The 57671-nt window shown below is 43.2% G+C and carries 33 protein-coding genes and 1 tRNA gene (2 of these 34 cut by a window edge); 14 read left to right on the top strand and 20 right to left on the bottom strand.

Annotated elements, in window-relative coordinates; genetic code table 11:
• The 9 genes from IH598_11375 to mutS all read right to left on the bottom strand — a co-directional run.
• Positions 1 to 1515, bottom strand: the 5' portion of a protein-coding gene (locus IH598_11375) for a leucine-rich repeat domain-containing protein (GenBank protein MBE0639111.1). It extends 1107 nt beyond the left edge of the window; 1515 of the gene's 2622 nt are visible here — the first part of the coding sequence; it begins with the start codon at positions 1513 to 1515; its stop codon lies off the left edge, out of view.
• 35 nt (positions 1516 to 1550) lie between these two features.
• Positions 1551 to 2402 (bottom strand): hypothetical protein, encoded by an 852-nt coding sequence (locus tag IH598_11380; GenBank protein ID MBE0639112.1) that lies wholly within the window; start codon positions 2400 to 2402, stop codon positions 1551 to 1553.
• Positions 2403 to 2580: 178 nt separating this feature from the next.
• A complete protein-coding gene (locus IH598_11385; protein MBE0639113.1) occupies positions 2581 to 3150 on the bottom strand; it encodes a hypothetical protein in 570 nt (189 codons plus the stop codon).
• Between the two features lie 5 nt (positions 3151 to 3155).
• Positions 3156 to 3797 (bottom strand): hypothetical protein, encoded by a 642-nt coding sequence (locus IH598_11390; GenBank protein MBE0639114.1) that lies wholly within the window; start codon positions 3795 to 3797, stop codon positions 3156 to 3158.
• Positions 3798 to 4109: 312 nt separating this feature from the next.
• A complete protein-coding gene (locus tag IH598_11395; protein MBE0639115.1) occupies positions 4110 to 5309 on the bottom strand; it encodes an aminopeptidase in 1200 nt (399 codons plus the stop codon).
• A gap of 510 nt (positions 5310 to 5819) precedes the next feature.
• Positions 5820 to 6215: a response regulator transcription factor gene (locus IH598_11400; protein MBE0639116.1), complete on the bottom strand. Its 396-nt coding sequence runs from the start codon at positions 6213 to 6215 to the stop codon at positions 5820 to 5822.
• A 133-nt stretch (positions 6216 to 6348) separates the two neighbouring features.
• Positions 6349 to 7023, bottom strand: a complete 675-nt coding sequence (locus IH598_11405; GenBank protein MBE0639117.1) for a response regulator transcription factor — start codon at positions 7021 to 7023, stop codon at positions 6349 to 6351.
• A 6-nt stretch (positions 7024 to 7029) separates the two neighbouring features.
• Positions 7030 to 9483, bottom strand: a complete 2454-nt coding sequence (locus tag IH598_11410) for a PAS domain S-box protein (protein ID MBE0639118.1) — start codon at positions 9481 to 9483, stop codon at positions 7030 to 7032.
• Positions 9484 to 9558: 75 nt separating this feature from the next.
• Positions 9559 to 12141, bottom strand: coding sequence for a DNA mismatch repair protein MutS (gene mutS, locus IH598_11415; protein ID MBE0639119.1), 2583 nt, complete (start codon positions 12139 to 12141; stop codon positions 9559 to 9561).
• Between the two features lie 488 nt (positions 12142 to 12629).
• Between mutS and IH598_11420 the strand changes: the two genes are divergently transcribed.
• The gene (locus tag IH598_11420; GenBank protein ID MBE0639120.1) at positions 12630 to 20444 is read left to right on the top strand and encodes a S8 family serine peptidase; all 7815 of its coding nucleotides are present in this window, start codon (positions 12630 to 12632) and stop codon (positions 20442 to 20444) included.
• Between the two features lie 128 nt (positions 20445 to 20572).
• Here IH598_11420 and rnr read toward each other — a convergent pair whose 3' ends face one another.
• Positions 20573 to 22750 carry a ribonuclease R gene (rnr, locus tag IH598_11425; GenBank protein MBE0639121.1) on the bottom strand — a complete coding sequence of 726 codons (2178 nt, stop codon included), beginning with the start codon at positions 22748 to 22750 and terminating at the stop codon, positions 20573 to 20575.
• Between the two features lie 144 nt (positions 22751 to 22894).
• Between rnr and IH598_11430 the strand changes: the two genes are divergently transcribed.
• From IH598_11430 to IH598_11455, 6 genes are all read left to right on the top strand, one after another.
• The gene (locus IH598_11430) at positions 22895 to 23566 is read left to right on the top strand and encodes an inorganic pyrophosphatase (GenBank protein ID MBE0639122.1); all 672 of its coding nucleotides are present in this window, start codon (positions 22895 to 22897) and stop codon (positions 23564 to 23566) included.
• A 69-nt stretch (positions 23567 to 23635) separates the two neighbouring features.
• A complete protein-coding gene (gene topA / locus IH598_11435) occupies positions 23636 to 26041 on the top strand; it encodes a type I DNA topoisomerase (GenBank protein MBE0639123.1) in 2406 nt (801 codons plus the stop codon).
• Between the two features lie 18 nt (positions 26042 to 26059).
• Entirely contained in the window at positions 26060 to 27238 is a 1179-nt protein-coding gene (locus tag IH598_11440) for a formimidoylglutamase (protein ID MBE0639124.1), read from the top strand.
• Between the two features lie 46 nt (positions 27239 to 27284).
• A complete protein-coding gene (gene mnmA / locus IH598_11445) occupies positions 27285 to 28349 on the top strand; it encodes a tRNA 2-thiouridine(34) synthase MnmA (protein MBE0639125.1) in 1065 nt (354 codons plus the stop codon).
• Positions 28350 to 28482: 133 nt separating this feature from the next.
• Positions 28483 to 28884: a response regulator gene (locus IH598_11450; protein ID MBE0639126.1), complete on the top strand. Its 402-nt coding sequence runs from the start codon at positions 28483 to 28485 to the stop codon at positions 28882 to 28884.
• Positions 28868 to 29827 (top strand): hypothetical protein, encoded by a 960-nt coding sequence (locus IH598_11455; protein ID MBE0639127.1) that lies wholly within the window; start codon positions 28868 to 28870, stop codon positions 29825 to 29827. The genes IH598_11450 and IH598_11455 overlap by 17 nt, the downstream gene beginning before the upstream one ends.
• Before the next feature lie 44 nt (positions 29828 to 29871).
• Here the strand turns inward: IH598_11455 and IH598_11460 are convergent, their stop codons facing one another.
• Positions 29872 to 32007 (bottom strand): elongation factor G, encoded by a 2136-nt coding sequence (locus IH598_11460; GenBank protein MBE0639128.1) that lies wholly within the window; start codon positions 32005 to 32007, stop codon positions 29872 to 29874.
• A 450-nt stretch (positions 32008 to 32457) separates the two neighbouring features.
• Here IH598_11460 and IH598_11465 point away from each other — a divergent pair, with 450 nt between their 5' ends.
• From IH598_11465 to IH598_11485, 5 genes are all read left to right on the top strand, one after another.
• Positions 32458 to 33882 carry an MBOAT family protein gene (locus IH598_11465; protein MBE0639129.1) on the top strand — a complete coding sequence of 475 codons (1425 nt, stop codon included), beginning with the start codon at positions 32458 to 32460 and terminating at the stop codon, positions 33880 to 33882.
• Positions 33883 to 33884: 2 nt separating this feature from the next.
• Positions 33885 to 35663 (top strand): hypothetical protein, encoded by a 1779-nt coding sequence (locus tag IH598_11470; protein ID MBE0639130.1) that lies wholly within the window; start codon positions 33885 to 33887, stop codon positions 35661 to 35663.
• A gap of 96 nt (positions 35664 to 35759) precedes the next feature.
• Entirely contained in the window at positions 35760 to 36305 is a 546-nt protein-coding gene (locus tag IH598_11475; protein MBE0639131.1) for a DUF1697 domain-containing protein, read from the top strand.
• Between the two features lie 132 nt (positions 36306 to 36437).
• Complete coding sequence (def, locus tag IH598_11480; GenBank protein ID MBE0639132.1) at positions 36438 to 37091, top strand: peptide deformylase; 654 nt, start codon at positions 36438 to 36440, stop codon at positions 37089 to 37091.
• 186 nt (positions 37092 to 37277) lie between these two features.
• Positions 37278 to 37817 (top strand): N-acetyltransferase, encoded by a 540-nt coding sequence (locus tag IH598_11485; GenBank protein MBE0639133.1) that lies wholly within the window; start codon positions 37278 to 37280, stop codon positions 37815 to 37817.
• A 214-nt stretch (positions 37818 to 38031) separates the two neighbouring features.
• Here IH598_11485 and truB read toward each other — a convergent pair whose 3' ends face one another.
• From truB to IH598_11505, 4 genes are read right to left on the bottom strand one after another with little or no spacing between them, the layout of a single operon-like run.
• A complete protein-coding gene (truB, locus tag IH598_11490) occupies positions 38032 to 38760 on the bottom strand; it encodes a tRNA pseudouridine(55) synthase TruB (GenBank protein ID MBE0639134.1) in 729 nt (242 codons plus the stop codon).
• Positions 38757 to 39545, bottom strand: a complete 789-nt coding sequence (locus tag IH598_11495; GenBank protein MBE0639135.1) for an undecaprenyl-diphosphate phosphatase — start codon at positions 39543 to 39545, stop codon at positions 38757 to 38759. Before IH598_11495 ends, truB begins: the two co-directional genes overlap by 4 nt.
• Positions 39542 to 39877 (bottom strand): DUF3098 domain-containing protein, encoded by a 336-nt coding sequence (locus IH598_11500; protein ID MBE0639136.1) that lies wholly within the window; start codon positions 39875 to 39877, stop codon positions 39542 to 39544. The genes IH598_11495 and IH598_11500 overlap by 4 nt, the downstream gene beginning before the upstream one ends.
• A 42-nt stretch (positions 39878 to 39919) precedes the next feature.
• On the bottom strand, positions 39920 to 40795 hold the full coding sequence (locus IH598_11505) for a cell division protein FtsX (GenBank protein ID MBE0639137.1): 876 nt from the start codon (positions 40793 to 40795) through the stop codon (positions 39920 to 39922).
• 88 nt (positions 40796 to 40883) lie between these two features.
• Between IH598_11505 and IH598_11510 the strand changes: the two genes are divergently transcribed.
• Positions 40884 to 40956 (top strand) — tRNA-Lys (locus tag IH598_11510).
• Between the two features lie 50 nt (positions 40957 to 41006).
• Here IH598_11510 and IH598_11515 read toward each other — a convergent pair.
• The 5 genes from IH598_11515 to dnaK all read right to left on the bottom strand — a co-directional run bounded on the left by IH598_11515 (position 41007) and on the right by dnaK (position 56587).
• Positions 41007 to 44288: a chitobiase/beta-hexosaminidase C-terminal domain-containing protein gene (locus tag IH598_11515; protein ID MBE0639138.1), complete on the bottom strand. Its 3282-nt coding sequence runs from the start codon at positions 44286 to 44288 to the stop codon at positions 41007 to 41009.
• Positions 44289 to 44370: 82 nt separating this feature from the next.
• A complete protein-coding gene (locus IH598_11520; protein MBE0639139.1) occupies positions 44371 to 48879 on the bottom strand; it encodes a lamin tail domain-containing protein in 4509 nt (1502 codons plus the stop codon).
• A gap of 90 nt (positions 48880 to 48969) precedes the next feature.
• On the bottom strand, positions 48970 to 51855 hold the full coding sequence (locus tag IH598_11525) for a choice-of-anchor J domain-containing protein (protein ID MBE0639140.1): 2886 nt from the start codon (positions 51853 to 51855) through the stop codon (positions 48970 to 48972).
• Positions 51856 to 51867: 12 nt separating this feature from the next.
• Positions 51868 to 54369: a chitobiase/beta-hexosaminidase C-terminal domain-containing protein gene (locus IH598_11530; protein ID MBE0639141.1), complete on the bottom strand. Its 2502-nt coding sequence runs from the start codon at positions 54367 to 54369 to the stop codon at positions 51868 to 51870.
• Between the two features lie 304 nt (positions 54370 to 54673).
• The gene (gene dnaK / locus IH598_11535; protein MBE0639142.1) at positions 54674 to 56587 is read right to left on the bottom strand and encodes a molecular chaperone DnaK; all 1914 of its coding nucleotides are present in this window, start codon (positions 56585 to 56587) and stop codon (positions 54674 to 54676) included.
• A gap of 391 nt (positions 56588 to 56978) precedes the next feature.
• Here dnaK and IH598_11540 point away from each other — a divergent pair, with 391 nt between their 5' ends.
• Positions 56979 to 57671: the 5' portion of an efflux RND transporter periplasmic adaptor subunit gene (locus IH598_11540; GenBank protein MBE0639143.1), read on the top strand. The gene runs 507 nt beyond the window's last position; the window shows 693 of its 1200 coding nt (coding positions 1–693); it begins with the start codon at positions 56979 to 56981; the stop codon falls past the right edge of the window.

Here is a 57671-nt window from a genome sequence, read left to right on the forward strand (position 1 = left end):
TTCGTAAATGACCAGCACCTGCGGATTGATTTCATTGAAACGCATTGCTTCATTGCGGGTTACGCGGGCCTGATCACAATAGATCGTACTCAGATTCGGCAATCCGCTCAATGGCGACAAATCAGATACCGGTGTCTGATCAATGAACAGTAATCTCAGGTTGGTTAAACTGCTCAGTGGTTCGAGTGTACTCACCGGAGTGTTTTCAAATTTTAAAAAGACCAGCTCGGTCAAGTTCTTCAAAGGATTGACGTCAGTAATGTTAGTCGCTGAAAAATCAAGCCGGTCGAGAGATTTCAGTGAACTCACCGCACCTAAGGTATTAAGACTTGTTCCTGAAATATCTAAGTCTTTTATATTGACAAGCCCTGTTAGCGGATCCAGGGTCTTGATTTGAGTATGACTTAAGTTTAGCCGGATCAATTGGGTGAAATTAGCCAGTGTACTGATATCTGCAACCTTTGTATTTCCTGCATTCAACTCCTGCAGTTTGGTTAAGTATCTGATCGGTTCAAGTTCATCAATCAGGGTGTTGGAACAATTTAAAAACTCAAGGTGTGAAAGGTTCCTGGCCGGCATCAGATCAAAAACCGAAGTTCCGCTTAAATCCAAATACTTTATTCGTGGAAGCTTTGACAGGGGTTCGAGTGAAACAATTCTTTTCCTGCCCGAAAAATTGATAGTGTCAACCTGGATAATTTTTTGGATCTGTCTGTCAATAAGAAGTGCCGAAATGTTTCCGGTATCAGATAAAGCGATTTTTAATGTGTCAAGTTCATTTAATGAGAATGCACCCTGGTTTACCCTTCTCTGGATGATCACATCAAATGCTGCAACAGAATCATTGAACCAGAGGACATGCTTCATCCTCAGGGTGTCTTTCAGCATTACATTTTCACCCAGCAGGTTCCGCCAGGCAGTGGGCAAATCGTTCCACCACCGGCGTAATTCCTCACGCTCATTGAGTTTGGTGGTATAAATACTTGCAACTTTTAAATCTTTATTCTCGTCGGTAAGATTGATTTCAATATATCGAAGTCTGTTGGAATCAACTTTATTCCCTTCAATGGTGGTTCCTTTAAGGTTGCGGTTTATGATAACTTTGAAAAAAAGCTGATTCTTCTCGTTCACCTGCTGTTCAATTTCCTGGATTGTGAAGGTAAACGCCACTTCTTTAAAAAAGAAGTCAATGTCTTTCAGGTAGGCCTGCACATCTTTATTTAAAGGCACCTCACGATTTTCGTCAAGATCATCCTCAACCTGTACTTTTTCGTTTTCAAAAATTTTAGTCCAACTCTGGTTGATAATAATATCTTTTTCCTTTGTCGAAACCTCAGGATTGCCAAGCGTATTGAATGTAAATTGGAGAAAAGAAACCATTTGGCCGGCGTCTTCCTTGTAACGTGCTAAATCTTCAGCAGATAGCGACTGTGGCTGTTTTTGAGCTCCCAAATACCCCGTGCAAAGGAAATAAAAAGCAAATGGGAGGATGAAATACAATAAACTTTTATTCATATTCAAAATTATAGCGGATCAATTAGATGAATGCATTACTCCCTGCGGTGGATAAAACTGATCAAACGCTCCTTCTGCCCGGTTTCCAGTTTGATAAGGTTAGAAATAAGCCAACCCCGGTTCAGTCCCGGCCTGTTAAACTCCTTGATCTCGACGTACCAGCCATCAATCTGAAAAAAATGAAAAGTTACATCAGTAACTTGTTGAAATTTCAGTTGATTATTACGCAATTCGTAGAGAAAAACAGACAGTTTATCCATTTCAAATCCCTGCTTGAAATAGTCGCCGGTGTATTCACCCGAAGAAAATACACGGTCGAGATTCATAAAATCCAACTCGTGGCTCATCGGGTGTAAAAACCGTGAAACCGACATTTCATCAGGCTTGTAAAGGTTTTCATAAGGGGTAAAATAAACATCATCGATTACCCATTTCGATCCAAGATTTTCCTTCACTAAAACCATAAACAAAGTAATGTTTACCCGGTCACGTCCGCGTAGAAACGCTACGTTTGCCTCCCCAAACCATTCGCCCCCGTGAAAATCAATAAAACGAGGGGCATCCGATCTTGTCACATCATTCACAAAAGCTTCTTTTAGCAGATCGGGCATGTTATTACCGGACTGATCAAACAACATGTTGATGTATTTTTTTCTCAACTCCGATGACCGGTATGAAGGATCGGTGGTTGACAACCTTACCCCTCTTACGTCTTCCTCGCCGTTGAATCGCCTTAAGAATTGGTTGACCTGCTTGGTTTCGGCATAAAATGAGGCCTCTTCATCCGAAGTGCTTCTGTTTAAGCGCAGATAGGAACCGTTATCCTGGCCTTCAGCCTGCAATACCACGAAAATGAAGAAAATTACCAACGCTCTGATCAGTTGCATAGGGATATGATTTGATGAATAATGAATTGGTAAAGAGGTTGATCGTTTGCCTGGATTGATTGTTGGTAAATGTTTGATTTTGATGGTATAAATGCTGAACATTTAAAACCGCCGCAAATACGAAAATTATCTTCTACAATTCGTTTTGCAGCGGTTGTATTATTCAGGATAAAAAAACTCAGGGCATGGTTTCAGCTACCCTGATATCACCAAGAAGCACATCCCAGAACCCAATCAGGCGGCCTCCAATCTGGGTCTGTTTGCGCTCAACATACACTGTAATGTCTTTTTTGGTTGTATCAACATATACCAAATTATCGCCAACCCTGCCCTCAAACCGCTGGTAAATCGTGATTACACCGACGTACCTTCCGTCAGGTTGCTTTTCCAGGTCACTGATATATTCAATATTGAACCACTCGATATTGACCCTGTCGTAGTTAAGCGCCATCAACCTTTCGAGGTAAGTACGGACTCCCCAATACTTGACTTCCGTTGAATTGAGGGTTGAAACTCCCATCATCGCTCCATCGGCAAACAACTCAAGTGTACGGTCAATCACCCGGTTGGCTTCTGACCATGGCGTTTGTTTATTACCGATAATGCTGATATATTTTCCAAGGTCTCTTACTTTCTCAAGTGCCAGGCTGTCAATAGCCATTTTACGCTCAGGGCTGATGTTATCCTGGGCAATCATTGGAGTGCCGATCAGGAACAAAAACAATACGGTTATTGCGGTGCTCTTCATATTATTTACTGTTTAATAAGTTCTAATTCAGTGATCTTACCATTGGCATCGTACTGGATATTATGCACCCTGTTCGGGTTTTTTCCCTGGTCTTTCAGATACTCGAGATACCGTTTAATGGTTGTTGGCTTGTCATAGTCTTTGATATCGCTATCCATAAACACGATAATAAGCACAGGAACATCCGGTGATGCAAAAAACTTTAAAGCATCACTAATCCTTGTGTTGGCCAGATCCACCGTGTTTGCTGATGCAATAGCATCAAGGTAATCTTCAATTTTATCGAACTTTTGTTCTTCCAACTGTTGCGCTGCTGCCGCTTCCTGTTCTTTGCGCAATCGTTCTTCCTCAAGCCGCTTTAGCTCTGCCTTTTGCCGTTCGATGGCTTTTTCTGCTTCAACAATCAAAGCATCTACTTCATTGTTGTTGAGGTTCATCGCTTTGATATCAGCCACTTTTTTCTCTTTCTGGGGAATGGTCATGTCTCCCTGGTCATTGATAATCATAAGCAGGTCTTTTTTGGCCTGCTCGATCTTTGCAGCAAGTTCTTCTGCAGCTTTTTGTTTGGCTATCTTTTTCTGGCTTTGGCAACCCGAAAAACCAACACCTACAATTGCAACAATTAGCAGGAGAACCAGCCTTGGCATCATTAGGTTTTTAATTTTTACAAGCATAATTTGGACAATTAATAATTTGATTTTTAATTCATTAAACTCTCGCAAATATAGGTTTGATTTATATTTCATTTGATCGTTCAATGCGATTATTATTAAAAACTTATGAACAATCAAAATTTCCAGACTAACGGAACTATCGTTGAAATTATTTCAAATGCCAAATCAGGGACTTATTTAAACGACCTGTTACAATGATCATGTTGATTCCAAAATCAAAGAATAACAACCAGAATTGATGAGAGATGGAAAAACGATAAGAGTGAAGCTATGATTAAGTAAAATTTAAAGCTTGAGTATTTCCTTGATTTTGCCTGGTACCGTGTTCCTATTCACCATTAAATAGATCGTTTTGTAGCGCATGTAAGCCTCTGATGCATAGAATAAACCACTATAAATGTGACCGTCGGTACCCCATGAGTTTTTAATGATATAATAGGTAGTGCCGTTCTGGTCTTTTGCCCTGCCGATAATTTCTATTACATGGTCGTCAGTAGTGGAATAATTATCAAATGATAGTTGACGGATTTCCTGAGTGATGACTTTTTCCTTCACCGGTTCGGAAAAACCATAAAGCATTTTGTCACGTTCTTCTTTCGTAAGTGCTTCCCATCGCTCTTTTTCAGTGCCTGAAAGGTCGGGTTTGTCCTCGTCTGGAACTACAGCAACTCCATTTTTCCATGAGAACCCTTTTTCGCTGACGTCAGCAGCCCATGAAATGGTGTGCCCTTTTTCCAGTGAGCTGTTGATGATCTCCATCATTTCGTCAAGTTGAACATTGTAAATCTGTCCAAGCATCCAGTTGTCCGGAATTTCGATGACGAACGGTTGATGAAAAGAGTGATGGGTAAATGAGCCAACTTCGATGTATTGATCAAGATTAAGTCCCAACTCATCTGCAAACGATTTGGGTGTATATTGTTTCCCTTTGTAGGTAAAATTTTTGGGATATGGCCCCATGTAGGCATCGAGCAATCCTTCGAAACCCTTTATCCAAACGGGAGTAAGTTTTCTGTTGACATTTTTTATGACCCCATCAACATAACTTTTCAGCACTTCATCCATTTCTCCATGAACAAATAGATCCTCGCCAATAACGAGTCCATTGTAAGCTTCTTCAGGTACAATGCCATACTTTCTTATGATTTCGATCACATCGTGGGCTGCGCCACCCGACCCGAAGTTTTTCTCACCATGCCAGCGAACATATTGGATAGCCTTTTCGAGGTAAGCCTGCCGGATAATAAAAGCCTCTGACAGATCAAACTCGCCTTTACCCGCTTTTAATAACTCCGACTCAAGAAATGCTACTCCTGAATAACTCCAGCAGGTGCCTGAACGATATTGATTCTTTACAGGAGTTGAGGTAAGTCTGATTTCATCAGTAAATGTGTAGCCTTTACTTTCATTTTCCTGTGCAACTATAGACTGAAAACTAATAGTTATTGTAAAAAATGCGGTCAACAGCAGGTTACATTTTTTCATCCGGGTATGATTTTGAAATTTATAAAAGTTGCTGCAAAGCTAATAAAATGCAAATTTTATCAGCATAAAATAAAAAAGGTTGCCAACATAGTCGGCAACCTTTTTTTAATATCGGGAAACATCGATTAAACCTCTTCTTCATCAAAATTTCATCATTCCATTTGAAGATTCAACTTAGTATCACATCCGCCGACAGAATTACAAGTGATAAAATTAGCTACAAGTCAAGTCAATAAATTCAAAACTCATCATTCGGCAGATGGTTTCCCGATACCTTTTAACCTAAAAACCCTGTTCATTATGAAAACCAATTACTCTCTCTTCTATTCGGAAAACAAATCTTTCAATTTTAAAAGAACTTGTCAGTAAATTTGTGTTTTGAAACTGTAAAGCTTATCATCAAAATCACGCTGCAAAGATAGGCTCGCTCTATACTCTGGATTTCAGCAAAAAAACGTATTTTTAAAAATAGGTAAAAACACCTAATTTCGCTGTAGAATAGCCTACCGCTCAATTCAAAATATCTTTGGAGATGTATTTTTTCCCTTCCAGAACATGCTGGATTGCATTATTTAATTCCAAAGAACTGGTATTTATTAGGAGATATGCTGATGCTCCGGCCTGGATGAGTTCTTCTGCCAGTGCAATGTCTGTGTAAAAGTGAAGAGCAATAATTGGGGTTAACGGTTTCATCTGACGGATTTTTTGTAAGAAATTCCTGCTGTTGCTTATTGAAGAGGACAAATCAATCAAAATCAAGTCGGCAGTGAAATCTTCAGCAGGATGACCATTCGAATACAAATTTGCGGGCTTGATAAATGAAAAACAGCATGACAGTTCACTGTTCAGCAATTCGCTGAATGCCTGGTTTATTGACTGATTTTCCCCAATTATGATCGTTTTCATTGGAACCTGTAGATTGATCCAAAAATTCAAGCGCAAAGTAAAATAAGTTATTTCCGAATTAAGTAGTAAAAAATACTGATTTCTTTGATCGGCAAAAAAACCTATTTCCTATGATAGGAGCAGGGGGGTAAGACTATCTTTTTTTCTTGAGTAAGTTGTTCTCGATGGCAAATTTTACCAGTCCTGCGGTATTCCTTGAGCCGGTTTTTTCGAGTAAATTACGTCGGTGGGCATCAACTGTACGCACACTTACGAATAATTTTTCGGCGATCTCCTGGTTGGTAAATTCATCAACAATCAATTGCAAAACGTCCAGTTCTCTTGGTGTAATAGGGATTGGCTCTCCAAAAATCTTTCCGGTGGAGGTTTTCTTTCTTACCATTTCCATCATAATGACGTTTTTAACCTCCTCGCTAAAATAGTTTTGACCCTCCATCACAGTATTGATGGCTGTAATTAACTCTTCCCGACCGGAGTTTTTAAGGATGTAGCCTCCAACACCCGCTGAAAGCATGTTTTTAATGTGTTCCTGTTCGCTCAGCATGGTAAGGGTGAGGATTTTTACGTGCGGGAATTTTTCAGCCATCTGCCTGGCACATTCCAGTCCATTCATGATAGGCATGTTTATGTCGAGTATGACCAGGTCGGGGGATAGTTTTTCAATTTTTTCAAGTGCTTCAATGCCGTTTTCAGCCTGGCCAATGATGAGAAACCGCGACTCGCCATGAAGGAGCGATATGATCCCATCGCGAACAATTTTGTGGTCGTCCACCAAAAGAATCTTTATTGTATCTGCGGTTGTTGTCATTTGTTACTACAGCGGAATTTGAATTGTTAATGCGGTGCCTTTTCCCGGGGTGCTGTCCATCTCAAAAATTCCCGACATTGCCATCGCTCTGTTATTAATATTTTTGATCCCCATCCCTTTTGATTCTTTGGCGTTTTTTCGTAAATCAAACCCTTTTCCATCGTCTTCAAAAGTATATATAATTTCCTTCGTGTGCAATAGCAACTGAATAAAAATATGGGTTGCCCCGGCATGTTTTAGGGTATTATTTAGTGCTTCTTGCGTGATGCGATACAGGTTCAGTTCAACATTACGGGGAAGTCTGACATCATTTCTTAAATTTTCATAAAAGGTAATTTTCAACCCACCAGATTTCTCGATTTGACTAAAAAGTGACTTTAAAGAGGGCACAAGACCAAAATCATCAATGGCTTTTGGCATCAGGTTAAGTGCAATGTTTCTACTCTCTTCGATGGCATTGTTCAGGAAAGAATAGCCAATTCTAAATTGGTCGCGTTTTGCTTCATCCAGGCGTTCTATAGCGTTCTTAATTGCCCCAAAGTTAAGACTAGCAGCTGTCAGGTTTTGTCCGAGGCCATCATGAATTTCTTTGGCGACCCGCTTGCGCTCCCTGTCTTCACCTTCGATTAGGGAGCGGATGACCATTTTTTCGGCTTCACGAAGTAAAGTGATATCATTAACGGCTGCAATTACCGCTTTTTTACTTTCGTACTCAATCATGTCTGTTCTCACCTCTGCCTGAATTTTTCTTTTGCCATTAATTAGCAGTGTGAGTTCCGTGGTTGTTGAAAGTTCGCTTTTTAGCAATGCTTGTAACTCGTCCAGTGAATACATCAATAAGTCCGGACGAATATCCTGAATACTTAGTTTAAGTAAATCGGTGCGCGAGCATTCAAAAAGCTTTTCTGCCGCACTGTTGACATCATAAATGTTACAGCTCCCGAGATCGAAAATGATGAGTGGGACCGGGTTTGTTTCAAAAAGCAGCCTATAGCGTTTTTCAGAGTTTTCAAGCTTTTTTTGTGCAAGTACCTGCTCGGTTATATTGTACTGACTGCCCCAGATACGGACCAGCCTGCTGTTTTCGTGAATTCCTACCAGGTTGTTGGAAATGTAAAGTTGATGGCCATTTATGTCCCTGTCAAGGGATAATTCGTTGTTGAGCCTGTAACCTGAATGAATGAATTTTCGTAAAAACTCAATATTATGTGGATTGTCATCACCACCCTGTAGTTGTGCAAGGGTAAATCCCTCCATTTCGTAAGCGTGATTATAACCATACATGGCGGCGAATGAATCGTTACATGTTTTTATGTAGCCGTGATTGAAAAGTATGTCAATCTGCTCTTCAACAGAAGTGTTTTCATCAATAGGTTTTTCGATTTCATGCAGGAATATTCCTTCATTGGCATATTTGATAAAACTGCTATAAACATCCAGCCAATATTTCAGGTCAAGTTCAAGTTGCTTTCTTGCTGTAATATCCTGGCTCGTGCCAATAAATCGCAGAGGTTTTTTGTTCTCATCCCATTCTGCAACCTTTCCTTTGCTTAATATCCATTTCCAACTGCCATTTTGATGTCTTAGCCGGTGTTCAATAATTAAGTGACCTGGTTCTCCAGATAAAAAGAGTTTAATGGAATCTTCAAGTGCTGATATGTCATCAGGGTGAAAAAGTTCACCATATTGTTCGGCTGTATAACGATCAACATTTTCAGACAATCCGATCATTTCACACCAGGTCTCGTTCACAAAAACATTTTGTGTTATGATGTCATAGTCCCACAATCCGAGATGACCACCCTGAAGTGCTATTTCGAGGCGCTCTTTATTCTCGAGTAATTCCATCTCATACAATTTATCTTTGGTGATGTTTTTTGAGGCGCCAACAATTTCGAGCAGTTGACCCTGGTCATCGAATAAGGCATTTACATTATCCTGCAAATAAACCTTTTCACCTTTTTGGTTGGTGAAGACTGTATAGTATTCGACAGAAGAATTTCCGAGCTTGATGTTTTCCTGAAAAATTTTTAAATTCTTTTCATACTGTTCTTTATCAATAAATTCAGAGAAGTTTCTTCCGACCATTTCTTCAGGGCGAAATCCATAGATAGGATCGCTTGACCTGTTGATAAAAGTGATTAATCCATTGGCATCAACGGTCCATATTACATCATGCGACAACTCAACAATTTGCTTGTACCTGCGCTCGCTACTTTGGAGTATGTCTTTTAATTTCACAACAACTTTGATTTGCTTTCTCACAATCAGATAGATCAAAACAGCAGTGAGGCAAATGAACATCCAGCCTTTGTAGGTCTGAAGTTCTTTGAGCAGATTAACATCAGAAACCATGCGGTTGAGAAAGCGGTCGGACAATAAAATCCAAAGAAACCCGAAAATAAAAAAGTAGATTGCGGTTTTCAACGCCGGGCGGTTGTATTCATTAAATCGGAACATGGCATTTATATTTTTAGGTTCAAAACGAAGCCGTGTTAAATCGTTAAATCATATGGCCAGCTGGCAGTAAGAAAGTTATTTTCTCTTCAGCATATTTTTAATCTGGTTGAGCTTCATCAACGCTTCTACAGGTGTAAGTGTGTCGATGTTGATGTTTATAATTTCATCCTTGATTTGTAATAGCAACGGATCGTCGAGTTGGATGAAGCTTAGCTGGTAGTCGTCTCCGGTTTTTGAGGCGGGTTTCAGTTTTTTATTCAGTTCGTCCTGGCTATGGCTTTTTTCAAGGAGTTTAAGCATTTCATTGGCGAGTCCAATCACTTCATTGGGCATTCCAGCCATCTTTGCCACATGAATGCCAAAACTATGCTCTGTACCTCCCGGAACAAGTTTTCTTAAAAAGATCACTTTGTTGTTCATCTCTTTTACCGAAACATGGAAGTTTTTTATACGCTTCATCGAAGCAGCCATTTCGTTAAGTTCATGATAATGTGTTGCAAAAAGCACTTTGGGCCGAAACAGCGGATGATCGTGCAGGTGTGCAGCGATGGCCCAGGCAATCGAGATGCCGTCGTAGGTGGAGGTCCCCCGCCCGATTTCATCAAGAACAATCAGACTCCGGTTTGAGATATTGTTGAGGATACTTGCCGTTTCGTTCATTTCCACCATAAATGTTGACTCCCCTGATGAGATGTTGTCGGATGCGCCAACTCTTGTGAATACTTTGTCAATTAATCCTATTGACGCTGAACCGGCCGGAACAAAACTACCCATCTGTGCCATCAGCACAATCAGTGCGGTCTGCCTGAGCATGGCAGATTTACCTGACATGTTTGGCCCTGTGACGATGACGATTTGCTGTTTTTTGTTATCAAGAAAAAGATCGTTGGGAACGTAAGCCTCCCCCGGTGGGAGTTGTTTCTCTATTACCGGGTGGCGCCCTTTTTTGATATCGAGTACAAAGGAGTCGTTGATCTCGGGCCTCGTGTAACTGTTTTCGCCGGCTATTACAGCAAAAGAAAGCAAGCAGTCAATACGGGCAACAAGGAGTGCGTTCAGCTGGATTGGTTCGATGTAATCAGCTACATTCAGCACCAAATCATTGAATAGTCGGTTTTCGATTTCGAGAATTTTCTCCTCAGCGCCCAGTATCTTTTCTTCATATTCTTTGAGTTCGGAAGTAATATAGCGCTCCGAACCAACCAGGGTTTGGCGGCGTTCCCAGTCGTCAGGCACTTTGTCTTTATGGGCGTTGGTGACTTCGAGATAATATCCGAAAACGCTGTTGAAAGCAATTTTTAATGATGTGATCCCGGTACGTTCAATTTCTCTTTTTCTGATTTTGTCAAGGTAATCCTTCCCTGAATACAACAACAACCGCAGGTCGTCAAGATCGGTTGAAACACCGGAACGGAATACCCTGCCTTTATTCATCAAAGCTGGTGGGTCAGCTTCGAGTTCCTGTTCAATTTTATTCCGGATCAACTGACAGGGATTTAACTGGTCGGCGATTTTTTTTAATGGTTCAGCACCTGAAATTTCGCAGCCCTCTTTGATTTTCTCCACAGCAAAAAGTCCCCGCATGATCTGTATCATCTCCCGGGGACTAACCCGCCCGACGGCAACTTTGGAGATCAGCCGCTCTATATCTCCGATTTGTTTGATGTTGTCGCGCAGTATTTCTGTAAGTTCCGGAGTGTTCAGGAGATACTCAACGATGTCAAGTCGTTCACCAATATTCTTCTTAATTTTCAACGGCATGGTGATCCATTTTTTCAGCATGCGTGACCCCATTGGTGAAATGGTTTTATCCATCACCTGGATGAGTGTGGCGGCATTTTCGTTTGGCGAGTTGAGAAGTTCCAGGTTTCGGATCGTGAACTTGTCCAACCAGACATATTTATCCTCTTCAATGCGGGCGATTTTGCGGATATGACCCAACTGGTTATGTTGAGTTTCGGCGAGATAGTGAAAAGCAGCGCCGGCGGCAATCACACCATGGGTTAGCTCTTCCACGCCAAATCCTTTGAGTGATGGCGTCCCAAAATGTTTCAGAAGTAAATCCCTCGAAAAATCCTCTGTAAATACCCAATCATCGAAAGTGGTGAGGTAAAACTTTTCACCAAACTGCTCAGTAAACTGATGACGCTTACTTTTCTGTATAATGATTTCACTCGGTTTAAAGCTCTGGATCAGTTTATCGATGTATTCGTTGGAACCCTGTGTCAGGTAAAATTCACCGGTGGAAATATCAAGGAAAGAAATTCCCGAGTTTTTCGGCAGCAGATGGATACTTGCAAGAAAATTGTTTTCCCTGTGGTTGAGTACTTTGTCGTTGTATGAAACGCCAGGTGTAACCAATTCGGTTACCCCTCGTTTTACAATTTTCCTGGTCAGTTTTGGATCTTCCAACTGGTCACAAATAGCCACCCTCTGTCCTGCCCTGACCAGTTTAGGTAAATAGGTGTCAATGGAATGATGCGGGAAACCGGCCAACTCAACGTAGGAGGCGGCGCCATTGGCACGGCGCGTCAGTACAATTCCCAAAATATTGGAAGCCTTGACTGCATCTTCGCCAAAAGTTTCATAGAAGTCGCCCACCCTGAATAACAGCAATGCATCAGGATATTTAGTCTTGATGGCAGTGTATTGCTTCATCAAGGGGGTCTCCATTGCTTCTCTTGATTTTTTAGTGGTCAAAATGGCAAAAATTTCAACAAAAATAATCTAATCAGGGAATTGAATTGACATCCTGTGAATAAGCCGGGTACCTGGGAAAACGTTTATGCAGGCAATTGGCAATGCATTGACTATTATTCCTTAACATCAGTGGTTGCAGGAAAATGTTCAATCAGTGAAAATCAGTGATTAAGAATTCTTCGCGCTCTTATGAGACCACATTTAAGCTTTTAATTCTGACTTAGGGCTTAATATTGAAATATTCGATAAACCATTCATTATCAAGAGCATTTCAGTCCCAAATTCCTTAATAATTCTTAATGGGAACATTTTTAACTAAAACTTAACAGCATCCCATAAATTTAAAGTTGTTATTTGCATATTCAAAATCATTCTAAATAGATTTGCTATTGCAATGATTTTTTGCGTTTTAACAAAATCATCTATTCACTTAAACATTCGAATTTATGAGCACTTATTACAAATTTACCAGCACATTTTACAAGGTACTTTTTCTATTTGCTGCACTCAGCTTAACATTGCCGCTGAGTTCGCAAGTATTGACCAAACCCGATAATGATCCGGGTAAAAATGACCCGGCTCAGGAGAATAAAACTTCCACCTCCGGGAAAGAATCAGACAAAGTTGCAACTTACGCACCCCTTGACATCGTTGATGCACTTGCTCCTCAGGCCGTAACTTACCAGGAAATGGAGTTGCGGGCTAAGTACCACACATATATACCCGGTGAAATAGTAGTTGCGATGGAGTTGGGAACCTCTAAAGCCAATGCTGCATCGGTTCTGGGGCAGTTTAACTGGCAGGGTCTTTTTGTGCAGCAAGGGGTCAAACTTAGTTCGGTGTTAATGAAAGTTGACCGGGGCTCTTTTCGCAGCATTGCGCTGGTGCTTTTATCTTTGCCTGAAGGCCTGGAGGTGTTTGACGCAATGAAAAAGCTGGAAGGCAAAAGTGGTGTTTTATGGAGTTCACCCAATTTCATCTATGACGGTGACCCCCGCGAATTCATTCCCAACGACCCCAGTTATGCTTCTCAGTATCATCACCCATTAATGAATAATCATCTGGCCTGGGATATTACTCTTGGCAGCTCATCCATAATTGTTGGAATAACCGATGATGGCGTGGAACTGACACACAGCGATCTGGCGCCAAATATTTGGGTTAATGCCGGAGAAATAGCAGGTAATGGTATAGATGACGACGGTAATGGTTACATAGACGATGTAAACGGATGGGATTTTTCCAACGGAAATAACAACCCGAATCCTGACCAGCCATCTCATAGCCATGGTACACACGTTGCAGGTATCACTGCCGCACGCACCGACAATGCGATAGGTGTGGCAGGCGTCGCTGGTCATTCCACGATCATGCCGCTTCAGTTTTATAACAATATAACCTGGACAGCGGCTATGATCAACGAGACATTTACTTATGCTGCCGATAACGGAGCTAAAATTGTCAACACAAGTTATAACATTGATGGTTGGGTTGGTGACCCTGTGTTCACTGCCGGCTTACAATACCTCTATGACGCCGGGGTATTGCATCTTAATTCAGCAGGAAATAACAGCCAGCTTAACCCTCCACGCCAGGCATTTCAGCAAACATTGTTGGTTGCAAGCACCGATAACGCTGATGTAAAGAGCAGCTTCAGTAACTACGGAAATGGCGTTGATGTATCGGCGCCGGGAAGTTTGATTCTTTCAACAGTTACTGGGAACAGCTATGATTATTATTCCGGAACCAGTATGGCTACACCCAATGCTGCGGGAGTGGCAGCGCTGATCTGGTCTGCTAATCCAACCTGGACACGCGACCAGGTGGCCGCTCAATTGCTGGCGACAGCCGACAATATAGATGCGTCAAATCCGACACGTATCGGCCTGCTTGGATCAGGACGGGTAAACAGCTATGCTGCACTAACTGCTGCTTTAGAACCACCTCAGGTCAAATCGTTGGTGGGCTTACCTGCTGAAGGAACCACAGTTTTAACAGGCGATGTAAATACTTTCTCAGTAGTTTTTAACCAGGTGATGAACCCTGCTTCAGTTAACGACCTCGCAAATTTTGAACTGCGCTCAGCAGGACTGAACGGAATTTTCGGCGATGCTGATGACGAACTGGTCCCATTGACTACCAACCTGGTTTATATGGTGGGAACAAACCAAATGACTTTCCAGATTTCGAACCTCCCCCTTACTTGCGGTAATTATCGCTTCAGCCTTCTTTCCGGCGGACTGGAAAATCCATTTGGAACTGACCTGGACGGAGATGGAAATGGTACTGGCGGAGATCATTACGTGCGCAATTTCAGTGTTGTGGATAACTACTATTATTTCGATGGCGATGGCGACGGATATGGAACCGGTGCGCCGTTGGCAATTTGCTCTCCTGGTTCAGATTATGTTTTACTTGGTGGCGACTGCGATGATGCTGACCCACTTATCAATCCGGGCGCTTCAGAAATGTGTGATGGGGTGGATAACAATTGTGATGGAATAGTAGATTTTCCGTCTGGTGAATCTTATGTCAGTTCCGATGTTCCTATGGCCATTTCAACGTCAGGCACACCTACCGTAACATCCACACTTACCATCAGCGGAGCAACAGGTGATATCGTAGATTTGAATGTAAAAAATCTTGATGTGCTGCATACCTGGATGGGAGACCTTAAAGTGACCCTAACTTCGCCGGGAGGAACCGTTTTCATTTTATTCGATCGCCCTGGCTACAACGGATCCGGTTTTGGATGTTCCCAAAATAATATCCTGGTAACTTTTGATGATGAGGCCGCACTTACTGCTGATGATTTTGAAACCACTTGCAATTCATCATCAACCACAACTCCTCCTCACACTTATGCCATCTCAGGCAGCTACCAGCCGATTGACCTCTTATCCTCTCTCAATGGGACAAGCCCAAATGGTTTATGGACACTCACTGTATTTGATAGCTATACCGGTGATGGTGGATCAATCGAAGGATGGGGACTGGAAATCTCAGTGCCGGTTGCCACCACCACTTATTACGCAGATACTGATGGCGATGGATACGGAGACCTGCTGAGCAGCGTTGAGCTTGGTTGTACTCCAACAGATGGATTTGTGCTTGATAACACCGACTGCGATGATACCAATCCTGACATTAACCCCGCTGCTACAGAAGTTTGCGATGGCGTGGACAACAACTGCGATGGACAAATAGATGAAGGTGGTATTTGCTGCCCTCCCAATAGTACTTATACTATCAACGACCTGGGCGATGAGCCGGATGTTATTCCTGGCGACGGGATTTGCGCTACAGCATCAGGCGTTTGTACCCTGAGAGCGGCAGTAATGGAAGTTAACGCACTTACCGGCTGTTCACCACTTACAATAGACTTCGACATTACAGGTACAATTGACCTTTCTACTTCATTACCTGCAATAAACCATCCCGATCTGATCATAGATGGTCCGGGAGCTGAGCAACTAACTGTTCAACGTAGCTCAGCTGTTGGTACACCAGAATTTAGGATTTTTACTATAAATACGGCTAAAACAGTATTAATAGATGACCTGACTTTGAGAAATGGTTACGCACAAAATGGAGGCGCCATCCAAAACAATGGTGATCTTACCGTTAACCATTGTATAATAAGTGGAAATACCGGAACAGGAAATGGCGGGGGTGGTATTGCAAATTATGGCATTCTCGTCATGAATAATTGCCTTGTATCCGGAAATACTTCGACTTTTTCGGGTGGTGGACTACTTCAAATCAATGGGGGAACTACAACAGCCACCTCGTGCAGGTTCACCGAAAATTCAGCACTTTACAGTTCAGCCATCGGGAATCAGGGTATCAGTATTCCGGCACAGATGTATTTTATCAACTGCATTATCGATGGCAACATTTCAAACTCCGAATCTGCATTGGGAACTATTGCCAGTGGAGCTGCTACCTCGGTGAACTTGTTGAATTGTTCCGTTATCGGAAATACGGGACCATATGGTGTTATTTGTAACTCAAATGCTGGCGCAAGTACATTGACCTATCAGAATTCAATCTTTTATAATCCCGGTTCAACCAATATTGCTGGTAGTGGATTTAGTTCGCTGGGTAACAATATTAGCAGCGATGGATCAGGCAACCTTACGGAATCCGGCGATATGCCGAATACTGATCCAAACCTGGCATCATTAACAGATCCGTTTCCGCTGGAATGTTCACCGGCTATCGATAATGGCAATGACGATGCCAATTCAACTGCTAACGATTTTGCCGGTAATCCGCGCAAGTTTGATGCTATCCCTGGTGGTAGTGTCATCGATATTGGCGCCTATGAGTATCAAAATCAATCGCCTGTAACCGGGGATCCTTCCCAGTTTGGCGACAATGTTTGGAATGTGTATGCCTGGAATGCAGGTGGTGCTCAAATACCAAATAACGATGCATGGAATCTGAACTATTCGGGTTACTATGTGGAAACCAATCTAAGCTTCAATACCGAGGACAGGTGGCCTCAGGCAGGCTCTCCGTCAGATGCTGACGGATATGTTGGCTGTCCGGTAGGTATCGATTATCACTCTTTCAGTTATAAGCGTAAGGGATTTTCTGACGGTGTTTATACCATAAATGTTGACAACCATGATGATGCTGCACAGCTCTTTATAAATGGAACCAATGTTTGGGAGCATAATGGTTGTTGCGATAGCCATCCCGGTGTCTGGGCAGGAACACTAGGCGCAGGTGATGAAGTTGAATTCCGTGTAACAGAAGCCGGAGGAGGAAGCCTCGGAAAATTATCCTTTATTCCCGGTGACCCGACTCAGTTTGGCAATGGTGCCTGGAATGTATACGTTTGGAATGCCGGAGGAGCCGGTATCCCAAACAATAGTTCATGGGCTCTGAATTATTCCGGCTATTACGTTGATGATAACCTAAATATCGATACCCAGGACAGATGGGATCTGACCGGAGCCCCTTCAGATGCATCAGGCTATCAGGGCAATCCGGTTGGCATCGACTATCATTCATATAGTTACAAGCGTAAAGGTTTTCCTGCTGGTTCTTATGAACTGGATGTGGATGGCCATGACGATGCCGCCCAACTGTTCATTAACGGAACCAAAGTTTGGGAACACAATGGCTGTTGCGATGTTCACCACAATGTTTGGTCAGGCACACTGGGGCTAACTGATGAAATAGAGTTCCGCGTAACTGAAGGGGGTGGAGGAAGCCTCGGAGCACTAACCTTTGTTGAATGCCCGGGTATCAGCAGAATCTTTGTGGACGCTGATGCCACAGGAGCCAATACCGGTGCCTCATGGACTGATGCTTTCACTGATCTGCAAGCCGCCTTTTCTCATCTGTGTTCTGAAGTTACAGAAGTATGGGTAGCCAGTGGTACTTATTATCCAACCACAGGCACTGACCGCACTGTTTCATTCATTATGAAAAATGGAACTGCCATTTATGGTGGTTTTGAAGGTACCGAAGATCCTCTGTCATTTAATTTAGATGACCGTGATTTTACTGCAAATGAAACCATCCTGAGTGGAGACATTGGCGCAGTTAACGATACCTCCGATAACAGTTACCATGTTGTGTTTAACTACCATACTTACCTGGATAACTCAGCCGTTATTGATGGTTTTACAATTACAGGTGGCAATGCAAATAGTGATATTGCTCCCCACAGGTCTGGTGGAGGATTTATGAACAGGCTTTCTGCCCCAGCAATCAGTAATTGCATAATAAAAGAGAATTTTGCTGTTCTGCACGGAGCCGGAATTTGGCAATATGATCCGTCCAACACGTCTTACATAAGTAACAGTTCTATACTCTATAATTCAGCCGGCAATTGGGGCGGGGGAATTTTTGCATGGAATGATTTAGATGTAAGTGATTGCATATTTGATGGTAATCATGCAGATAATGCGGGAGGCATATTTATGGGCAATGGGGTTTTGGAACTCGCCAACTCAATAGTCAAAAATAATACAACAGTTTATCAGGGAAGCGCTATAAATATTCAGGACAGCCCAGGTTCCACAATTACCAATTGCCTCATTACAGGTAATTCCAGCGAGACTTCGCAGGGTGGCATCGCAAATTACAACTCTTATGGCCCAACTTCAGTGTTAACACTGATCAATACTACGATTGCTAATAACACATCGCAAGCCCCTTATGCAGGAGTATGGTCAGCAGGAACAAACTCAAAAATAAACTTAATAAATTCACTTGTTGCTAATAACAGCCCTGTTAACTTTTATGCTGATGCGGGAAGTACAATAAGCGATTTCATTTCGATGGGCAATAACCTCGACAGCGACGGAACAAGTGGCTTTTTAAATGGAACCAATGGAGATATCGTAGGATTTGATCCACTTTTTATCTCTGATGATGATTTCCACTTACAGCCATGTTCACCTGCTATTGATGCCGGAAATAACACGGATGCTCCCGGTGATGACCTCGACGGAAATGCCAGACCTTTCAGTCCCATGGGAAATGACCCTGCAACTGTGGATATAGGCTGCTTTGAATATAGCATAACAACAGATATCTGTGCAATCTGCCCTGCGATGGCCGATGCAGGAAATGATGGTGGTATTTTCCCGGGTGATCAATATGAGATTCTGGATGCTACAGCTGAGAACTATATTTCAGTATTTTGGACTACAAGCGGTGATGGCAGTTTTGATGATGAAACTATATTAAATCCGCTTTATACGCCAGGTATTAACGATATTGCAGCCGGAGGTGTTGAATTAACTTTGTCGATTGAAGGCTTAAATACCTGTGGAATTGGAGATAACGACCAGATGTTCCTGAGTATTTACCAGCCGCCAACAGTCGAAATTACTGCTCCACTTGATGGTGATATTTTTTATGATTATGCACTGACAGTTGAAGGAACTGCTGCCGATATCAACAACGATTTAGTAGTAATTTTTGTTAACCTGAATGGCGGTGGATGGGAACCGGCCACAGGAACCAATAACTGGTCGAAAGACCTGATGCTGGCCACTGGCGAAAACCTGATCCAGGCCAAAGCCATGGATGCACAAGGACTTGAATCAGCCATTTCAGAGATAACAGTAATCCTGAGCATTCAGATTATTTCCATCCCTGAAGGCTGGTCAATCATCTCTTCTTACCTCAACCCCAATGATCCTGCCCTTGAAGTTGTAATGGAAGACGTCACCATTCCCGGCAACCTTACCATAATGCTTGGTAAAAACGGAATCTTCTGGCCGGATTATAGTATCAACACCATTGGTAACTGGAACGTTTTTGAAGGTTACAAGGTAAAATATCAGCAGGCTGTAGAACTCACTATTCATGGTAATAAACTAAACGACAACAGCGTAACCTTTAGCGAAGGTTTCCACATCATTCCGGTATTGTCCAATGTTCCTTCACTTATTTCAGAGATTTTTGCAGACCCGGCCAATGATCTAAAATACATGTTCGATCTTACATCCGGGCAAATTTACTGGCCGCTGGGTGGCATCCAAACACTTACAACGCTGTTGCCGGGCAAAGGATACCTTGCCAATTTCAATAAGCAGGTAAACCTGAATTTCCCCGAATACCAGGCATTGAAATCGTCAGCCGTTGTACCTGATTTTGTTTCTGAGCAAAGGGGTCCGTGGGAATATTCCAGATCCGGTGAAGTACATTTCATTTCACTCTTTGCCCAGGCCGTTGATGAACTTGGTCAATACTCACACATCGGGGCATTCAACAGCAATGGTGATTGTATCGGCTTTGCCGAATTAGCAGGAAAAAATCAGAACATACTTCTGACTGTTTACGGCAATGATGCCACCAACGAGAATAAAACTGGCGCCGATGTTGGTGAAATGATTACTTTCAGGGGTTATGATCCTGCAACCGGCAGGGAAATGACACTGGAAGCAATCTATGATCATACATTTACCAATCACGACGGGTTATTTGCCCTGAACGGACTTTCAGCGATTGTGGATTTCAAGGAAAGTACAACAGGTTTCGGAGTACAAGCACTGAGTTCACAGATCAGTGTGTATCCCAATCCGGCTGATGATCTTGTCACCATTTACATAAGCAGCAACGATCGTGAAGTTACTTATGCTATTTCAGATGTTGATGGAAAACTTGTTTATCAATCCAACTTTTCAGGAAGCGAAACGTCACTCAATGTGAGCGATTTCAAACCAGGTATTTATATGATCAGGTTGGAGATCGGCGGGGAAATCTTTACCAGGAGACTGGTGGTGATGTAACCTGTCATGATTATTTAATCCATCCTATTTACCAATAGCATCCTGCATTTGCGGGATACGATCGGAGAGTAAAACAGCCGGGGTTTCGACTCCGGCTGTTTGTTTGTAAATTAGGCTGCAAGTTACTCTCAGGCTAATTCGTAATCAAGTCGTTTTTTCCGGATATCGATGTTTTTGACGCGTATGCGGATCGGGTCTCCGAGTTTGTATTCGCGCTGGTGGCGGTGGCCTACTACCTTGTAGTTTTCTTCGTCGAGGTAGTAAAAATCGTCATCCATATCCTGCAATCTGATCATCCCCTCGCATTTGTTTTCTTTGATCTCAGCAAAAATTCCATATTTGGACACACCGGAAATCAGGCTGTCGAACTCCTGACCAATTTTGTCCGACATGTATTCGGCCTGTTTGTATTTCACTGACGACCGTTCGGCATCCTGTGCTTTGCGTTCCATTTCGGAGGAATGCTTGCATTTCTCTTCGTATTCAGTAATTTCTACCGATGGTTTTTTGTCGAGGTAACGCTGCAATAACCGGTGAACCATCAGATCGGGATAACGGCGGATAGGAGAGGTGAAATGGGTGTAAAAAGGAAACGCCAGCCCATAATGCCCTATATTTTGTGTTGAGTACTCGGCTTTGGCCATTGTACGAACGGCAAGGGTTTCCACAAGGTTTTCCTCACCCTTGCCATGTACTTTTTCGAACAAATCGTTGAAGGATTTGGCAAGGCTTCGCTCGGAACTGATTTTAATCTTGTAGCCCAGTTTCCCTACAAACTGGATAAACTGGTTGAGTTTTTCGGGTGAAGGCTGATCGTGAATACGATACACAAAAGTCTTTGGTTCGATGGTACCGCGCTTTCGCCCGATTCGCTCTGCCACGCGACGGTTGGCCAGCAGCATGAAATCCTCGATCAGGAAATTGGATTCTTTTTGCTCTTTAATAAAAACATCAATGGGCTTTCCCTTTTCATCCAACTTAAATTTCACTTCCTGTGTGTGAAAACTGATGGCGCCTTTGCTGAAGCGGGCATCTTTGAGTTTGGATGCCAGCCCCCAGAGCACTTTTATTTCTTCGGCCAGGTCACCCGTACCACTTTCGATAATCTGCTGTGCTTCCTCATAATTGAATCGCCTGTCACTGTTGATGATGGTTCGGCCAAACCATTCATTGATAATCTTTGCGTTGTCGTCTAGTTCAAAAACCGCCGAAAAGCAGAGCTTGTCTTCATTTGGCCGGAGCGAACATACATTATTGGATAGTTTTTCCGGTAACATTGGGATTACCCGGTCAACCAGGTAAATGGAGGTGGCGCGCTCAAACGCCTCCTTGTCGGTTAATGTACCGGGCTTAACGTAATAAGAAACATCGGCAATGTGAACACCCACTTCATGGTTGCCGTTGGCAAGTTTTCGATACGATAGGGCATCATCAAAATCCTTGGCATCAAAAGGATCGATGGTGAACGTAGTGATCTTCCTGAAATCTTTCCGGCTTTTGATTTCCTGTTCAGGTATTTCGATCGGTATTCTTGCTACTTCTTTTTCCACCTCCTTTGAAAACGAGAGCGGGAAGTCGTTTTCGACCAGGATAGCCTGCATTTCCACTTCGTTATCGCCGGGCTTACCCAGTACCTGCACCACTTCGCCAAACGGGTTGTTGGCATGTTCGGGCCATTCGGTCATTCTCACCACCACTTTTTCGCCGTGTCTGGCGTTGTTCAGATTCGACAGTGGAATAAAAATATCAACCGGCATTGACGGACTTTCAGAAATCATGAAAGCAAATTTGGCCGATTTTTCTATTGTTCCTACAAAATTGGTTTTGGCTCTTTTGATGATTTCGATAACTTCGCCTTCCGGTTTGTGTCCTTTCCTGCGGGGGAAAAGACGCACTTTCACCTCATCGCCATGAAGTGCATGGCCGGTGTGGTTAGAACCGATGAAGACATCCTCGCCCAGGTCGGGTGATGTCACATAGGCCTTTCCTGTTTGCTTCATATCAACCTTACCGGTAATAGTGGCTTTAAACCCTTTTTCTGTACTCAGCTTTTCCGGATTGGCTTTGAATTTGCCACGCCGCAACTGCTCCAGTTCGCCAAGCGAAGTAAGTTCAAGCATCACTTCACTCAACAGGTTTTTGGAGGCTTTATCGTGTGCCCCCATTACATGTGCAATCTGCTTGTAGTTGAAAGAGCCAAAAGGATTTTCGGCGAAATGATTGCGTACCCCTGCAATAATTGCTTTCCTGCCAAGGCGTACTTTCCCGGCGGAATCTTTTTTTGGAGGTTTTGGTTTTTTTGCCATAATGATTTGTATTGGAGGTTGCGAAGGTAGGTAAAGTTTAGCAAATACCCACTCTCCAAAATCAATGCATTAAAATCACCAATTCAATCCAAACAGAATTTAATGTTTAATTTCGCGGCCTCAAAATCACTAATGTCATCTGATATGAGTAATAAACTGATGGATCCGATCGGCAAACTTATGGGGTTGCGTTACAAGTCGCATCCCTGGCATGGTGTTGAAATAGGGCATGAGGCTCCCGAAACGATCACGTGTTTCATCGAAATGGTGCCAACCGACACTGTGAAATATGAAATTGACAAGGAGACCGGCTATTTGAAGATTGATCGCCCGCAGAAGTATTCCAACGTCATTCCCGCCCTCTATGGTTTTATACCTCAAACATTTTGTGCTGATAAAGTAGCTTCTTACTGCATGGAGAAAACGGGCAGAACCGACATTGTTGGCGACCTTGATCCACTTGATATCTGCATCCTGTCAGAAAAGGCAATTGCCCATGGAGACATCCTGGTTAAAGCCCGTCCTATCGGCGGATTCAGGATGATTGACGGAAACCAGGCCGATGACAAGATCGTGGCCGTGCTGCACAACGATGCTGTTTACGGCGATTACAAAGACCTGGCGGATTGCTCACTGATCGTAATTGACCGGCTGAAACATTATTTTCTTACCTATAAAGATCTCCCCGGACGTCCACGTGATGCCGAAATCACCCATACTTACGGGATCGAAGAAGCCCATGAAGTGATCAGAAGATCGATGCAGGATTATCAGCAGAAATTCGAAAACCTTCGGATGATGCTTTCCAATGTATGATCCCCGGCACACTGAACACATTGGTAAAAATCATTGTTTTACTTTTGCACCCAAATTTAACAACAAATTATGTCTAAAAACCTTGTAATTGTCGAGTCGCCGGCTAAAGCGAAAACGATTGAGCGATTTCTTGGAAAAGATTATACCGTGAAGTCCAGTTTTGGACACGTGCGCGACCTTTCCAAAAAACAACTCGGAGTGGATGTAGCCAATGGCTTTAAGCCAAACTACGAAATTGCAGATGATAAGAAGAAGGTCATTGCCGAATTAAAAAAATTGGCCTCACAAGCAGAAATGATCTGGCTGGCTACTGACGAGGACCGCGAAGGAGAAGCCATCTCGTGGCATTTGTTCGACACACTGAAACTTGAAGAAATCAATACAAAAAGGATTGTTTTTCATGAGATCACCAAATCGGCCATTGATCATGCCATTAAAAACCCCCGCACCATCGACCTCAACCTTGTCGATGCCCAGCAGGCACGCCGTGTGTTGGACCGTTTGGTAGGCTTTGAGCTTTCGCCATTACTTTGGCGAAAAGTTAAACCGGCACTTTCTGCCGGCAGGGTGCAATCAGTGGCAGTCAGGCTCATCGTTGAGCGGGAAGAAGAAATTAAAAGCTTTAAAATTGCACCTTACTATCGTGTGACTGCCGAGTTTGAAGTGACAGAAGGAAAAAAAACCAGCATCCTCAAGGCTGAACTGCCGCAGCGCTTCGATACAAAAGAGAAGGCTGTAGGTTTTCTCAATCGCTGCATGAATGCCGAGTTTACGGTAAGCGATATCGAAACCAGGCCATTTCAGAAATCACCCGCACCGCCATTTACTACTTCAACCCTACAGCAGGAAGCCAGCAGGAAACTGGGCTTTAGCGTTGCCAAAACCATGCAGGTTGCCCAGCAACTTTATGAATCGGGGAAGATCACCTACATGAGAACTGACTCTGTAAACCTCTCCGACCTTGCACTCAATATGGCAAAAAACGAAGTCCTTGCCCAGTTTGGAGAAAAATACCACCAATTCAGAAAATATTCTACAAAGACCAAAGGTGCACAGGAGGCACACGAAGCCATCCGCCCCTCGTATTTCGACCAGAACACCATTGAGGGAACCGCCGATCAGAAGAAATTGTACAGCCTGATCTGGAAACGAACCATCGCCTCCCAGATGAGCAATGCCAACCTGGAGCGTACCACTGTGAATATAGCCATTTCAACCCAGCCTGATTTTTTCCAGGCAAAAGGAGAGGTCATCCTGTTTGATGGGTTTTTGAAGGTATACCTCGAATCAACCGATGACGACGATGCAGAAGAAAAAAGAGGAATGCTCCCAGCCTTAATTGCCGGACAAAAGCTACCGCTCATCCAGATGGATGCCACTGAGCGTTTTACTCAACCGCCCACAAGGTACAACGAAGCCACCCTGGTTAAAAAACTCGAAGAACTTGGCATCGGCCGGCCATCAACTTATGCTCCGATTATCTCTACCGTGCAAAAGCGGGAATACGTCTTTAAGGGAGATGACGACGGCCTATCAAGGGATTACAAGATATTTACCCTAAAGGCGGGCAAAATCAAAGAGTCGTCGAAATCTGAAAAAACGGGCCAGACAAAAGGGAAACTCGTCCCTACCGATATCGGAATTGTTGTGACCAAGTTCCTGATGCAATATTTTGACAATATCATGGACTACCAGTTTACAGCTACCGTGGAAAAGCAATTTGATGAAATTGCCCTTGGACAAAAGGTCTGGAACAAAATGATTGATGAGTTTTATAAACCTTTCCACAAACACGTGGAAAGCACGATTGAGAAAAGTGAAAAATTCAGTGGTGAGCGTTTAATCGGAACAGACCCTCAAACCGGTAAGAATATTTTTGCCAAAATCGGCCGCTTTGGTCCCATCGTTCAGATTGGTGATACTGAAAGCGAGGAGAAACCCCGTTTTTCAGCATTGAAAAAGGGGCAGACCCTCGATAATATTACCCTTGACGAAGCCCTTGATCTTTTCAAACTTCCGCGCACTATCGGAATCTATGAAGAAGAAGAAATGGTAGCCTCAACAGGCCGGTTTGGACCTTATATTCGTCACAGGTCCAAGTTTTATTCGCTCAGCAAAGGATTTGATCCCCTGACTTTGGATGCGGTTACTGCTATTGATATCATCGAAAAGAAAAGAAAACAGGACAGCGAAAAAACCATCCTCTCATTTGGGGATGAAGACGCGGTGCAGGTGCTCAACGGTCGATGGGGCCCTTATATCAGCTACCAAAAGAACAACTATAAAATTCCAAAGGGCACCGACCCCAAAACACTGACACTTGAGGACTGTCAGGAGATCATCAGGGCAACCGGAAGTGATTCAAAACCTGCAGCCAGGAAAAATTCTCCGGCAACAAAAAAAACAACTCCTGCAGCCGGGAAGAAATCTCCTGCAACCAGTAAAACAAAAAGAACAGCCAAAGCTAAAAAATAAACCTGGAAAAAAGAACTTATGGAAACCTCCATTTTTTTTGAGAAAATTGACACCGAAAAATTAGGTTTCGCTCAAAACAAGGAGAAAATCCGCCTGGGTGATTACATTACTCACCTTGAGCCCGACGAAATGGAGGAGAAACTCCGCTATGCCGATATTGCTCTGATTGGCGTAAACGAAGACCGACCTTCAACACTAAATCACGGCTGCTCCATGGCGCCGGATGAGATCAGGAAGTATTTTTACTCACTTTATCCTGTGCACAAAAAGCTCAACATCGTTGACCTCGGGAATATCCGGCAGGGGGAAAAGATAAGTGATACCTATTTTGCGCTTAAATCGGTCGTGGTCGAGTTGCTGAAGGCTGATGTTGTTCCGGTTGTTCTTGGCGGAAGTAAAGATCTCACTTATCCGATTTACCTTGCGTTTGAATCGGTGGGCAGAGTTATTAATTTAGTCAGCATCGACCCACGAATCGATAACAGAATTTCTGAGGCTGAAGAGGGGGATGAACAATCCTACCTTTCAAAAATCATCATGCGTAAGCCCAATTTCCTGTTCAACTTTACCAACATAGGGTACCAGTCCTATTTCGTTGACCAGGATGATGTCAAGTTGCTGAATAATCTGTTCTTCGATACATGCAGGCTGGGCGAAATCCGCAGCGATCTGACCGAAGCCGAGCCGATGATCCGCAATGCCGATCTGCTGACCTTCGATATTTCTGCAGTGCGTCAATCGGATGCCCCAGCCAACGTCAAGGCCTCCCCCAACGGATTCTATGGAGAGGAAGCCTGCCAGCTCATGCGATACACCGGACTGGCTGAAAGACTTTCGTGCATCGGTTTTTTTGAAATGAACCCCCTTTACGATCGTCACGGGCAAACAGCACAACTCATTGCCCAGATGATCTGGTATTTCCTTGAGGGGTATTCGATGCGTAAAAATGATTACCCCGCCGAAGGCGCCAGCAGCTTTGTAAAATACATTGTCACCATGCCCGGCCATGAAAACGACCTGGTGTTTTTCAAGAGCAAAGTGAGCGACCGATGGTGGATGCAACTCCCAGTAAGTAAGGATAAAGAAACCTCGCTGAGCCGTCATGTTATGGCGCCATGCAGCTATAAGGACTACCTTCAGGCCGGAAAATACGAAATTCCCGACCGATGGTGGAAGACCTATCAAAAATTGATGTAATGGATCACTGGGTTTAGCGTTTTAACTTTTCACTGATGAACAGAAAATGAATGTTGCCGCACTTGTTTCCGGAGGAGTTGACAGTTCTGTCACCATTCCGCTTCTTAAAGAAATGGGGTACGACCCTCATATTTTTTACATACAGATAGGCCTTAAAGACGACCCGCACTGGGTAGATTGCCCCGCTGAGGAAGACGTTGAAATTGTCACTTTTCTCGCCAAAAAATACAACTGCAAACTCGATCTCGTTTCGCTTCAGGATGAATACTGGGACAGGGTGATCTCCTACACCATCAATTCGGTGAAAAACGGATTAACACCCAACCCTGACATGATGTGCAACAAAATGATCAAGTTTGGTGCATTTGAAGAGAAATTCGGCCATAATTTCGACCTTATCTCCACAGGCCATTATGCAACAACCTTGATGGTTGATGGTGAAAAATACCTCGGAACAGCAAGAGACGCATTCAAAGACCAGACCTATTTTTTAGGACAGATCTCACAGCAGCAGGTCAGCAAACTGATCTTCCCTATCGGTAATCTTCTAAAGCGTGATGTCCGTCAAAAAGCTGTCAGCGAAAAATTGCCTTCAGCCTACCGGAAGGACAGCCAGGGCATTTGTTTTTTGGGAAAGATCAATTACAGCGATTTTGTAAAACGATATGTAGGTGAAAATCCCGGCCAAATCATAGAACTTGAATCGGGTAAAGTCATCGGAACGCACAAAGGCCTCTGGTTTCATACCATCGGTCAGCGCAAAGGCCTGGGGCTGTCACAAGGACCATGGTTTGTGGTGGATAAAGACATTGAAAAGAATATTGTTTGGGTCTCCAACGGCTATGATCCCATTGCCCAATACAAAGACACCATCACACTTGCAGATTTTCATTTTATCAACCAAAAAGCTGACCGCGACTACACCCAATCAAAACCGGTAAAGTTTAAGATCAGGCATCAACCGGAATTTAACGAAGGACATCTTGTTACCGAAGGAAATAAATTTATCATCAAAGCAGATACGCCTGTTTCAGGTGTCGCTCCTGGTCAATTCGGGGTGATTTACAACCCTGAAGCGTCCATCTGCCTTGGGAGCGGGGTGATTTGCTAAAGCCAAAATCAGTAACTAATCTTTTTTAATTGAGATTTTTGCCGTGCTGGTAGGAAATATTTCTATATTTGCCGGAGCTTAAGCGTTAGAGGAGTTAGCATGTAAAATTCGAATCGCCCAAAAAGAATTGATCATGATAAAAGTCGCAATTGTTGATGATGAAGCTGTGTTTTTTGATGTTTTGAAGGATATGCTAAATCGGATTGACGATCGGTTCAAAGTGGTTGGCACTGCTAGATCAAAACAGGAAGCCTTTGTTCTAATGAAAGATACCAACCCTGATGTTGTTTTTCTCGACATTAACATGCCCCGGGGCAGTGGACTTGAATTACTCGACTTATTTCCAATCCGAAGTTTTGAAACTATCTTCATTACAGGCTATGCAACACTGGAACCATTTACCAGAAAGTATTCGCATTTTGGGTTTTTAACTAAACCCATTGATAATGACGACCTGAAAAAAATTGTTGCCGACCTGCTGATCAAATTTTGGAAGGATGGAAAAAAGTTTATACAGAATGAAAACATGCTTTGAACTCACGCTTAGAACCGTTTACTTTTCGGTATTTCTCTTTCTAATTCCCTTCTTCATTTGTTCCTGCCAACCTGAGGAACCCGTATCGATACCGCAGGAAATACCGTATGGCGGTATGTGGATTGGTAATACTTCACAAATGACTTACATTGAAGTTGAAATCAGAGAAATTGAAAAACGTCAGGTGGTGTATTCCCTGAAATTCAATTATAGAGTGGATTCTTTACTGAAACAGCGGTCAATGTTCGGAGAAAAGGGACTATTTTGGCTTGAAGAAGATCTATTCTCAATTGAACTTCCCGACAAAGGTTATATTTCAGGCCGGTTTTACAACCTCAATCATCTTTCAGGAACCATACGGGTTGCCGCAGAGAACGATACTTACAGTGAAATCACTTTTTCAGCCACTCATACCGATAGTATCATCACCATGCATTCGATTTCGAGGACAAGTTTCACATTACCCGACACCGCCTATACTTATACTCAACTGGTGAATGACTTTTTCCCTCATACAATCAACCAAATTACCGATACCAGTTTTTCAATCGGCGCATCTGTGAATATCGAGAAAGGGATGTACACCGGGCAATCGGTCTTTGCCATCAATTTCGGGAAATTCAGGGATCCGGATGAAATTCCCGGTTATTTTACCACCGGAAATAAATCTTATGCAGATTTGCTTGATGGTGGAGTAGAGATCCTTTTTTACAACCCAAAAATTTATTACGACCGCATGGCCTCCACAAACTGGAATGCTGAACAAAACGGGAGTTATTTTAGGATCACCGAAACCCAGTCTGTACCTTCGGATATTCCGGGTACAAGCAGGCTAAAAATTATGGCTGAGTTTGGTTGCTATGTTTACAGTTTGTGGGGAGATACACTTCAGATCAGCAATGGCTTTTTCCTTGGATTTGTTGATATCCCTGAAGAGAAATGAAAAAACCGGATTTTTCAACCCGGTTTTTTTCATGAACTATTATCCTAATCTTCTTCGGCCTGCTCGGCTTCGTAAGCTTTAAGCAATTCGGTCTGAACTTCACCGGGCACCTGTGCATATTCGGCAAATTTGAGCGAATACATGGCGCGACCGCTTGTGATTGAGCTTAAAGCCGTTGAGTAGCGGTTCATCTCGGCCAGCGGTACTCTTGCCAAAATTTTCTGGTAGTTTCCTTCGGCGTCCATTCCCATGATCACAGCACGACGTCCCTGCAGGTCGGTCATTACATCACCCATCTTTTCTTCAGGAACAATCACTTCAACATCATAAATCGGCTCAAGGATTTTCGGGCCGGCATTTTTGAAGGCTTCCCTGAAAGCATTCCTTGATGCCAGTTTGAAAGAAATTTCGTTTGAATCTACCGGGTGCATTTTCCCGTCATAGATATAAACAACGATATCGCGGGCGTAAGAGCCGGTTAACGGACCGTTTTCCATTTTTTCCATCAATCCCTTCATGATGGCAGGCATAAAACGTGCATCAATGGAACCACCAACGATGCAGGTGTTCATAATTAATTTACCACCCCAGTCAAGTTTTACTTCATCAGTACCACGAACCGGAAACTCGGTAGTCCAGGACATGCCTTCGGTGTAAGGTTCGATCATCATATGTACTTCGCCAAACTGGCCGGCGCCACCTGATTGTTTCTTGTGACGGTAAACAGCCTTGGCGCTCTTTGTGATGGTTTCACGGTAGGGAATCTTTGTGGAAAAATATTCCATCGGTATCTTGTGGATGTTCTCAACCATCCATTTGATGAGGTTCAAATGAAGCTCACCCATTGCACCAACGATCAACTGACGCAGTTCTTTTGAATAGTTGATGTGGAAAGTTTTGTCCACCTTGTGCATGTCATTGAGGATGGCATTAAGCTTTTCATCATCCGACTGGTTTTGCGCCTTTACTGCCATCTGGATTTTTGGTGATGGGAATACGATTGGTTCGATCGCATCATCAGCAAACTTGGGCAGGCTCAATGTTTCGTTGGTAGCTGTATTTTTCAGTTTTATGGTTGACCCGAAATCCCCCGCATTCACCTGAGCGATCTTTTCCCGATTCTTCCCTGCGAAGATAAACAATTGGGATAATCTTTCTTTAGATCCGTTGGTGCAGTTTACAAGGTCGGTAGCTTCGTTGATAACACCATTGCAGACCTTAAAAAAGGAAACTTCACCAAGATGTGATTCGATGGATGTTTTAAAAACAAATAACGAAACGGGCTCCTTAGTATCGCATTTCAACTCTTTGCCATTTGTGGTTTTCACCGGGGGCATCTCGTTGGGGGCGGGAACTGAGTCTTTGATGAAATTCATCAGCCGACGAACGCCCATGTTGTGTTTTGCATTGATGCAGAACACAGGGAACATGCTTCTGCCAACCAATCCGGTTTTGATACCCCTGAGCATCTCTTCCTCGGTTAATGTTCCATTTTCGAAGAACAGTTCCATCAATGCATCTTCGCCGGCAGCAGCCGCTTCGATAAGTTCGGCATGTAATTCTTCAGCTTTGTCTTTTTCTGATGCCGGAATATCCAGTACCTGAGGTTCACCACCGCCATCTGGATATTTGTACATCTTCATCTTAATCAGGTCAATAACCGAATTGAAGCCAAGCCCTGGATTAACAGGATATTGGCAGATGGTCACCTGGTTGCCAAACTGTGTTTTCAGTTGTCGGATGGTCTCTTCAAAGTTCGATTTCTCATGCTCCAGATGGTTTACAACAAAAAGCACCGGCGTATGGTTACGTGAAGTATATCTCCAACTGATCTCAGCACCCACTTCAACACCATTTTGTGCGTTGATCACCATCACAGCTGTGTCAACCACCTTGAGTGCAGAAATGACTTCGCCCACAAAATCATCAAACCCTGGTGTGTCGATGATATTGATCTTTTTCCCTTCAAATTCAGCATACATGACCGTTGAGGAAACGGAGTTCTGCCGCTCATGCTCAATGTCTCTGTAGTCAGATACCGTGTTTTTATCGTCAACCGAGCCTCTTCTGTTAATTAAACCACCTTCGAAGATCATACATTCGGACAGTGTGGTTTTGCCGGATTTTGCTCCTCCAACAAGGGCAATGTTCCTGATTTCATCAGTTTGATATACTTTCATGTTCCAGTAAACTAAGTTTTAGTGATTTATTTTAATTGTAAATTTCAGTCATTTACAAAGGGTGGCAAAATTATTAAAAATCTGACTAATAATAAGAAAAGTTTGGAAAATATTTGGAAGCAGGGGTTCAGTACAGTTTCCCAAATTGAGATTTCTTGTTCGTCATTTCAACTTAATACCCAAAATTTTCCCGGTTCATTATTCGATGATTATTTCTACTTTCCACTGTAATAAAGTTGGAAATTTACCCGTAAAACCTCTACGCATTCAACAATACGCAAATTTAATCAGTAGGTTAGCGGAATTTTTTACAAAAAACAATTACTGAGGTTCTTTATCTGCAAACAATGGTTCGCCCAGACCGGATTATTTTGGTTAACAAGTGTTTTGTTCAATGATCATTTCCAAACTTCAGCTACTTTTGCAACCCAATTCAACTGTCAATTTTCAATGGTTTTCAGCAGCAGCCTGTTTTTACTTTACTTTTTTCCGGCTTTTCTCATTGCCTATTATATTATTCCACGCAAGCTAAGGAACCTATACACGCTGCTGGCCAGTATCTTTTTTTACGCCTGGGGTGCTCCGGATTTTATTTTCATCGTGCTTGCCTCCATCGTCATTGACTATTACATAGTGGATTTAATTTACAAATCTACGCTGCTGAAGGCCAAAAGGATACTGCTCGGGGTGTCTGTAGTCATAAATGTAGGTATGCTGGCTTATTTCAAGTATGCCAACTTCCTGGTGGATAATTTCAACGAAATGCTCGGCTGGTTTAACGTTGAGCCTGTAGGATGGGCTGCGGTTGCTTTGCCGATTGGAATTTCGTTTTTCACTTTTCAGAAACTTACCTATTCGATTGATGTGTATCGTAAGGTGCATACCCCGCTCCGGCAGTTGACCGACTATGCCATGTACATCCTGATGTTCCCGCAGCTGATTGCTGGACCGATCGTGCGTTTCAACGAAATTGCCGATCAGATAGAAAACCGGAGAGCATTTGAAACGGTGGATGCAAAGCTGCTTGGATTTTTCCGATTTGTTGTAGGCTTAGCAAAAAAGGTGCTGATCGCAAATGTTTTAGGTGAACAGGTGGACAAGATTTTTGCCATGCAGCCTTACGACATTTCCACTCCCATAGCCTGGATTGGAATTGTGGCTTATTCGTTCCAGATTTACTACGACTTTTCCGGATATTCTGATATGGCCATTGGCCTTGGACGTATGATCGGATTTAAATTTCCTGAAAACTTCAACAACCCTTACATTTCTCAAAACATCACCGAGTTCTGGCGTCGGTGGCATATCACCCTGGGACGCTGGATGCGCGACTATCTCTATATCCCGCTTGGTGGTAGCCGCGTTTCAGTACAAAAACTTTACCTCAATCTGTGGGTGGTTTTTCTCATCTCGGGGCTCTGGCACGGCGCTGCTTGGAATTTCGTGGTATGGGGCGCTTTCCATGGCCTCTTCCTGATTGCCGACCGCATGTTCCTGATTAAGGTTACAAAGCCGCTGGGAAAACACTTCAACATCCTGATTACTTATTTCATCACACTGATTGGCTGGGTGCTGTTCAGGGCCGAAACGCTCGAATTTGCTTTTCAGTTTATCGGAAGGATGTTTGCTTTTGATGGCGCCAAGACCACCATGTGGTTTGATGCCGAGTTCAGGACCATGATGGTGGCCGGGGCACTTTTTGGTTTTATTGCAGCCTTTGGAAAAATTGAAACATGGTGGATACAGGTACTTGAAACACCAAAGAAAACCCTGACCGTAGCATTAATGACCGTTACAGCAATTTTGTTTACCATCCTCTGCATTGGCTCCATCACTTCCTCATCTTTTAACCCGTTCATTTATTTCAGGTTTTGATCATGAAAGTCACCGCTAAACATATCATTTTCCTCCTGCTTGTTGTACTGCTTTCTCTGCCTACCTTTCAACATGCTGTCAAATGGTTTAATATACCCCCCCTTGATGGTGATTTCGTCCTTGCTGATCGCCCGAAATATACCTGGCAAACCTGGATGGATGGATCGTTCCAGAACGGGTTCGATCGCTACATTGAAGATCATATAGGGTTCAGGCCGTTTTTTGTAAGACTGAACAATCAAATTGATTTCGACCTGTTTGGCAAAGCGAATGCCGAAGGTGTAGTGGTGGGGAAAAATAACATGCTCTATGAGTACGATTACATCAGGGCATTTACGGGGGGTGATTTTATCGGTGAAGCGACGATTGATAAAAAGTTGCTCCGCCTGCAGTTCATTCATCAGTACCTTAAAGAGAATTTTGATATTGATTTCCTCCTTGTTCTCGAACCCGGTAAAGCCAGGACGTATCCCGAAAATATCCCTGACTGGTACCTGAAGCACGGAAAATCGATATCCAACTACGAGTACATCCTTTCCAAAGCTCAGGATCTCGGAATTCCTCTCCTCGACCTGAACCATATTTTTGTGGAAGCTAAAGACACTGTTTCCTATCCGCTTTACCCGAGATATGGCATACACTGGAGCGAGCACACCATGCCTTTTGTGGCTGACACACTCATCCGTTTCCTTGAAAATCTGCGCCAGATTGATATGCCTGAATTTTTTATCGAAGAAGTAAAAATCACTGACTCGCTGGCCGACAGCGACTACGATGTTGGAAATACCATCAACCTGCTGTACCGCCTGCCTCATCAACCAATGCCCTATCCAAAGTTTGCCTTTGGCAGTGAAATGGGCAAGGTCAGGCCGATGGTGCTGGCCATTTCCGACAGCTATTACTGGAATTTTTTCAATACCCGAATCCCAAAGCATCTCTTTGCCAACGAAGCCTTCTGGTATTTCAATGCTAAGGTTTATCCCGATTTCTATTTTTGCGAAAAATGGACCCGCGATCTTGATTTGAAAACTGAAATCGAAAAACAGGACATCATTATCCTCAGTGTCACCGAGCGTTTCCTTTACAAATTCGACTGGGGATTCATCGACCAGTTGTATGAACTTTATACCCCCAACTACACAGGCGACATTGTTTATAAACTCGAAAACCAAATCCGTCTCGATGCCGGCTGGTTTGATGAGATCGTCCAAAAATCAGCAAAACAGGAACTTACACTGGAAGAAGCTATCCACAAAGAGGCCTATTACCAGGCCTGGGTTCTTGAGCCTGAAACCTTCCTTACCTGGTACGGACGCGAACATTTCAGGTCGGTAATCACAGGTGATCCGAAATGGGCTGCAGCAGTGAAAACAAAAGCAGAAGCCGCAAGAATCCGTTTTGAGGAACAATTGGAAAAAGATGCTGATTACATTTTTAACAATGAACACCCGGAAATATTCAGACTCAATCTTTTAATATCGCAACACTCATCTGCTATTCGCTCTGACTCCGCCTGGCTAAACGAAGTTAAGGCCAAAGCGGCCTATTTCAGGATGGCGTTTGAGGATATGATAAAAGTAGACGCTGAATTTCTTGCAAGGCAAAATGCATCAGAAGATCCTTTGCGGAAAGAAAGGATCAGCTACTACGAACAGCAAATCCTGGGTGACCCTGCATGGCTCGAAAGCGTGACCAAAAAAGCACAGGAACAAGGTAAAACAACCGAACAGATGATCCGTGAAGATGCAATTTACATGGTTGACCAGGAGCCAAAACGGTAATTGAGATTTTTTAAAATTCTATAAAAGATCAAAAGCCCTATTATTAGTATACAGCAATTCTCCCACCTTAAAAATGTCCATCAAATCACTCCAAACATGACAACATACATTTCACTATTGAGGGGAATCAATGTGAGCGGCCAGAAATTGATAAAAATGGACGCATTGAAAGTGCTTTGTGAAAACCTGGGATTTACTGATGTGCGAACCTACCTGCAAAGTGGCAATGTGATATTTCAAACCCATGATAGTCAAATAGCCGTGCTCGAAAAGCTGATTTCGGATCAGGTTAAAAAGCAATTTGGTTTTGATGTTCCTGTTATCGTCCTGACAGTTGATGACTTAATGGAAATTGTTGAAAAAAATCCGTTCAAAGACGACCCCTCAAAAGACCCGGCTTCCCAATACGTGACATTTTTATCTGCTCAACCCGTGAAATACGATATTCAATCCATCGGGTATAAAAAGACAAAAGAAGAGGAAATTACAGTGACTGAAAGAGCGGTGTATTTGTATTGCCCAAACGGGTATGGGAGAACGAAACTGACCAACAATTTTTTAGAGTCAAAACTGAATGTCACAGCAACCACAAGAAACTGGAAATCAACAACTGAACTTTTGACAATAGGTCAAAAAAGATGAGATAATGACCATAATAACCTATTTAGAACTCATTTGTGATGGCTACGTTAGTGTGCTGTTTCGTATGGACAGAATGAAGCATTCATATATGTTCTATGGTAAAATTTTAGCTTTGCCAAAAAATTCAGGAGAATGTTGAGGATTAAAAACGTTTTATTTGCGCTTGCGCTTCTGTTTTTAATAGCAGGTTGTTCAGGTTCGAGACATTTTGTTCGTCTGAGCGAAAACCCGAAGTCATTTTCAGCAGCACAGGAGGCCTGCATCATGCAGGGCGATATCCTGACACCCATGCGGGTTTTTAAAACCACCAGTTATTCGGATTCACTGCTGCTGAGAGCTAAAAGCAGTGATGTAATTGTTGAAACAGATGATCCGGTACTTCATCATTTTATCAGCAGGCTTTACAGCACCGTTCGCGACAGTCTGTCGCTGGGTGTGGGCATTGCTGCACCCCAGGTGGGGATTCTTAAAAACGTCATCTGGGTTCAACGTTTCGATAAGGAGGGTCAACCTTTTGAGGTTTACCTGAACCCTAAAATCATTCAATATTCCTCCCTGAAACAGGAATGCCGCGAGGGGTGTCTATCCATTCCCAACCGATCCGACACACTGCAAACAAGGGCTTATGCAATACTTATTGAATACGAAAGGCTGGACAAAACCCGCCATGTTGAAATGATCGAGGATTTCACCGCCGTTATCTTCCAACACGAAATTGACCATCTGAATGGAATTTTGTATCTTGATAGGATTGATGCAGATTTAGCGGGTGCAAAAAAGGAATGAATTTCTTAAAATAAAAAATTCATTCAGCTGTATCAAATTTTTTGGGTTAATCTACTCCCATTTTCCAGGAAAGAAACAGAATCGCTTAATGGATGCGAAATGCACTGTTCAAAAACAATTATTCCTACTTTAGCCGCCCGAAAAGCGCTATTGCCATAATCACAATTTTTCTTATGAGCATTACCGATGGATAAATCGAAATTTATAGTAACCAATGACATTTTGATGCCCCCCACCATCCGCTTTGCCTCCGCTTCCGATCTGCCAAGAATTGTGGAAATTTATAACCAGGGTGTAGCAGCGGGCAATGCCAACGCTGACATTGATTTGGTTACGATTGCTGACCGGATAGATTGGTTCAATGATCACGACCAGGTAAACTTTCCCATTTACATGGTTGAGATGAAGAATAAAACTGTCGGCTGGGGATCGCTGAGTCCATACCGCAAAGGAAGGGGCGGGTTGCGCCGGACTGCAGAAATTAGTTACTACATCGATTACGCTTACCACCACCGGGGGTTTGGAAAAATGATCATCGCTCACATGCTGGAGGATTGCCACCGGTTGGGGATCGAAAATGTGTTTGCCATCATGCTCGACATCAACCCGCCAAGTGCCGGACTGCTTGAGTATTTCGGATTTGAAAAATGGGGACATTTACCCGGGATTGTCAACCTGAAAGGGAGAGTTTGCGGGCAGTTGATCTATGGGAAAAATCTGGTCTGATGTAGTTTAGTGCCAGCAAGAAAACTCGTAATGTTGAAAATCAATGAATACCCCAACCCTCCCGACTGCGTCGGGATAAATTCCGGGAGCATTGATTTTCAACGATTTACTCCCTTTTCCCCGAGGGATCCCCTAGGGAAGGGTGGGGTAAATAAATCGTTGAAAATCAAATTTAATGGGTTTTCTTACTGGCACTAATTAACTCCAACCAAAATTACTCCTGAACAGAGGAATTCTGCCTGTAAAGCTGCTTAAATTCACTGATGGTCAGGGCGTCTTCAACACGAAACTCGCCAATGGCTGTCCGGTGCAACGAAGAGAGGTAAGCACCGCTTCCAAGCGCAATTCCGAAATCATTGGCCAGCGAACGGATATAGGTTCCTTTGCTGCAGCGTACCCTGAAAAAAACCAACGGCATTTCAATCCTTGTGATTTCAAAATCAAAGACCTCAACCTGTCGCTGCTGCATGGTTACCTCCTGGTTGCTGCGGGCAAATTTATAAGCACGTTTTCCATCCACTTTCAGCGCAGAAAAGATGGGCGGCGTTTGCAAAATTGTTCCTGTAAACTGTTTGGTGGCTTGCCTGATCATTTCTCCGGAAATATGTTCTGTGGAAAATTGCTGATCGGGTTCTGTTTCACCGTCCCACGAAGGTGTGGTGTGGCCAAGCCTGAAACTCCCCGTATATTCTTTTTCGCGCGCCTGGTAGGTGTCAATGGATTTGGTTTGCTTACCTGTACAAACAATCACGAGTCCGGTGGCCCGGGGATCAAGCGTACCTGCATGGCCAATCTTAATTTTTTTAATTCCAAACTCATATTTGAGATAAATCTTCAGGCTGTTCACCACATCAAATGAAGTCCAATCGAGGTCTTTGTTGATCAAAAGCACTTCGCCTTCCTTGAAATCGGGGTGCTGGATAAATGACTTTTTATTGATCATAAGATGCCGAACAGAATTGATGTCAACCCTACAACATAGCAATAGATGGCAAACCAGAGCAGTTTTCCTTTTTTCACGATACCAATCATCCATTTACAGGCGAGAAGGCCAGAGATAAAAGCCGCCAAAAATCCAACCATCAAGGGTAAAGCGCCAACGCTTCCTTCTCCAGAAATTTCCCCCCCAAGCAAATCCTTAAAATTGGCGCCGATAATTGGGATCAATACCATCAGAAATGAAAACTGAGCGATATCGGCTTTTTTATTCCCAAGAATTAAACCTGCTGAGATGGTGCTTCCCGATCTTGAAATTCCCGGAATCACGGCAATTGCTTGTGCTATGCCAATAATAAAAGAATCAAGAAAACTGATGTTGCGGGTATTGGATTTTTTGAAATGGGCAAACAGCAGCATGGTTGCTGTGATGAGCAACATTGATCCGACGAAAATGAGGTTACCGTTAAAAAGGCTTTCGACCTGATCCTTAAAAAAGAGACCAATAAAGGCCACCGGTATCATTGAGAAGAAAATTCTTGCGATATAACGGGTTTCGTCATTCCATTTAAAGGCAAACAGTCCCTTGATTAACCGAAAAATATCTTTATAAAAAACAACTAACGTACTCAGTACTGTGGCGCCATGCACCATCACTGTAAAGACAAGGCTGCGTTCGGCATTTACGCCCAGCATTACTTTGCCCATCTCAAGATGACCGCTGCTGCTAACCGGTAAAAATTCAGTCAACCCCTGGATAAGCCCTAATAAAAGCGCCTCTAACCAGTTCATTGGACGGGTTTATCCTGTTCAACCGAATTTGTTTTTTTGGGGCGCTTCATAATGGCAAAGATGCCGATTACGTACCCGGTAATCAAAAGAATAGGTGAGAGTGTAAGCCGCTGGAAGTTGAACATTTCGTAATTAAAAAAATCAGGACTGTCGCTCCGCCCACCGATCATCAGTATGAAGCCAACCACAATAAAGCCGATGGCGATGAGTAATAAACGATAGTTCTCTTTATCAAAAACGAATCCTGCCCCGGCTATCTCTTTTGCTGGAGCAGCTGTGTTAACTTTTTTCTTGATCAAAGTTGGTTTTTTGTATCCGGCAGTTTCTTTCATAATCCAATTACATTTGCGTATAAAAATCGGGGGTAAAATTACTCAATATAATTCTTCTGAATTGATATTAAGATATTTTTTAATGGCAAAGTGGTTGGATAGCCAGGTTACGAGTAGACCAAACAATACCATTCCCAATGATAACAACCTGATAAAAAATGAATTTTCCAGAATTTGTAACTCGGGAACTTTTATCCTGATAAACAGAACCACACTCCATAACAACACCACGGCTACCAGGCCACTAACCAAACCCTGGATAAGTCCGTTAATCACAAAAGGCCGCCTTACAAAACGCTGTGTGGCGCCCACCAACAGCATACTTTTAATGGTCATCCGTTTAGCATAAACAGCGAGGCGTATGGTGTTGAAGACCAGTAAAACTGAAACAAAGAACATCAATCCAACAAAAAAAACGACACCTACACCAATTCGGTTTATGTTTCTGTTAACCAATACAAGCAATGACTCCTGGTAATTGACCAATTTAACTGCCGGATAACTGAGCAGTTGCTGCTTTATCAAACCCACTGAATCAGGATGGGTGTATTCACTTTTTAAAAACAATTCGATAGAATTGGGCAAAGGATTATAGCCTATAAAATCAATGAAGTCCTCACCAAGTTTTTCCGCTAATTTGCGGGCTGCTTCATCCTTCGAAATGTAATTTGCCCGGAGGGTATAATCAAAACCATTAAGTTCGGACTTAAATTTAAGAATCTGTGATTCGTCATAATCGTCATGCATCTCAATCTGCATTCCAATATTTTCCTTCAGATAATCCGAAAGTTCCCGTGCCTGAAAAACCAGAAGTGTCAGAATCCCTAACATGAATAATACCAGCGTAATGCTGACCAGTGTTGTTCCGTAAGCCGTTCTGTAACTTCTCAGGCGAAATTTATCATCCGAATGCTTCACTTGATCAAGATTTACGGCTAAAGTAGCTTTTTCTTTTTACCTGATTTTTAAAAGCACAAGTAAAAGATTTCCTAATTTTGCGGCGATTCTCTCCGTAGCTCAGGTGGTAGAGCAAATGACTCTTAATCATTGGGCCGAAGGTTCGAATCCTTCCGGGGAGACATAAAAAAAGCAGGTTATCAGGCCTGCTTTTTCTTTTCTTTGTGAAGAATTAATTCTTTATCACCTTCTCTATGAATGTCTGATGTTCGTTGATCAACCGGATAAAATAAACTCCATCGGGTTGATTACTAAAATCAAAACTGGTTTTATTATCAATCACACCTGAAAAGACCACTTGTCCCTGAACATTGGTAATCAATAAATTAAACAAACCATCAGTATTAATATTGATTTGTTCGGAAGTTGGGTTTGGAGAGACAGTGATATTGTCATCAATCTCACTGATACCTGTTGCCCCGACTTTCAGACCGTTAATAATGGACAGTCCGTTTTCGGCATAAAGTCCATCGGCATTTGCAGCCTGTTTGCTGTATCCTGCAATGGCATCCAGAATTTGCCCGTTGCGGAAAATCCTGACAGTCATCATTTCGCCCTCTACCATTCCCTCTATTGTTTCAGTTGTGATGTCGTTCCCATAAACAACTATTGGAAGCACTGACTCATTTCCGCTAAATTGATTCATGCCGACACACCGTTCGTTTGAATTAAATATGCCAACAAAATCGCCAGGGACAAGGTTTTGCAGGGCAGCGCCGGTAACCGACAGGATATGTTGTGAACCCGTTGCGGTAACATCATTCCAGGATGTTGAATTGACAAATTGTGGCACGTTGTTCAATGTCATGGCTTTAGGCAAAATTAAACCGAAGTCAATCATTACCTGGGCATTTACTTTTGCTATGTAGGCCACGCCCGGATAAAGCGTATTTAAGGACAGACCTGATGTGCCTGGTAAAATTCCTCCTCCCGGCCAATAAATCAGCCCCCCTGCTATGTCGAACATAAATTCGATGGCATTGCCAAGCGGCACAATGAATTCGTTCACATCAACCGGGTTTTGGCTAAGCACCGGGATCAGGTGTGTGCCCGGTTCAAGGGTGATGGTTTTGTCTTCAGGCTCGTAACCCGGGAAAACAAAAAATGCAGACCCGTCAAGTTTGGCTTTATAGCCAGTGTAGGTACTCCATTCGCCAATTGAGTTGATGTTTTGACCAGGCCAGTATATACCCTCATTGCTTAAAATGATGATCAGGTTATTTAAAGCGGGAGCAAACAAATCCTCCATGCTTATTCTGCCGGGAATCAGGTTGCTTGATACTCCGCTCCAGCCTGAAGGAATGATCAGTGGTAATGTTGGATTCTCGTTACATCCGGACCCCGGTGTACAATAAATTCCCTGTCCAGCTGCATTCACGGCTGCAAGTTGTGTTGAAAACGTCCAGTTGGCCGGATCGTTGTTATCAAGAGAGGGGTCACAAAATTCAAGTGACGGACCCCGGCCTGCTGGTTCGGTTGGCCATAGATTTGCATCATCGTAAAGAACGTATGCACGCACATTGTTGCTGTTATCACTCAATTCGACAGCCTCACCTCCATTTCCCAAACCACCGCTTGTCCATTGCAACGCATCAATCCCAAAAGTGTTTTGGAAGGCTGATGCATTAACGCAAACCACCAGGAATTCACCGGGATGGAAATCAACATCAGGGAAGGTATACACCACACCCTTTGATATTTTCCAGTTAAGGAGATTCACAATACCAAGTCCATTGTTGTAGAATTCGATAAACTCAAGTGTATCAGCCCCTGATTCTGGAGGGTTGTACATGATCTCACTGATGATGATATCAATTGGAGGAACAATAGTAAAAGTCTCATTACTGGCATCCCAGGGATCATCCTGACCGACGGCCTGAATGATGATGATGTATTCTCCGAATTCCTGTGTTACATTCCATGTGAAACTGCCATCCTCAACCGGCACAATACCTAACAAAACACCTTCTTTTATGAATGGAGTATGCAGAATAACTTCCACATCGCCATCGAAATTGGAGTAAAACCATTCGATCTCATATTCTGTCCCCCATTCTATCTGTTCTCCCCCATTTGGAGAAATCACAGTGATTGTTGGTGGAATCTCAATGTCATCAAGACTTCTGCTTGTAAAATAAAACCCATCAACCCTGCCATTTGGAATACCAACAAGATTACACAGTGAGGTGGGAATCGGTGTACCAATATAATCCACATCATAAAAAGTAGTTCTGAAATTACCGGAAGATTTACTCTCATCAGTGATTTCATACACCTGACCATTGGCAAACAAACTACCTCCATCTGAAAAAGTAACACCCTCAATTTTAATCAGTTCTGATTCATACTCTTCGAAATTACCAAACAACTGGCCAATGGTGACCACCTCAGGATCAATCACATTACCTGAGGAGGTTGGTGCGCCCGGATCGCCTACCGGGTTGAACTGCAGCATATTTCCAAAATAGGTAAATGTTCCAACAATACCTGTGATACCGTCACCAATAAGATAATCGGTTGTAATAACACCCGGCACATCATCAATAAGGATTGCTGCTGTTGCATCCTGGATAAATTTTTGATTTCTGAAGGTTTGTTTGAAAGTTAAGACTACCTCACCTGTAACTTTAAAATAGTCTGTCTTGGTTAAATATGCAGCTCTTAATTCGGCGAGGTTTGCCACTTCGGTTACCGGTGGAAAAGTATAGGTAGCTTCTGCGATGGAGCTTGGGTCAAGATCGGGAGCGTAAGCAATAGCTTTGACGGTTGTAGTTGCATCAATGGGGATGGGAACCGTATATTCGGTGGATGAATTATCGGGATCAGATCCGTCCAATGTGTAATAAATGGTAGCGCCTTCGGTTGTACAAGTAATCTCAAGATTAAAAGGATAGAAATATTCTCCTGAAAACTGGGAAAATACCGGTGTCGCCGCTGCAGTAACCTCTCCAAAGGCAGTCCATGAAATGTTGTCAATTACTACCTGGCGGTTTGTGGTGGCTGTTCCAGTCAATTTAATTCTGATATCGAAATTACCTTGAACATTGATGTCGTTCACTTCAAAAGTATGAATAGTTGCATCGGCGCCTGTAAAACCTCCAAATTCAATTGACGTTCCCTTTAACTCACCGTTGATATAAACTTCGAGCTGCCTGACAGAACTGCCCGTAAATGCCTTCCTCATGTTCATGGAAAAACTTCCTATCCCGCCTGGTATAGCTGAAGCTTCCAATTTACTGTCGCTTGCCCTTCTAAGCATTAATCCTTCACCATCAACGGGATAACCACCATCATCACGGGAATGAAAATAATTCCAGACAATTCCTCCATTTCCAGAGAAGGAACCGTCAGCATAACTGGTTGTTGCAGTTGAATTATCAAAGGTTTCTAAACCTTGACCATAAGTAAAAGCAAAGATTACTGTGAAACTTAATACTGTAATTAACCTTTTCATAAATATTGATTTTATGTGTAAAATTTGATTTTTGAAAAAAGCTGTCCCCTGAGTTCTTGGTCTCAGGGGACAGCATGATTTGTTACTTACTACATTCCGGGAAAACGATCGGGATTGCACCGCTTACCTTGATAAAATAAGCTTTACCCGGGACAAAATTAACCAGTGTGTACAATCCGCCATCAGGCCAGTAAACCAGGTTGGTTCCCAGTTCCTGTACATAGATAATTTCGGGAATTCCACCTAACAAGGCAGCAACCCCAACCTCACATTCACTCAAAACCGGCAACATGTTCCAGCCAGTGTTAAGGTTTACGGTTTTGTTTGTCACAAGTGTACCATGAATGACATGGTAGCGCAGTGCTTCGGTTCTCAGCTGGTAACCCACGTTATTGTTCCAGTTACCAATGGTATTGATATTATAGAACGGAAAATAGATCTGGTTGAAGTTTTGCATAATGGTCAAATCATCAACAATCCGTTCCATCACATCAGCTACATTTGGCTGATCAGGAACAATATACGTTGAAATTCCCCCCCAACCTGCCGGGATTAAGAAACTCTGTGCAGGGGTAGGGAAATTGGGTGCTCCGGGAGTTCCATAAACAGGAATTCCATCTGCATTTATAAGGGCAAATGCGGTTTCCGGCGCCCAGTTTTCTGCAAGTTCATTATCTGAAGCAAGATCGATAAGTGAGAGCGACGGGCCAAACCCATCAGGGGCTATTGGCCAGGGTGATGCATCATCAAAAAGCACAAAATCAATCACCACGTTGGCTGCGTTTTTCAATTCTATGGCTTCACCACCGTTTGACAAACCTCCGCTTGTCCATTGCAAAGCGGCCACGCTAAAAGCATTGAATACTGCATTTGCATTGTAAGCAACTACCAGATAAGCCCCGGGAAGGAGTTCATAGTCAGGGAGGATCATATCGATTCCCGCCGAAAAATACCATCCTGCCAAGTTGTGTGCAATATTATCGGCATTGTATAATTCGAGGTATTCCAATGTATCAGTCCCCCCTTCCGGTGAGTTGTACATGATTTCGCTGATTACCACATTTGGTGTTGGAGGAGGCAAAATGATCGAAAATACGGCATCGCTTTCGTCGGCAGGTATCCCGGTCAATTCATCTGAGATTTTGATCAAATAGTTATCGCCTGCATCTTGTGTGACCTCCCACGCAAATGTACCAAAGGTGCTGGTAACCGTACCCAACGTAATGGCTGACCCCGCTTTTTCAGCAGTCATCAGTTCGATCAGGATTGTGCCTTCATAATTTGCACTGCTCCAGGTAATGTTGTAGGTTGTTCCCTGTTGAATGTTTTCACCGCCATTTGGGGTAAGTAAAGTAAGCTCCGGAACAATTACCGAAACGATGGAGAAAACGCCATCGCTTTCATCCACCGGCTGGCCATCTTCCATATCCGAAACACGGATTTTGTAGTTGGTACCAACCGTCTGGTCAGCAGCGATTTCCCACGGCCATGTTCCATTGATTGCAGGAATGTTTTCAGCTAAAACAACATCTTCGCGGGTTGCGGTGATGAGTTCAATTTTTAGTAATCCGTTGAAGTTTACCCTTGTCCAGGTAACATCAGTGGTTTCTCCCTGGATGAATGTTTCACCGCCATTAGGCGCTGTAACGGTTAACCCCTGAAATCCGAAAGCAGAATTTTGAATTCCAGGGGTTCCAAAATTCTGTGGACTGGCAATCCAGTTTTCGGGCAGATTGTTGTCGAGATCAGGATCTATAAGTTCTAATGAAGATCCCAGCCCGTTTGCTCCAAGGGGCCATGGTGAAGAAGATGAATAGGCAACAACATCCATCAATGTACCGTCTGAAGCCTTAAGCTCTATGGTTTCACCCGTATTGTTTAAAGCCCCGCTATTCCATTTAACAACATTGCTAATTCCATAAAAAGTGCCTACAGAATCAGCATTTACCGCCAAAACAAGGTATTGCCCCTGAAGTAGGATTGTCCCTTCAGCAAAAGTGTGAACAATGGCCGTACTAATTGTCCATCCCGTTAAATCAACATCGAAATTACCGTTGTTAAACAGTTCAAGATATTCATAGTATGAATCACTTAAAAATGGATTGCTATTGGAAGGGTTGTACATGATCTCATTGATTACAATCTTGGGAACCGGCAATTCAGCTACTATATTGAAGAAGTTGTCGCTTTCATCCATTGGATCACCACCATTAACCCCCTGAATCCTGATTTTGTAATTGTTACCTACTTGTTGTGCAGCCGGCACCTGCCATTCGAAGAACCCTGAGTTTGGAATACTTGTAGCCAAAACAAGGGTATAAAGTGGCGGGCGTACAAGGGTGATTTTTACATTACCGCTAAAATCCTGAGAAGTCCATGTTATGTTCTGTGTACTCCCTTGTTCCCAATATTCATATCCATTTGGCGAAACTACGGTGATGGTGGGAAATAGGACTGATGGCTGAATGTCGCTGGCATAGCGGCTCGTAACATAGTTGGCATTGCTTACCGTATTGGGAATGACAACAAGATCGGTTGGCACAGATGGAATCGTGTTCCCAAGGTAGTTGGCATCCAGGAATTCCGTTCTGAACGTTGCTGCCGCATCCGTGTTGTCCGAAATCGGGTAATTCGTTCCATAGGCAAAGGTTGCACCACCATTGGCAAAAGTGACATCTTCAATTTTGATCAGTTCTGACTGATAGTTCATAAAGTTGGCATTTAACTGGGCAATCGTGATCACTTCAGGCACGATGACATTGTTAACAGAGGTTGGCGCCCCGGGATCAGCATTCACTGCAAGGCGCAACATGCCATTGTGATTGACAAGGATCCCTGACAATCCGGTGATTCCGTCACCAGGTGAATAGGCTGTGGTAATGATTCCTGTGAAATCATCAATCAAAATGGCAGCGGTGGCATCCTGTACAAATTTCTGGTTGCGCCATGCTTGCTGGTAAGTGAGCACTGCTTCCCCCGACAAAATGTATTCCTGCCCGAGTTGTCCGGCTCTAAGCTGAGCAATCGTATTGACCGTGATCGGGCCGGTGGGAATAAACTCAAGGTCATCAAGAGAGCGGCTGGTGATGAAGTATCCTTCTGATCTTGCATTTGGAATGCCAACGATATTTCCGTTACCCCCTGGGATTTGTGTTCCAATATAATTTACATCGTAAAATGTCGTCCGGAAATCTCCGGTAGCTTCACTGGCATCACTTATCTCATAGACTATTCCATTGGCAAAAGTTGCGCCGGCATCCGCAAAAGAGGCATTGACAATCTTAATCACCCTGGATTCATAGGCAGCAAAGTTGCTGAACAATCCACCTATTGTAACCACCTGCGGAACAATTGCGTTACCTGTTGAAGTTGCTGGTCCGGGATCCTGTGAAGGAGTGAACTGGAACATATTCCCGAAAACATTCAGCGTACCATAAATGCCTGTAATCCCATCACCAACATTATAACTGGTTGTAATCACACCTGATAGGTCGTCAATCAAAATACCGGCAGTAGCATCCTGAATGTATTTCTGGTTGCGGAAAGTTTGAGAAAAAGTCAAAACAGCTTCTCCAGTTAAATGATATAACCCTGAAAGAGCTGAATTTTTCAGTGTTGCGATATTTGCTACTTCAATCGGGAATGTATAGAATGCCACAGCAATTGAGCTTGGATCAAGTCCTTCAGCGTAAGCTCTTGCTTTTAAGACAGTGGTTATATTGATGGGAACGGGTATCGTGTAAAGATTGCTGTTTTCATCCGGATCAGTACCATCTGTGGTGTAGTAAATCGTGGCATCCGGCGTTGTAGTTGAAATAGAAATATTTTGAGAAGAATAATAGATGCCGCCTGGTGGAGAAAATGTAGGGGCTGCAACCGAAGGTGGGCCGCCGGAAGCAGTTACGGCATCATCCCAATTATTGGCAATTCTGATCCCATCAACAATTACACGTTCTGAGGCGTTGTATTGTCTAAGAGCAACACTGCCAACAGAATATGAAGAGTTCTCAGTAAAAGTAAAGTCAGCAGTTAAAGGTTCGCTCTCTGGAAATGAATTAAAAACAAATAAACTGGAAACCTTCGAAGCAATATCAAATTTTGTTACAACCAGTGTTGGGACTCCTGCTGTCATGGGCACATAAGAAGCGGGTGCAGATGAACCACTAAGCCCTAAACCGTCACCGGTGGCATTAACCCAAACCCTTGTAAAAAATGTTGTTCCAATTGTTGATTGTCCAAGATGTAAAAAATATCCAGGACTATTTGAGCTTTCGGTTTGAATAATGAAAGCAGTATAAACAACTCCTGCGACCTGGGAAGGAAATGTTCTGTGCACATCCTCACCATTATTATCTAATAATGCTGCTCCGCCAATGTTAGAGCCTGCATAGCCATCAAAAAACAAACCGTCAGATACAGTAGGAGGCTGATTTCCTGCGCCACTATGAGCAGTCCAGCCATTCGCAGTTAACAGAGAACCAATGGGATAGTCAAAATTTTCTTCAAATATCTGCCCCCAAACAGTTGACATTTGAAAAATAAGAACAAACAGAACTGCAAAGATTTTTAATAGTGTAAATAGCTTTTTCATAAACATTAGTTTTTTAATAGATGAATAATTTACTTTAATAAAGAAGCAGAGATCTCATTTTAAGAAATGGGACCTCTGCTTACCAATGATTTAATTGATGATGATGCGGTTGGTTGAAAACATACCCGAACTCAGGTCGGTGATTTTGACCAGGTAAACCCCCTTTTTCAGATGAGTCAGGTCAATCGGGGTCTGATCACCCGAGAGTGGCTGTTTGTAAACCAATTGCCCGGTGAGTGAGAACACTTCGAGATGATCAGCCTGCCGGCTGAGTTGAATGTTGAATCTTCCGGTACCGGGATTGGGATAAATGGTGGTTTGAAAATCCTGACCCGGTGAAGAGATGCTGTTGCTTCCTTCACCATTGACAAGCACATTGTCAATCTCCCAGGTGGCTGAGTTTTGGGATGTCGAGTAATAAACAAAGGCAACATATGCCGTAGCGCTGCCGTAACTGCTGATATCAATTGCGCCAGAGCTTGTCCACTGCCAGAAAGGATCTCCGGAAGGCCATGCAGCCTGTTCGGTAAGGTCAGTCCAGGTGGCATCGCCCGGGTTTCCGGAGCCGGCGTAATCAGTCGAAATTTTCACATTTAATGCAGGCCCGGTATAACCAAGAGCAGAGAAGAAAGTGAGTTTTTCGTTGGTTGTATTGCTAAGATTCAATGCGGGTGATATCAGCCAGTCTTCATTTTCGTTTGACTGTGAATTGGCAAAACCGCTCATTTTTGCACAGGCTGTATTGTCAACACCAAACGTGTTGTTCCTGTCCCACAGTTCAGCACCTTTAACGCTGATTGTAGTCCATCCTTCCCAGTCGGTATTGAAAGTCGAGTTGATTACTGTTACCAATTCAACTGTAGCTGTGGTTGCTTCTGCAAATGGAGGTTCGCCATCCGTTTTGTAATCAATATACTGACCGTCGTTGGTGTAGGGGAAAATTTTAAAATAATAGGTGGTTTGTTGTTCGAGGCCATTAAAAGAATATTCCTGGATACCCTGCTGAATGTTCATTGCTCCCACGCCGTCAGCCATATTCGGATCATCAGCAACGGGAGTACCATCAGCCGGAGATTGGAAGTTGTTCTGACTGCTCCCAAGAATCAGATAACCTGCGGGCAAAACTTCTCCGGTGGCATCTGTCCAGGTAAGTTTAATGTTTGATCCGGTGGCTGCTGCTGCAAATGCAGTCGGGTAGTTGGTAGGCTCCGGAATTATGGTCAGAATAATGGTGGCTTCGGCTGAAGGGGGATTCCCGTCATTCTTGTAATCAATGGCCGAACCGGCGCCTGTGTAGGAGAATATTTTGAAATAATAGGTCACATTCACCGGCAAATCGGCAAAAACGTATTCTTCAGCACCAAAAGCAATGTTCATGGCGCCCAAACCATCACTCAATACCGGGTCGTTAGACACAGGAACTCCGTCAACGGGTGCAATGATGTTATCTTCATCGCTGGCCAGAATAACGTAGCCCGTTGGTAACACCTCGCCCGTGGCATCTTCCCAGGTGAGTTTAATCGTTGTTAAGGTCGTTGTCGCTTCAAATGCAGTTGGGTAATTGGTTGGTTCTCCGTAAAACCATTCAAGATCACCAAGCGATCTGCTCGTAATATAATTACCCTCAGTTCTTGAGTTTAGGATACCTACAATATTTCCTGCACCTGATGGAATCAATGTTCCGATATAATCCACATCGTAAAAAGTAGTTCTGAATTCTGCGCTGGCTTTGCTATTGTCGCTGATCGGATAAAGAAGCCCGTTTTCAAATGCCGCACCTGCATCAGCAAATGTGGCGTCGGCAATTTTAACCAGTTGGGATTCGTAATCCTCAAAGTTAGCTGTCATTTCTGTGATAGTGATCTCAACCGGATCAATCTGATTTCCCGTTGAGGTTGCCTCACCCGGATCAAACGCCGGGACAAACTGCAGCATATTGCCAAATTCGGTCACCGTGCCAATCATTCCTGTGATACCGTCGCCAAGGTTATAAGCAGTTGTAATTTTCCCTGAAAGATCATCAATTAATATGGCTCCGTTGGCATCCTGAATGTATTTCTGATTTCTGAACGTCTGCTGGAAAGTCAGTACCACCTCACCGTTGATTTTGAAATAGTCTGTTGATGGGAAAGCAGCCCTGAGTTCTCCAAGATTGGCTACCTGGATCGGTGTAATAATGGTATATGTGCCCTGGGCAATGATACTTGGGTCAAGGCCGGTGGCATAAGCACGGGCCTTTAAAGTTGTAGTAGCGGAAATATTGATTGGGTCGGTATAAGGTGTTGAAGATTGTGAAGGTTCACTGCCATCGGTAGTATAAAAAATAGAAGCATCGGGTGTAGTACAGCTGATGGTCACATCAATATCGCCGAAAAACTGACCTGCAGGAGGTGAAAATACCGGTGTGGCAACATTTTGAACTCCGGTATTATCGGTAATCACGATGTCGTCGATATTCAACCTGCGATTTACCGTACCGTCTTCAGTTGCCCTTTTGATCCTGACGCGAACGTTGCCGTCAACATTAACATTTTCCGAAAAAGTCTGGACATCATCCGACGCGGGTGCAGTAAAAGCATTTCCTATCTGTGTCCATGTTGAACCATTGTTGGTGCTGTATTCTATCTTCCAGTCTACCTGTGTATCAGTTCCGTACCGTCGATAGAGAAATGTGATGTTACCAATACCGTTGGATTTGTTTTGTAGCATGGTCATAGAGGATGTACCGTAACCTCTCATTCTTGCGGCACGCTCACCGTTGATGAATTCAGGAAGACCGGCAGCAGTTGTAGTGATTAAAGCGTCTGTCATGTCCCAGTCCAATCCGCTGAGATTTACAGTCGCCGAGGCATAAGAAGGTTTCAATTCCCCTTCGCCTTCAAAATTTACAACATACTGCGCATTGACTATAAGGGCATAAAAAATAAACCCTACAATCAATGTGCTTTTTCTTAACACGCTGAAAATGTTTTTCATAGATTAAAATATTTAGTTGATTATTATTTTTCTCATTAAAGTTAAACCTGAAGTCGAATCAGAAAGCCTGATCATGTAAAATCCTTTGTTGAGATGCGTGAGATCCAAAAGTTGTATGCTGTCGCTTAAAACCTGTTCATGTACCAATTGACCGGTAATTGAGTGTACCTCGAGCTGATCAAAGTCATGCTGCAAATGAATATAGAATAACCCATTCCCAGGATTAGGATAGATGCTAATGCTATTTTCTTTGGTCGAACCGGATATTCCAACAGTCAGTTCACCGCTTATCATGATGTTATCCACCTCCCACGTAGCCGATTCCTCATCGGTGGAATAATACACAAATGCGACATAAAAATCATCGCTGTTGAGAAAAACATCAATGTACCCGGAGTGTGTCCATTCAAAAAACGGATTCCCTGTTGGCCAGGTAACCTGGTCAGAAAAGTCGGTCCAGGTGAAATTATTCGGATTCCCTGATCCATCATAATCAATTGAAACCTTTACCTGAAGGGCAGGTCCTGAATACCCCACTGCAGCATAAAATGAGAGCAGTTTTGTTTCTATTTCCTGTGATTCGATTAAAGGAGAAATAAGCCAGTTCTCATTTACATAGGATGTACCGCTTACAAATCCGCTGATTTTGGCACAGGGTGTATTGTTGATGCCGAAAGTATTGTCCCTGTCCCAGTCCTGTTCGCCGGTAACATTATACTGTGTCCAGCCTTCCCAGTCCTCATTAAAAGTTGTAAACAGCACCATAACCATCTGATAAGTAGTCGCATTAGCTGCAGGAGGATTGCCATCTGTCTTGTAATCAATAACTGCTCCTGTACCGGTGTAGGGGAATATTTTGAAATAATAAGTCTCCTCAACAGGCAGATCAGTAAACATGTATTGTTGGGCGCCAAATGAAATATTCATCGCTGCAGATCCGTCCGTGAGATCAGGATCGTTGGCAACCGGAACGCCGTCTGCCGGGAGGGTAATGGCAGGGCTGTCGCTGGCAAGAAGCAGGTAGGAGGTGGGTAAAATATTTCCTGTTGCATCAGTCCAGGTAAGGGCAATATTCTGACCATACGCAGTCGCGCCGAAATCAGCCGGGTAATTGCTTGGCTCACCCAATGCCCATTCAAAATCTTCGAGAAACCGCGAAGTAATATAATCACCATCGGCTCTTGAATTCAAAATTCCAATGATGTTTCCGGCGCCTGAAGGAATAGTTGTTCCGATGTAATTCACATCATAAAAGGTTGTTCTGAAATTTCCTGATGCTTTACTGTTGTCGCTGATTTCGTAAACCGTACCGTTTGCAAATGCACTGCCTGCATCAGCGAAAGTAGCGCCGATAATTTTCACCAATTCAGATTCATAATTTTCAAAATTGGTCAACATTTGGTTTATGGTAATCACCTGAGGCACAACCTGGTTTCCTGTGGATGTGGCAGCACCCGGATCCAAAGCAGGGGTGAACTGAAGCATGTTCCCAAACTCAGCTATGGTTCCGGTTATCCCTGTGATTCCGTCACCTATGTTATAGTTTGTATTGATTTTACCAGAAACATCATCAATGAGAATGGCTGCTGATGCATCCTGAATGTACTTCTGGTTTCTGAAGGTTTGCTTGAAAGTAAGCACGACCTCGCCGGTAAGCTGAAAATAGTTCGTCGAGGGAAATGCTGCCCTGAGCTGAGCAAGATTTGCAACTTGTGCAGGGACAACAATGGTATATGTTCCCTGGGCAATGTTACTTGGATCAAGACCTGCAGCATAAGCACGGGCTTTCAGTAAGGTTGTAGATGTGATGTTAATTGGAATGGTATAAGGTGTTGACGACTGGGTTGGCTCGCTGCCGTCGGTTGTGTAAAATATTGAAGCATCAGGTGTGGCGCAACTGATGGCCACCGTTACAGGACCGAAAAACTGACCGGCCGGAGGTGAAAATGAAGGAGTAGCTGTTGTGTTTCCACCGCCAAAATTTGTAATAAGGATGTCGTCAATATTCAGTCTGCGATTTGATGTTCCTTCTTCGGTGGCGCGTTTGATGCGGATACGGATATTTCCATTAACGTTTACATCTTCCGAAAAAAATTGAACATCGTCGGATGCCGGTGCTGTAAAAGCATTGCCGATTTGGGCCCATACCGTACCGTCAAGGCTATACTCAACTTTCCAGTCTACCTGAGCATCTGTTCCGTATCGACGGTAATAGAAGCTGACATTACCAATGCCGTTTTCTTTGTCTTCAAGCATGGTCATCACTGAGGTGCCGTAACCGCGCAACCTTGCCGAGCGAATTCCGTTTTTCCAATCAGCATCCAAAGTTCCGATCAGTGCTTCGGTCATATTCCAGGTCAAACCGCTAAGTATCACGTCACCAGAGGCGTAGGCAGTTTTCACCTCTCCCTCGCCTTCAAAATTTACTAAGTATTGTGCATCTGCTGTTGAAGCGAAAAACAACAGTCCGATAACCAGCACAACTGGTTTTAAAGCAATAAAAATCTTTTTCATGTAATTAATTGTCAAATTGTTAATATTATAAAATTGTAAATATCATGAGATTCCTGATTCAATTTCCGTCTGCAAAAGTCCTGAAAATAATCCAGACTATTTTTCAATTACAATTAAATTTAGGTTAAAAATTAAGAGGCTAAAAGTAAGGAAAAATGTTCAAACAGCAAGTAGCTTGTTGGTAAGTTTTGGGGGTCGAATGAGTTGGGATAACCACTAGTAAATTGTATATGAAGAGATTAAATAAAAAAATCCCGATTGAATCAATCATCGGGATTTTTTTTTCGAATATTTACGGGATTACCTACTTTACTTCTTCAAAATCAACATCAGTAACATCGCCGTCGTTTCCACCAGGTTGCTTGCCATCGTTTGGCGCACCACCCTGGTTACCTTGTTGCTGGCCGGTTTGCTGCTGCGTTGCATTGTACATATCCTGACTTGCTGCCTGGAACACGTCATTGAGTTTCTTTGTGGCCGATTCAATCCCGTCGAGATCTTCACGCTTATGGGCATCTTTTAATTTTGCCAGTGCATCTTCGATGGGTTTACGTTTTTCAGCCGGAATTTTATCGCCATATTCTTTCAACTGCTTCTCGGTCTGGAAAATCATCGAGTCGGCCTGGTTAAGTTTATCCACACGCTCTTTGGCGATCCTGTCGGTTTCAGCATTGGCTTCGGCTTCGGCTTTCATTTTCTTGATTTCATCATCCGTTAAACCAGATGATGCCTCAATGCGAATGCTCTGAGATTTTCCAGTTCCCTGGTCTTTTGCCGATACGTTCAGGATTCCGTTGGCGTCAATATCGAAGGTAACTTCAATTTTAGGAATTCCACGCATTGCCGGTGGAATACCATCAAGATGGAACCGACCAATGGTTTTGTTGTCTCTTGCCATTGCTCTTTCGCCCTGCAACACGTGAATTTCGACCGAAGGCTGATTATCGGAAGCCGTGGAGAAAGTTTCCGATTTCCTGGTTGGAATGGTTGTGTTTGAAGGGATCAGTTTAGTCATTACTCCACCAAGGGTTTCAATGCCTAAGGTAAGCGGAGTTACATCGAGCAGCAACACATCTTTTACTTCGCCCGAAAGCACGCCCCCCTGGATAGCAGCACCTATGGCCACAACTTCATCCGGGTTCACCCCTTTGGATGGCTCTCTGCCAAAGAAATCTTTTACCAGTTGCTGTATGGCCGGAATCCTTGTTGATCCACCGACAAGAATTACTTCATTAATGTCTGATGGTTTCAGTCCTGCGTCGCTTAGCGCTTTACGGCATGGCTCCAGGGTGGCTTTTATCAGCTTGTCCGAAAGTTGTTCAAATTTGGCGCGTGTAAGTTTTCTTACAAGGTGTTGAGGAATACCATCCACCGGCATGATGTAAGGGAGATTTACCTCAGTTTCACTTGAACTCGACAATTCAATCTTTGCTTTTTCGGCAGCTTCTTTAAGTCGCTGCATTGCCATAGGATCTTTAGTCAAATCAATGTTGAAATCAGCTTTAAATTCTGAAGCCAGCCAATCAATGATCACGTGGTCAAAATCATCACCACCCAGGTGAGTATCTCCATTGGTTGATTTTACCTCAAAAACGCCATCACCCAGTTCGAGGATGGAAATATCGAACGTTCCCCCACCAAGATCGAATACGGCCACTTTAAGGTCTTCTTTTTTCTTATCCAACCCATACGCCAGCGCAGCAGCAGTTGGCTCGTTGATGATCCTTTTTACAATAAGTCCTGCAATTTCGCCGGCTTCTTTTGTTGCCTGGCGTTGTGAATCGCTAAAGTATGCCGGAACTGTGATCACAGCTTCTGTGACAGAAGTTCCCAGGTAATCTTCGGCGGTCTTTTTCATTTTCTGAAGCACCATCGCCGAAATTTCCTGTGGGGTATAGTTACGATCTTTAATTTTGACGCGTGGAGTGTTGTTTTCTCCTTTTACTACATCATAAGTTACACGGTTGATCTCTTTCTGCACCCTGTCGTGGGTTTCGCCCATGAATCGTTTAATTGAGTAAACAGTAAATTTTGGGTTGGTAATCGCCTGCCTTTTTGCAGGATCGCCAACCTTACGCTCTCCATTTTCGGTGAAGGCCACAATTGAAGGAGTAGTTCTGCGCCCCTCTGAATTGGGGATAACCACAGGTTCGTTACCTTCCATTACTGCAACACACGAATTGGTTGTTCCTAAGTCTATTCCGATTATTTTTCCCATTGTTAGTTTCTTTATATTAAAGTTTGATTAATTCAAAAATGATGTGCAGGGTGCATTGTCAATCTCTATGCCAGAGCAACACTTTATTAAGGATCACTGGTCCGAAAACTTAGACGTGTTCTTTCTAATAAAAAACTAGTGTTTTTAACGGTTTGATATTTAATTTGTTAATGAGTCAAAGTTGCCTGTTTTTGCTGTTAATAATTGCTGACAATTTCACCTGTCAAAAAGACAGAAATAATATTCCCCTGAAAAATTACAATATCAAACACCTGATGATTTTGAATGTGACTTAGTTATTCTAATGTTATTTTTGCGACCATTTTAAGGGGGGCAGGATCAGCCTCCTTCAATAATTCTACTTTTGTGAAAAACTGAAACCCTAAATTTTATGCCCTCAAAAATTAAAAAGTTATTTAACCGTACACCCTATCTTTTGTTTATCGGTATATCCATATTGCTGCTTTGGTCATGTGGAGCAGAGCAACAACCAGGTGACGCTGAATCTTTAAGAAATCAAATTTCCGAACATAAAAAGCAGGTCGGCGAACTCACCCGGAAAATTGTGGAATTGGAAGAACAACTCCGTCAAATGGGTGATAGTAGTGCTTTACGAAATCAAATTCCTGTGGAAGTTCATGCAATCACAAGCCTTCCCTTCAGTCATTTTATCAAGGTAAATGCTAATGTTGAAGCGGTTAAAGAAGCAACCATCAGTTCTGAAACGAACGGACAAATCAAGCATATCAATGTTCGAAAAGGGCAACGTGTCGGAGCCGGACAGGTTGTTGCCAGTCTCAACACATCTGTAATTGAAAGTGGGATCAAAGAAGTGGAAACTTCGGTTGAGTTGGCCAAAACGCTTTATGAGCGCCAGAAAAACCTGTGGGATCAAAAAATCGGAAGCGAAGTACAGTACCTGCAGGCAAAGAATAATTACGAAAGCCTTCAGACAAGACTCAAAACCTTACAGTCCCAACTCGAATTGTCGGTGATCCGGGCGCCATTTGACGGTGTTGTTGACGAGATTTTTACCAAAGAGGGTGAATTGGCCCTGCCAGGGCTGCCCTTGATGCAGATTCTA

The sequence above is a fragment of the Bacteroidales bacterium genome (genome assembly GCA_014860585.1).
Lineage (GTDB): Bacteria > Bacteroidota > Bacteroidia > Bacteroidales > 4484-276 > RZYY01.

Coding starts and splice junctions, on each gene's coding strand:
- IH598_11380 (MBE0639112.1), bottom strand. CDS start 2,402: ATGCAACTGATCAGAGCGTTGGTAATTTTCTTCATTTTCGTGGTATTG.
- IH598_11385 (MBE0639113.1), bottom strand. CDS start 3,150: ATGAAGAGCACCGCAATAACCGTATTGTTTTTGTTCCTGATCGGCACT.
- IH598_11390 (MBE0639114.1), bottom strand. CDS start 3,797: ATGCCAAGGCTGGTTCTCCTGCTAATTGTTGCAATTGTAGGTGTTGGT.
- IH598_11395 (MBE0639115.1), bottom strand. CDS start 5,309: ATGAAAAAATGTAACCTGCTGTTGACCGCATTTTTTACAATAACTATT.
- IH598_11400 (MBE0639116.1), bottom strand. CDS start 6,215: ATGAAAACGATCATAATTGGGGAAAATCAGTCAATAAACCAGGCATTC.
- IH598_11405 (MBE0639117.1), bottom strand. CDS start 7,023: ATGACAACAACCGCAGATACAATAAAGATTCTTTTGGTGGACGACCAC.
- IH598_11410 (MBE0639118.1), bottom strand. CDS start 9,483: ATGTTCCGATTTAATGAATACAACCGCCCGGCGTTGAAAACCGCAATC.
- mutS (MBE0639119.1), bottom strand. CDS start 12,141: ATGAAGCAATACACTGCCATCAAGACTAAATATCCTGATGCATTGCTG.
- IH598_11420 (MBE0639120.1), top strand. CDS start 12,630: ATGAGCACTTATTACAAATTTACCAGCACATTTTACAAGGTACTTTTT.
- rnr (MBE0639121.1), bottom strand. CDS start 22,750: ATGGCAAAAAAACCAAAACCTCCAAAAAAAGATTCCGCCGGGAAAGTA.
- IH598_11430 (MBE0639122.1), top strand. CDS start 22,895: ATGAGTAATAAACTGATGGATCCGATCGGCAAACTTATGGGGTTGCGT.
- topA (MBE0639123.1), top strand. CDS start 23,636: ATGTCTAAAAACCTTGTAATTGTCGAGTCGCCGGCTAAAGCGAAAACG.
- IH598_11440 (MBE0639124.1), top strand. CDS start 26,060: ATGGAAACCTCCATTTTTTTTGAGAAAATTGACACCGAAAAATTAGGT.
- mnmA (MBE0639125.1), top strand. CDS start 27,285: ATGAATGTTGCCGCACTTGTTTCCGGAGGAGTTGACAGTTCTGTCACC.
- IH598_11450 (MBE0639126.1), top strand. CDS start 28,483: ATGATAAAAGTCGCAATTGTTGATGATGAAGCTGTGTTTTTTGATGTT.
- IH598_11455 (MBE0639127.1), top strand. CDS start 28,868: ATGAAAACATGCTTTGAACTCACGCTTAGAACCGTTTACTTTTCGGTA.
- IH598_11460 (MBE0639128.1), bottom strand. CDS start 32,007: ATGAAAGTATATCAAACTGATGAAATCAGGAACATTGCCCTTGTTGGA.
- IH598_11465 (MBE0639129.1), top strand. CDS start 32,458: ATGGTTTTCAGCAGCAGCCTGTTTTTACTTTACTTTTTTCCGGCTTTT.
- IH598_11470 (MBE0639130.1), top strand. CDS start 33,885: ATGAAAGTCACCGCTAAACATATCATTTTCCTCCTGCTTGTTGTACTG.
- IH598_11475 (MBE0639131.1), top strand. CDS start 35,760: ATGACAACATACATTTCACTATTGAGGGGAATCAATGTGAGCGGCCAG.
- def (MBE0639132.1), top strand. CDS start 36,438: ATGTTGAGGATTAAAAACGTTTTATTTGCGCTTGCGCTTCTGTTTTTA.
- IH598_11485 (MBE0639133.1), top strand. CDS start 37,278: ATGGATAAATCGAAATTTATAGTAACCAATGACATTTTGATGCCCCCC.
- truB (MBE0639134.1), bottom strand. CDS start 38,760: ATGATCAATAAAAAGTCATTTATCCAGCACCCCGATTTCAAGGAAGGC.
- IH598_11495 (MBE0639135.1), bottom strand. CDS start 39,545: ATGAACTGGTTAGAGGCGCTTTTATTAGGGCTTATCCAGGGGTTGACT.
- IH598_11500 (MBE0639136.1), bottom strand. CDS start 39,877: ATGAAAGAAACTGCCGGATACAAAAAACCAACTTTGATCAAGAAAAAA.
- IH598_11515 (MBE0639138.1), bottom strand. CDS start 44,288: ATGAAAAGGTTAATTACAGTATTAAGTTTCACAGTAATCTTTGCTTTT.
- IH598_11520 (MBE0639139.1), bottom strand. CDS start 48,879: ATGAAAAAGCTATTTACACTATTAAAAATCTTTGCAGTTCTGTTTGTT.
- IH598_11525 (MBE0639140.1), bottom strand. CDS start 51,855: ATGAAAAACATTTTCAGCGTGTTAAGAAAAAGCACATTGATTGTAGGG.
- IH598_11530 (MBE0639141.1), bottom strand. CDS start 54,369: ATGAAAAAGATTTTTATTGCTTTAAAACCAGTTGTGCTGGTTATCGGA.
- dnaK (MBE0639142.1), bottom strand. CDS start 56,587: ATGGGAAAAATAATCGGAATAGACTTAGGAACAACCAATTCGTGTGTT.